A 57,671-nucleotide genomic window follows, 5' to 3' on the forward strand; every position below is an offset into this window, starting at 1 on the left:
GTATTAGGCACGCCGCCAGCGTTCGTCCTGAGCCAGGATCAAACTCTCCATAAAAGTTAAGTTTAAATCTTGTATTGCTCAAAAAACTAATAATTGACGTTTACTTCATGTTTTGTTTAGTTTTCAAAGTTCACTTTGTCGCGTCATTAGCGACTTTTTCATCTTAACATTCTCACAGGAGCCTGTCAACATTTTTTTAAATCTTTTTTCTTTCGACGCCGTTGTCTCTTGGCGACATAGAATAATATAACATCGATAAATCACAACGTCAACACTTTTTAAAAAGTTTTTTCAAAAAAGATGAAAACTCTTTTCTAAAAAAGAATACACATGTGTTTGGACATATAAATAGTAAGTCATAATACTTTAATACAAACAAGCTGAATACACTTAAAAAAAGTACAATGAAAAGATTCTAACAGTAGCGAATTGTTCAATATCATCTATCCGCTTTGAGAGAGGTGTAATTAATGAATGGATTCGTATTGTTTTCAAAGCAACATATATTTACATTATTAATCATTCTCCTCCTTCTTATCTGTTTGTTTTACTTCAGAAATTTAATAAACAATAAGAAAAAAGTAGATATATTCATCCGCACTCTATTAATCGGATCTATGCTTACAGTTGAATTTCTATTATATGGATGGCTTATTAAAACGAAACAGTGGGATTGGGGCGATTCATTACCTCTACAACTATGCGGTATAAGTATGTATCTATGCTGTTATACACTCATTACAAAAAATTATAAAGTTTATGAGATCATTTATTTTTGGGGATTAGCTGGGGCGATCCAAGCTGTACTTACTCCAGATATTAAATATAGTTTTCCTCATTTTAAATATATACAATTTTTCACTACTCACGGAGGAATTATTATTTCTATTTGTTATATGACATTTATCTTTGGATATACTCCAACTCTCCGTTCATTATTAAAGTCCTTCCTCTATTTAATTTTATTGGCTATACCTATTTACTTACTGGATTACGTCATAAAAGGAAACTACTTATTTTTAGGAGTTAAACCTGCTGGAGCAAACTTGTTAGACTTTTTTGGACCATGGCCATATTACTTAATTGTATTAGGCTTAATTCTTATCCCCTATTTTTTGATTTTATATCTCCCAATTCATTTTTCTAACAAAAAGCATCAGATAAACCAAGTACCATCCGATCATACGATTAATTAATGTGAGAATGTCCTGTATTTAGCTTAAATTCAAAATTCATCAATTTCATTAAATAAGTTCGAATTGTTTTCCATGATAGCACTAACATTTCCTATCTCATTTATGCTATATTTACAATGAATGGGGTGGACAAAGTGGCAAAAAAGAAAAGTAGTAAAATTAATAATATAAGAACGTTTGCACTTTCATTATTATTTATTGGCTTCATTATTATGTATGGTGGTGTATTTTTCAGAGAGCATAAGATTGTCATGACGATCTTTATGCTTGTGGGATTTTTAGCCATTATTGGTAGTACAGTTGTTTATTTTTGGATCGGAATGCTGTCTACAAAAACAATTCAAGTCATCTGTCCGAATTGTAACAAAACGACTAAAATGCTTGGTAAAGTTGACATCTGTATGTATTGTAATGAGCCACTTACATTAGATCCTTCATTAGAAGGAAAAGAATTTAATGAAAAATATAATAGCAAACGAGATGCTAAACAATAGCATAATAAATAAAGCACATTACAATTATGTAATGTGCTTTATTATGATAATGTTTTTTCTTTACATTTAGGACAAATACCGTATACTTCCATTCTATGATTAGTTACTTCAAATCCCGTTTCCTTTTCAACATAAAGATTGATTCCTTCTAATCCGTCGTAATGAAAGTCATTCATTTCACCACATTTTTCACAAATAATATGATAATGATCAGTTGTTATATAATCAAAACGACTAGAAGAATCACCGAAGTTTAATTCTTTAACCATTCCTACTTCACGTAATACTCTGAGATTATTGTAAACTGTTGCCACACTCATATTTGGAAATTTTCCCTCAAGTGCTTTATAGATTTCATCAGCAGTTGGATGTGTTCCACTTCCTATTAAATATTCTATAATTGCATGCCTCTGAGGTGTAATACGTACGCCGCTATTCTTTAAATGTAAAATTGCATCTTGAATATTTTCCTTATGCAACGCCGCTCTCCCCGTTTCTATAAAATAGTACCAAAATTAATTACTTATTATTAGTTTATTCAACTGCAAGAATATTTGTCAACTTTTTGAGAATTTCTTAAAAAAATTAACTAAGGCTTGTATTCCATATACTAAAACAAAAAAAATGTGCGAGAATTCTCTCGCACTTCAATATGCTATCATCTGAGGAGGTATGCCCTATACTCCAATATATTCTCTAAAGCAATATAGGTATAGACGAAAAGCTCGATTATTTTAGATAAAACGATTCTTTCTCAAAAAAACTAACATAAATCAAGTTAATTGCCCCAAATAGTTTGTACAATTTTAAGAACGACTAATGACATTATAGACATCTTCAACATGATTCTTTACTCTAACCTTTTGCCATACATTTTCGATACAACCTTCTTCATCAATTAAAAATGTTGTACGTTCTATTCCCATATATTCCTTACCAAAATTATTCTTTAACTTCCATACATCATATAACTTTGCTACTTCAGTTGTTTCGTCCGAAAGTAATAAAAATGGTAATTGATGTTTTTCTATAAATTTTTCATGTCTTTTTATAGGATAAGGACTTATTCCTAAAATGACAGTTCCACTATTCATAAACCTTTCATATGAATCTCTAAAGTCACAAGCTTCCGTAGTACAACCTGGTGTCATATCCTTTGGGTAAAAATAAAGAACTACTTTCTTGCCTCTAAAGTCTGATAAAGTTACATCTTCTCCATTACTTGCTGGTAAAGTAAATTCCGGTGCTTTGATTCCAATTTCAACAGTCATAATAATCTCCTTAATCATAAATATTAACGTTCATCTTTAAATACTTGTAAAACAAAAGCCGCTGGCATCGTATAACCGATGAGCGCTTCAACCATAGCTACCCATCTTCCGATCCCTACTGGTACAATATCCCCATAGCCTACAGACAAAAGGGTGATTGCGCTAAAATATAAGCATAACCCCATTATATGGTAATTAGTCCCTTCAATAGGAATAGTATGCTCAATTAAAATTGGATGTGGCCCGCGCTCCAGTATAAAATACACTGCGCTAAAGCCGATAAGTACCGTTCCATATATTAAAAATAAAAGAATGTAATTATTAATTGAAATAAGACTTTTATTAACTTTGGTAGTTGAAGTATTCCATAAATACACTAGACTATACAAAATTGCAAAGATCGCAATAAAAAAGAAAAAAGCAGTTCCCATTCCAATCACCTCATTTCAATTTATGAAACAAGCTATTGAAATAGAATACTGCTTAGTTACCCGCACCTTTATATTTTTTTACACCTTGGTTCCAAATTAAAACAGAAATAACAAAAACAACTAATCCCATAACAGGCGTTAAAAATGAATAGACATACCATTCACTTCTACGTAGAAAATAAGCAGCCGGATAAACACCAACAAACGCAAATGGTAAAATCCATGTTAATACAAAGCGAATAATTGGATGATAAATATTGATCGGATAACGACCATAGTTTCCTATATTATACATTAAAGGCATAATAGACGTTCTTGCATCTGACCAAAAACCGATACTTGCTAAAGCAATAAAGATTCCGGCATAAACAAACATCCCACCAAAAGCCATTAATAAAAATAAAAATGGATCATACCAAGTGATTGAAAGTCCTAATTTAAACCCTGCATAGATCATAATAATCAATCCAGTAATAGCACCTAGTAACGATTCTAACTCCATTTTCTCTAATACTACTTGAAAAAGACTATGAATTGGTCGGGTTAAAATACGATCAAACTCTCCCTTTACAATGTAACGATCATTAAAATCCCATATATTAAAAAATGAACCAAAAAGAGCAAACGGAACTAAAAAGAAACCATAAATGAATACAATTTCGTCTCTGTTCCATCCTTCAATAAGTGAAGTATGATTGAAAACTAGTAATATAAAAATTAAATTTACCGCCTGAGCCATCAAATCTGATAAAAATGACAAAAAGAAGTTTGCTCTATATTGTAATTTCGTTTTTAAATATTGACCTGAATATTGAAGAAATATATTTAAATAAAACATTCTTTAACCCCCTTGTATAACAAGATGCTTTTTAGCTTTATACCATATAAGAGTAATAGGGATACATAAAATAATAATCCAAATTACTTGAAATAAAAGGCCTCTTAAAATCAATTCACCTTTTATGCCTTGAGCAAAAATCATACTAGGAATATAGCTGATTCCTTGAAATGGTAAGTACTTCATTACATCTTGTGCCCAAACCGGAAAGAACGTGATCGGAATCGTTAAACCTGAAAATAAATCAATGATGACACGTTTAGCTTGAATAAATCCCATATTGTTTTGAAGGAAGAATGCCATTAAACCAGTTAATAAATTCAATTGTGTATTAATTGCAAAACTGAAAATCGAAGCAATCAAAAATAATCCTAAAGTTTTTAAATTAAATGAAACATCTAATCGAAAAATTAAAGCAACTATAATAAAGCCTGGAATTGAAAAGAAAAAGAATCTGAATATCCCCTCGCCTAATCCTTGCATCACTTTAGTAAGTAAATAGTTATAAGGTCTAATAAGTTCTATTGCTACTTTACCTTCTACAATTTCTTCAGCAATTTCACGGTCAAGATTATTAAAATAAAACGCCCTTGCCATCCAAGCAATCGCTACATAAGTAGTCATCTGGTTAACTGAAACACCTTGAATTGACCCTTGGTGACCGTAGATCGCTTTCCATAAAAAGAAATAAGCACCTATATTAATTGTATAAATAACAATCCCGGTATAATAATTAGTACGATACGCTAACATCATTAAAAAACGGATTCGAATGATTTCAATATACTTACTCATTACTTATACCTTCTTGGTAGATGTTTCGTATAATTTCTTCTGTAGAAATCTCTAACATCTTCATATCTTTAACAGGATTTGACTGAACTACTTTTGCAATAATCATAGAAATAAGTGTTTCATCATTCGGTAATGTAACACTCCAAATATTTTCGCCTTCTTCTTCCTTCCATTTTACATCCGTTCGTCCGATCAATTCATTTAATGTAGTATGATTTACTGGTTTAATAAACTGGAATTGAATTTCTTTCTCTTCGCCCCATTGACCTTTTAACTGTTCAAGTTTTCCATCATAAATGATTTTTCCTTCATCTAACATAACTACTCGATCACATAATGCCTCAATATCAGAAATATCATGGGTTGTTAAAAGAATTGTTGTGCCATATTTTTGGTTTAACTCTTTTAAAAACTCGCGAATTTTTAATTTTACTAATACATCTAATCCAATTGTTGGCTCATCTAAAAATAATAAGGGTGGATTATGAATTAAAGCAGCTGCTAATTCACATCTCATTCTTTGACCTAAAGATAACTTTCTTACAGGTTGATCTAATAAAGGCTCAATATCCAAAGTCTTAATAATATATCCCATATGTTCTTCGTATTGCTTATCTGGTACTTGATAAACCTTTTTTAGTAATCGAAATGATTCTTGTACTGCAATATCCCACCATAATTGAGATCTTTGCCCAAATACGACACCTATTGATTTAACAAACCGCTCTCGATCTTTTTGAGGGTGATAACCATTAACTGTTACATCTCCAGAAGTAGGCGTTAGTATTCCCGTCAACATTTTAATTGTAGTCGACTTCCCTGCACCATTCTCCCCGATATAAGCCATCATTTCACCTTTTTTCACAGAAAAGCTTATATTATTAACGGCTGTTTTTGTTCTATAGTTTCTTGTAAACAAATCTCTAAATGCACCTTTTACACCAGAGCGACTCAAGAAAGTTTTAAATTCTTTGTGTAAGTTTTGAACTTCGATTATGTTTTCCATAAGACTTCCTCCATTTTTTATTCCGTCGCTTAGTGTATTTGAAATAAGAACTAAGTACAATAAAAAAGTACTAAAAAGTAGTTTCCAATTTTTTTCGTACTATTTTTGTGAAAAATATCGATTCTACAAAATGTTCAAATTTCTTTTCAAATTGTAAAGGCTTACATTTACCACGCGCTAAAATTTCGTGCTAGAATGTAATTTAACCACATAAATAATGTAAAGATGCCGGTTAAATTCTTTCATTTTTTTATCAATAATGGGAGGTACTCCATGAATAATCAAAAATCAATTGAAATACATAATGAAGCTTTAGAACACATCGTTGGAGGAGTAAACAGTCCTTCAAGATCGTTTAAAGCAGTTGGTGGCGGAGCTCCTGTCACAATGAAGCGTGCAAAAGGCGCATATTTTTGGGATGTTGATGGCAATCAATATATAGATTATTTAGCAGCATACGGTCCTATTATTACTGGCCACGCTCACCCTCATATCACAGCTGCAATCACAAAAGCAGCAGAAAATGGTGTCCTTTACGGTACTCCTCATGAACTTGAAGTACAATTTGCCAAAATGCTAAAAGAAGCGATTCCTAGTATGGATAAAGTCAGATTTACAAATTCAGGTACTGAGTCCGTAATGACAACTATTCGTGTAGCGAGAGCATACACTGGTCGCACTAAAATCGTTAAATTTGCTGGATGCTATCACGGTCATTCAGATTTAGTACTAGTTGCTGCAGGTTCTGGACCATCTACTCTTGGTACTCCTGATTCCGCTGGTGTACCACAAAGCATAGCTAATGAAGTGATTACAGTTCCATTTAATGACATTGAGGCATATGCAGAAACAATGGAAAAGTGGGGTCATGAAGTAGCTGGTGTTCTTGTTGAGCCAATCGTCGGTAACTTCGGAATCGTTGAACCAAAAGAAGGATTTTTAGAAGCTGTAAATGACATTACGCACAACCATGGTGCATTAGTCATTTATGATGAAGTGATTACTGCCTTCAGATTTATGTATGGTGGAGCACAAAATTTATTAGGAATTGAACCAGACTTAACAGCTCTTGGCAAGATTATAGGCGGTGGATTACCGATTGGAGCTTATGGTGGTAAAAAAGAAATTATGGAAACAGTTGCCCCACTTGGTCCTGCATATCAAGCTGGTACGATGGCAGGTAATCCAGCATCAATTGCAGCTGGAATTGCATGTCTTGAAGTATTACAACAAGAAGGTGTCTATGAAGAATTAGATCGTCTAGGTGCAATTCTTGAAAAAGGTATTCAGGAAAAAGCAGATGAGCACAACATCCATATAAAAATCAACCGCTTAAAAGGTGCCTTAACTGTCTATTTCAACGTTGACGAAGTAACGAATTATGAAGAAGCAAAAGAATCAGATGGAGAAGTTTTCGGTAGATTTTTTAAACTTCTTTTAGAAGCAGGTATTAATCTAGCGCCATCGAAATACGAAGCTTGGTTCTTAACTACAGCTCATACTGAACAAGATGTTCATCAAACTATTAACGCTGTTGGAAACGCGTTCCTAAAATTATCTACGATTAAACTATGATATATCTGAGGTCACTACAACTTGAAGTGACCTCTATTCATACATAGTTAATTCTGAATAATCAATTTTTTTACCATAAATTAGGAGGTAGTTAAATGAAATTTCAAACGAAAACAGAATGGTCACCAGGTTTATTTAGAGATTATTACAATAACGAACATGATGCATGTGGGATCGTAGCCTTTATCAATCGTTCAATAACTCAAACAAGAGATACGATCGATATTGCTGCCGAAAGTTTACGAAAGATGAATCATCGAGCGGGATTTACAAACGGTGAAGGTGATGGTGTCGGAATTCAGACTGACATACCTACTCTGCTTTGGCAAGAAAAACTTACATCTGTAGGAATTAGTCCTGAAGTTGTTTCACACCCTTCATTTACAGTAGGACATTTCTTCTTAGATGAAAAATCAGAAATACAAACTTTGCTTCAAATTTTTGAGGAAAATGGTTATGAAACTTTATATCATAGTTGTAATCAAACCTTTACTTCAGCACTTGGTCCGATCGCTCAAGCAGTAGAACCTGAGTTCTTACAAGTAGCTTTACTCCCAATTACAAATCACCAAAGCACAACCCTATTTGATTTAACAAATATTATTAGCAAAAAAACAAATGTAACTGTTGTCTCTCTTAGTCAATCAACTTGTGTTTATAAAGTAATGGGAACAATCGATACTTTATTGTCATACTATTCAGATTTACAGCACCCTAATTTCCAATCATCTGTTGTGGTAGGTCATAATCGATACTCAACAAACACATCTTCTTCGTTTTCAAGAGTTCAACCATTTAGCATGCTAGCTCATAATGGAGAAATTAATACAATCGAACAATTAAGAATTGAAGCAAAACAAATTGGCGCAAATATTAAGCATGGAAATAGTGATTCACAAGATGTAAATATAACACTTGAGACGCTTATTCATAAATATAACTACTCATTAAAAGAAGCAATGGAACTGTTATTCCCACCTGTACCTGCAGAATATGAATCAGATCCAGAAGTAAACACCATTTACAATACGATTCGAAGTACATTTGGACCATATTGTCAAGGTCCAGCAGGTGTACTTACAAGAGAAGGAAATGAATTTGTTGCTAGTGTGGACGCTTTAGGTTTACGTCCTGTTTGGTTACTTGAAACAAATGATTATTATGTATTTTCATCCGAGCAAGGCATCCTTTCTCCAGAATTATTTATAGCCGAGCCACATGCTCTTTCACCTGGAGAAAAAGTCGGTATTAATTTACTAAAAGACCGTGCTCAACTATTAACACACCGTGAATTAACGCATTTCGTTACAACGAAATTAAACGAAAAATTAACAATGAATCTAGCAAATAAAGAAGCTAATTCAGCTGATTACGTGGAACACTCACCTCCTTCAATTCATCCGTTTGAATATGGAGCTTTTGGATGGCAAAAGGAACAAATCCAGTTAGTTGAACAAATGGCCGAAAAAGGTGCAGAACCTATTCGTTCATTAGGGCATGACGCACCACTAGCATGTTTAGATGAAACTAGAAAAAATCTTTCTGACTTTATGAAAGAAACAGTCGCAGTAGTAACGAACCCTGCGATCGATCGCGATCGTGAAACAGAGCATTTCTCTATTTCTGTCATATTAGGAAAAAGGCCATCCATTTCAAAGAATGATTCAGGAATTGTTTTTCAACTCCCTTCTCCGATATTAGGTGATGGTTTTGTAGGAAATACGCTAAAAGCTAATCGTCAACAACTTACGTATGAAGAAATTCTAAATCTATATCAATTGGAAAATAAACTTTATACAATTCAAAGTACATTTTCTAATTTACCTTTAGAAGAAACATTGTCCCAATATAAATACGAAGCAGTAGAAGCTGTAAAAAATGGTGCAGAATGTATTGTTATTACAGATGATGAAGCTCATAAAAATAATCAATACTGGATTGATCCGGCCCTTATTACAGCAATAATCCATAATGGACTTGTGAATGCTAAATTAAGAAGAAACTGTTCGATTGTCTTAAAGACAGCTGCTGTCCGTAATCTTCACGATTTAATGGTAATGAAAGGTTTAGGAGCAGATGCAATTAATCCTCATTTCCTTTTTGGAACTATTTCAGAATTGGAAGCTCCTGAAAAAATAGTAAAACTTTATGATGTTTTAAATAAAGGAATCGAAAAAGTAATATCAACAATAGGTATGCATGAGCTACGAGGCTATGCAAAAATGTTCAGTAGCATTGGATTACAAGAAGATATCGCTTCGTCTTTAGGAATTATAAACTTCTTCGGAGATCAAACAGTTTCAGGTTTCAAATTATTAGAGGCTGATTCGAAAAAACGTTTTGAAGATTACAACGCAAATAACGCAGCTATGCCAAAATCTTTCCATGTATTCCCTCGAATTTGGAAAGCTATTGGAGAAACGGCACAAACAGGTAGTTATGAAACATACCGTCAAAAATTAAATCAAATTGAAGAAGAGCGACCAACTACAGTACGTCATGCGCTTTCTCTAGTTGAGAGTAGAAAACCAGTTGATTCAAGTCAAGTTTCATTAGAAATAGGCACTCACTCACTACCATTTATTATCAGTTCTATGTCATTCGGATCTCAAAATGAAGTTGCTTTTAGAGCATATGCTGAAGGTGCAAATCGACTGAATATGATTAGCTTAAATGGTGAAGGTGGAGAAATCCAAGATATGATTGGAAAATATCCAAACACTCGTGGACAGCAAATTGCTTCAGGGCGATTCGGAGTTAATGCTAACTTACTTCACTCTTCTAACTTAATTGAGATTAAAATTGGTCAAGGTGCAAAACCTGGTGAAGGTGGCCATTTACCAGCTTCAAAGGTTACACAAAAAATTGCGGAAACGAGAAATGCAACACTTGGTTCTGATTTAATATCACCTTCAAATAATCATGATATTTATTCAATTGAAGATTTAGCTCAAATGATTAGTGAAATTAAAGCTGTTAATCCAAAAGCAAAAGTTGCTGTAAAAGTCCCTGTTGTTCCTAATATCGGCACAATAGCTGTTGGTATTGCAAAAGCGGGTGCAAACTTTATCAATATTAGCGGTTTTGATGGAGGAACTGGTGCTGCCCGTGTTCATGCAATTCAAAATGTAGGTTTACCAGTTGAAATTGGTGTTCGTGCAGCCCACAATGCACTACTAGAATCTGGTTTACGTAATTCTGTTGAGATTTGGGCAGATGGCGGAATGAAAAGCGTAAATGATGTAGTAAAAATGATGATTTTAGGTGCAAACCGAATCGGATTTGGAACTTTATCAATGATTGCAATCGGTTGTACAACATGTCGTGGTTGTCATTTAGATACATGCCACGTTGGTATTGCAACACAAATCGAGTCAGAAATTGAAGCAATGCGTCACGGTTTAAGAAAATTCACACCTAGACAACTAGAAACAGCAGTAACAAATTTAGTACAATTCTTCACTGCATTCAAAGATGAATTGCAAGTGATTGTTGGTTCATTAGGAGTAAAAAATGCTCAAGAGCTTGTTGGTAAAACTGAATTCTTAAAACAAACAAGATTTTTAGATACGCTAAGTTTAACTAATTTATTATCTACTAATAAAATTGAGGATAAAGAATATGTACTTTCGAATGGAGAATCTGCTAAAGTACTTCAAAGTAATGACGTTGGGGTTTATGCAAAGGTTGACAATGAATATCGCCATGCTGGCAGTTTATTAATCCATGACCTAGTAGTAAAAAAACAAACGCAAGGTGTAGCTTCCCCTGTCGAGATTAGCTTCGAGGATCAATCCATTCCTGGAAATGGATTAGGAACCTATACAGTAGAAGATTATTCTATATTCGTTCAAGGCGGAGCTCAAGATGGTGTTGCGAAAACTGCTTTTGGTGGAACGATATTTATTAGTAAAGCTGTAGGAGCTAACGGACAATTCTTTGGTGGTTCGGTCGGAAAATGCTTTGCATATGGAGCACAAAAAGGACAATTCTTTATCCAAGGTAACGCTGACTCGCGAGCAGGCATTCGTTTATCAGGAGCAGATGTTGTAATTGGTGGCCGTAACCATTCTAGTCAATCTATTTCACAGAAAACTCGCCTTGGTGCAAAAGCAAATATAAACGGTTTTGCTTTTGAATATATGACTGGTGGTCGTGCAGTTGTTTTAGGAGATCCAGGTCCATGGATGTGTGCGGGCATGACTGGCGGAGTAATCTACGTTCGAAACTCATCTGAATTAGGCCTTACTAAGGAAGCTTACCAAAATCGAATCGCAAAAGGTGCAAGTGTAAGCATTGTACCAGTCGATGAAACTGGTAAAAACGATCTAAATGAATTGTTAGAGAAATATATATCACTTTTAACTCAGCATAATCAGCATGACGAAGCTGAATTCGTTCAAAGTTTATTAGACGACATTGAACAAAACTTCTTACAAATTAAACCTAAAAAAGAACAAGCGGATCCGTCTGTTTCAACTGAATGATTTTATAAAAAAGAAGCGAAATATTTTCGCTTCTTTTTTCATCGTTTTGAAATATAAAATGGGTAATAGGAAAAAAGGACAAGAATTGAACATTTATTTATTGATGAAATTATCATTTTTTATGATCTATTAATTGGTTTTATATGTTATCTGTTAGAGCAATTTATGATTTCAATAACACTAGAAATGGTCTTTTTCATAAGTTAAAAATTATGATCTAACTTTTAGAAAAACAAATTCTACTGATTAGATTAATTAATGGTCGATATTAATTGACCTACAAACTGATTTGATATACAACAATAGGTTACGCTAAGTAAAGGCTATTTGATTAGGATTTATTGCAGACTTTTTTTGATGAATAAGTTGATTGGAACGAAAGGGTGCTCGACTCCTATGGGATTAGCGGGAAGGCTGAGACCCCACAGGTTTGCCGAGGAGGCTAAAGAATCTCGCCCCATGGAAAGCGAGCATTCTGTAGTGGAAATCAACATCACTCTACTCCTTTTACGAAAATTTGGTATTTTATTGACAAGGTTATTTTTCATAGCTCTACCACCTTTTTAATAGTAAAACCCTTTCATTTTTAAGTTCGAAATCTTTTAATTTAACTAATAATTTAATCTTTTTTCTCATTCATATATTTAACATAATTTATTAAAAAATTGTATTGATAATGCGTGTAGTTCATTGTATAGTTACAGGATGTTACATGAGAAAAAGTAAAAGTTACTTTTAACTGAAGTAATTTTGAAAAACACTCGATGTAATAAATAGTAGATTAGTAGTAATATAGTTAAACGTTCATATTTCATTACAAGCATTAAGCTAGACAAACAAAAAGGAGTAATACAATGAGATTAGGAGCGCGTGTTCTAAAAACTGGTATAGCTATTACGCTCGCCATTTATAGCGCGATGTTTTTTGATTTATCAACAGCTTCGATTGCAGGTATCTCTGCTATTTCGGCATTAAAATCATCAGTAAACCAATCATATAAGTCGTTAATTGAACAACTTCAAGCTAACTTGATTGGTGCGATACTGGCAATTATTGCAGTGATTACTCTAGGGAATAATCCAGTCATTATAGGATTTACATGTATTCTCGTGATTATCATTACATTAAAACTAAAACTCGAAAATACAATTGCTACAACTTTAGTTACTGTTGTCGTTATTATGGAGGTAAGTACAAGTACCGAACACTTTGCCATTTTTACTTTCGATCGTATTTTGGCAGTAACAATTGGTGTTTTAGCTGCATCATTTGTAAATATTTTCTTAATGCCTCCAAATTATGAAAAAAAATTATCTCGTGGCATGATTTCGATCACTGAACAAACAAATAAATTAATGATGATGGCTCTACACAAAACTGTTAGCCATAATGGATTAAAAGATGAAATTTATCAATTAAAAGAAATCATGAGAAATGTTACGAAAATATATCGCTTATACAAAGAAGACCGAATCATTCTTGTTGGTCGTAAGAAAAAAGAGCATGAAAAATCTCGTAAAATCGTATTGTTTAGACAAATGCTTGTCACAGCCGATAACGCATTTGATACGTTAAAAGCTTTAAACCGATTAGAATATGAAATTAATGCATCTCCGAAAGAGTTCCAAGATTTAATTAAAAATGAACTAACATGCTTAATGCAATACCATGAGCATGCATTAATGAAATTAATTGGGAAAGTAAACTGTGATCAAACCTCCCCACTTCATAGAGAAGAAAATATTTTAAAAGATAAATTAACAAAGGCATTCTTGGACCACCATGATCTTAATGACGAAGAGAAACAAAAAACATGGTTGCATTTATTCCAAGTAGTATCTGCCATTTTAGAATATAGTGAAAATGTTGAGCATTTAAATACACTCGTTGATAGCCATCAAACTTATCACAAAGAATACCAAGTTCAAGTTGAACAGGTTGAAACAATGTAAAGCCTCCAATTGTGGAGGCTTTTTATTTTTGGTTTAAATCAAAGTAAGTGGGGTATCTCGATGGTGTTCTTAAATTTGATATTGATTTTTTCAATCCTTGCCATGATAAATAGCCGATTTTTATCCATTTTCAGATCATTTGGACGGAATTTAGAGTGATATTGCTCGTTTCCTGCAGAGAGTATCTATTTTCGGGCGATTATTCTGTGGGAATACGATAACCGGTATAGGTAATTTATAATCGTATTTGCGATTCTTGAAACTTTAATTGCAGTTTTGCTTATTTTATTTGCGATTCTTGATTCCTTAATTGCAGTTCTGCCAATTTTATTTGCTATTTCCGCATATTAATTGCTGTTCGTTGTTTAATTTACACTTTAACTTCAATTATTCACATATTCACAGTTTGCGATCTTCTCACACTAATTTGCAGTACAGATTTAATTCGTCAATACACTTCTTCTTACAAAATGTATTTACACAGCTTCAAATACAAAAAAGCACAAAGAATTTCTTTGTGCTAACTAATCTTCTATACCGAACTCGAGCTAGTTTCTAAATTTTGAATTTCAAACAAATGATAGTAAGCTTCTTTTTTAGCCATTAATTCCTCATGAGAACCAATTTCGACAATATGACCTTGATCAATATAAACGATTTTATCCACATGTGTAATGGTAGATAATCTATGTGCAATAAATATTGTTGTACGGTTCTTTGCTAGTTCTTGAATTGCGTCTTGGATATACCTTTCATTTTCTAAATCAAGAGCTGAAGTAGCTTCATCAAATATTAGAATGGAAGGATTTCTTAAAAATACACGGGCAATAGCTACACGTTGTTTTTGACCACCAGAAAGCTTTACTCCTCTTTCCCCAACAAGCGTGTCATATCCATCTGGTAAACTCATGATAAAATCATGTGCATTGGCTGCTTTGGCAGCTGCAATAATTTCTTCTTCACTAGCACTCGGATTCCCATAATGAATATTCGATTTTACAGTATCACTAAATAGAAAATTGTCTTGTAAAACGATACCGATTTTTTCACGCATACTTTTTAAATCAAAATCCCTTATGTCGACACCATCAATTTTAATAGACCCTTTTGTTACGTCATAAAAACGTGGTATTAAACTAACTAACGAAGATTTTCCTCCACCACTCGATCCAACCAATGCAATCTTTTGACCAGGTTCAATTTGAAAAGTTACATCTTGAATGACCTCATCATCAACGGCATTATATTGAAAAGATACGTGATTAAAGTGTATTTGACCATCTAACTTCTTTGCATAAATTGGATTTTCCCTATTAACGATGTCATACTTTTCATCCATTAATTCAAAGACACGGTCCATCGATGCAAATGATTGTGTTAATGCTGTTGAAGAATTCGCTAATCTTCTAAGCGGATCATATAAACGATCAATATATCCAACGAACGCTACCATCTCTCCAAGTGTTAAGTGACCATGGATAACTTGATATGCAGAGAATCCGATAATTAATAATGGTCCAATATCAGTTAATGTATTTATAATTGTAAACGTACTCGCATTCCAGCCTGTATGTTTAAGAGCACGATCTAAAAACTCACCATTTTTTTCTTTAAATAGTCCGCTTTCATAATCTTCTAATGCAAAACTACGTGTTACTTGCATTCCCTGAATTCTTTCTGTTAAGAATCCTTGTAAAACAGCTAAAGCTTGAGATCTTTGACGAGTCAAAAATCGAAGTCGACCGAAAAAGTACTTTACTGCTAATGTATAAAATGGCAGCACGATTAATGATACAAGCGTTAACTTTACATCCATTGTTAACATGATTGTTACTGTAATTAAGATTGTAATTAAGTCTAACCAAACATTCATTAACCCAGTAATAACAAAGTCTTTAGTCGATTCAACATCATTTATTACTCGTGAAATGACTTCACCTGTCTTTGCATTAGCATAATATCTTAAGCTGAGTTTTTGTAAATGTTTAAATAAATGATCTCTAATGTCAAATAAAATTCGACTACCGATATATTGAGCATAATACTGTCTGAAATACTCAATAGGTGGTCTTACAATAACAAAAATTCCAAATGCAATTAACATAATGTAAATAAGATGTGAACTTTTAGTTGCAATTGGTAATGATGAATTAATGATATTATCAACTACATATTTTAATAAAAACGGTAATATTAATGGGATTCCAAATTTAACGATACCGACAGCAATCGTTATAAAAATATGAAATCGATATGGTTTAACAAATTTTAAATAACGTTTAATACTTCCCATATTTTCATCCTTTCATATCATTCAAAAAGAAACTGTTGAGCAATCTCTTTGAGATGATTAATTCTCAAAAAGACTTAGTCCGCTCAACAGTTTCGATTAATCACGATACATTAAGAATCGTTCATACCAATTATCAATAAAATCGGTAGCAAACGGCCCTTTTCGTTGATGAATTAATTCCTTTAAATAACCTAAGTTCTTTTTTAAGATTGGGTCAATAATAGGAGGATAATTCATTATTTGTCGATGATTCTCATATTCATCTTCATCTAACAGCACGTAAGTCATGTCTGGAAAAACTTTAATATCTAGATCATAGTCAATATACTTAATGGCACCATCTTCATAGACAAATGGTGAGCTAATATTACAGTAATAGTAAACTCCATCTTCTCTAATCATTCCAATGACATTAAACCAATAATCCATATCAAAGTAACAAATTGCTGGCTCTCGTGTAACCCATGTTCTACCGTCCGATTCAGTTACAAGCGTGCGATCATTTGCGCCAATTACTAACTGCTGCGTCCCTTTTAAAATGGTTGTCTCTTCCCATATACGATGAATATGTCCATTATGTTTGTAACTATGTATCTGTATTTTTTCTCCTGGTTTGGGAACGTTCATTGTTTCTCCCTTCTTTCTAGTGTGGACGCATTTCAACACTTTATTTATACTTTACACTTCTATTATAACTAGTTCTTATCCATTTTTAAACAAAAGGGAGGTTAATTTGGTAAAATGACCCATTGTTTTTTTATTTTAATGCAATTTTCCTCTCATCTGAGAAAGATTTAATTATTTGCTGTGTTTGTATTAGAAAGGTGTCTTGGATAGCTTTTAATTCAGATCTCATTATATGTATTTCATCTTGGATAGAAGACAATTTTGACAAATCCTCTAATTCAAATAGTTGGTTTTCAATTTCTTGACATCGTTCAATTTCTTCTTGAATCTTTATTAACTGATCCATTGTTTCAAGCTGACGACTTACCAATTCATCGAATACTTGCATACCATTCACCATCCTTATTTCATTATTACACTATTTCTTGAAAACTAACATAATCCCTTTGACTACATTTGACGATATTTGACTATTGAGAAGAAATTAATAATTCTATGTAGATTTTAAATGTTGGGCATAAATACACGAAGGTAAAAGAGCACCCTTAATATAAGGGTGCTCTTTTTGAACGTTCTTTATAACAACTAGACTGCATGATCTCTCATCAGACAGGAAGATGAATATAGAAAGTAAATTACTTTACTCACTACTCTCATCAACAGCGCACTTCTAGTAAGTTTCTTTTAGGTTATTATTGTTGGTTTTGTTGTCCAAAGTTGCTAGAAGAAGATCTTTGTGCAGATTTTGCATTTGCTTCTCTCACAGCTTGAACATCAGTTTCACTTGCAAACTCTTGTCCAAAACTTTGGTTTTGTTGTCCAAAGTTTTTAGATGCAGCTTTTTGAGTAGATTGTGCATTAGCTCCTCTAACTGCTTGAACATCAGTTTCACTTGAAAACTCTTGTCCAAAACTTTGGTTTTGTTGTTTTACTTTGCCAATGTTAGTTCCAGATGCTGTTTTTCCAGCATTGAATTGATTGTTGTTGTTCATGATTTATCACCTCCACGAATAATATGATGTCCATTAATCGGAGTAATATGTAAAAAACTTTACTTTATTTTTTTGTTTAATGAACTGTTCGAGTGGAAAACTATGAGAAGAAATTTAAAGGAGGCTTATTATGTACGTTGGCAGAGATCTTTCAGAATTATCTATGACTCCAAAAACTCATTGGAAAGATAGTGAATTGGAATACTATCATCATTCGTTTCAGCAAATTACTGGTTATTTAAACATCGAAGGTAGCACAATGCAAAAAGAAATCATAAAAGAAATTGAATCACGTGGTGGTCTTCATAGAAATGAAGCAGACTGGACTAGTGGTACTCGCCCTACTTTTGACTAAAATCACTCTTAAACCACAAGAACCCCAACTCTTTGTTGGGGTTCTTTGTTTCATTACTGAAGCTTTTCGATTTGCTGATAAATTTTTTGATGAACTACCGGAAACGGGAGCTCTTTACACTCATCTAATGTTACCCATTTTTGATTACTTGTTAATTTACCCTCATTAATTACATCTCCAACATATACTTCCATTTTCCATACAAGATGTGAAAAAACATGCTCAATATTAAATTGATAAGATAATCCTTCAACTACTAATTGAGATTCTTGATTTAAGAAAAAGCTAAGTGTATCACTTTTAGATAACATCGTTGATTGCAATTCAGCAGTTGGAAACTCCCACATATTAGCAAGTAATCCACTAGAAGGTCTTTGTTGAATTAAATATTGATTTTTTCTATTCTTAATGACACCAACTGCTAAATTAATTGGTTTTGGTGCCTTCTTTTTACTTTTTATAGGTAAATCAGTCACAACTCCAGTTTCAAAAGCTAAACATTGTTCTCTCACAGGACATAATAAACATGCAGGATTTGTTGGTGTACAAATTAATGCACCAAGCTCCATTAAACCTTGATTAAAAGAAGACGGATCTTCATGACTAATTAAAGCTCTTACAGCTTGTTCAAAAACTTTCCGATTTTTCGGTACACCAATGTCTTCCCAAATTGTTAATATTCTAGATAATACCCTCATTACATTCCCATCAACGGCTGGCTCTGGTTTACCGTATGCAATACTAAGGATCGCTCCAGCAGTATAAGGTCCTACACCTTTTAATTTACTTATTAATTCTGGCGTATTTGGCACTTTACCTGAATACTCTTCATGGACTTCTCGGACAGCCGATTGTAAATTTCTAGCTCTAGAATAATAACCAAGTCCTTCCCATGCTTTTAGTACTTTTTCTTCCTCGGCATTCGCCAAGTCAGCAATAGTAGGGAAATTTTGCATAAACTTATTATAAAAAGGGATTACTGTATCTACACGTGTTTGCTGAAGCATTATTTCTGAAACCCATACTCGATATGGGTCTTTATTCTTTCTCCAAGGTAAATCTCTTTGTTCTGCTAAAAACCAATTAACTAAATTATTTTTAAAGTCATTTTTGGGGAAAACTTCTAATGTCGTATTTAAATCATTATTCATAACTTATACCTTTCTGTAACATCTATATGTTTTTGTTAATAGTCAATACTATAAAATTTAAAAGGGTAAGTAAAGGGAGGAACTACATGGATACTGGTACTCATCTTGTAATGGGATTTACACTTGGCGGATTAGCAACCCTGAGTCCAATTGTCCTACATGACCCACATTTGACAAACTCACTCTTATTAACAACAATCATCGGATCACAATTACCAGACAGTGACACGATATTAAAATTAAGAAATAACGCAAAATATTTAAAACATCATCGTGGAATTACGCATTCAATTCCAGCAGTCATTTTATGGACATTATCACTTTCTGCCATTATGACATTATTTAATAATAGAGAACACTTTGGACTCTATTTATTTTGGTCTTTCCTAGCAGTAAGTGTACACGTATTTGTTGATTTATTTAATGCTTATGGAACCCAAGCACTAAGGCCTTTTTCAAAACGCTGGATTGCTTTTGGTATCATAAATACTTTCGATCCAATTATTTTTGCAATCCATTTAGTTGGAGTTCCTTTTGTTATTTTTCATTTTAGAGCCGGTCCGATCTGTGTCATGCTCTATTTCATTATGATTTTTTACTATGCGTTTAGATATCGACAAAAACAAATCGTGATTCAAACAGTCACAAAAAAATTGCCGGATGTAAAACGTGTCTATGTTTCACCTTCTATAAAATACACTCATTATCATATTGTAGCAAGTACAGATTCTCATCATTACGTTGGTAAAATAAAGAAAAGAATCTTTAAAATCCACGACGTATTTAAAAGGATCCCGTTACCAGTAATTGAAGACGTAAAAGCAGCCTTTAAGGATGAAAACGTTAAATCATTCCTGGCATTTTCACCAGTTTATATTTGGGAATTGATTGGACATGACGACCATAAAGAATTAAGATTAATCGATTTAAGGTACAGGACTGAAACATACTACCCATTTGTTGCAGTAGTCAAATTTGACTATGAACATAATATTATTAGTTCATTCACTGGCTGGATCTTTAGTGAGAAAAAATTACAGAAAAAACTAAAAGCGGAACCATGAAAAACAAAAAATAACCCTTAGCAATTTTTTTGCTAAGGGTTATTTTTTTAATGAAGAAGATTATCTTTCTCTTTCGTTTCTATAATTTCTAATCCTGGTGGCTTTGCAATTTTTATATCTGTTTCATGCAAATATTTTCCATATTGGAATATAAATTGTTGAACAACCTTTTTAGACATTTTTTCTCCATGATATTCTCCAGCTTTAGCATAAGTTGCTTCAAAATCTTCCCATAGCCATTCAACCCAAATTTTTGCTTGTGAGTATGTTAAATGACTATTTTCTTTTAGTAATAGCTCAGTTAATTGCTCTAAATATTTCTCCATATAATTACACCTTCCAATTTTTAAACATTTATTATCATCATATCTAAATTCAAAATGGTCATCATATTGATGATGGTTCGTTTCATCAATTCGTTTTAATCACTAGGAGGGTTTTAAGATGACAACAAAAAGTGAACGTTTTTCAAAACAAAAGCATGATATGGCTATTGATGGTAATATAGATTACAAATCACAAAATGCTTCTATCCGTCCAAATGGGAGCATTAATACAAATCCGCGAGATCGTATGGCAAAAAGTAATCGTGATGAATAGAAAATTTAACCAGGGTTTTTACATCCCTGGTTTCTTTAATAGTGCGATTGGGATTCCTATTTCTTCCTCACTAGTACTTTTATGACCCCAAGCAAAAATACCATTCATATATGTGATCATAAATAATACACCTGGTTCTTCAATTAATTCATATTGCTCGCCAGGAATAAATTGACTTGCGTCTAATAAATATGATTGAGCCATCGTTTTTTTACGTAGTATTACTTCAAGTTCATTGATCATATCCATTTGTTCAGCTTTTCTAGCTTGATGATTCAAATTGCTGATTTCTTGAACTAATTCATCTTTTGTTAAGTCACTATATCGTTTTGGAATTTCCATTTTAAGTCTCCTCTAAATCATTTAGATATTTTTATTATATCAAGCTAATAACAGACAACCAATTTTTTAGTATTCTTCCTCTTCTAAAATTAAAATTGCTTTTTCAATTAAATCAATTGGGAAACCTTTTCGAAATAATGCTGTTTTCATTTTTTGAGTATATTCCCAGCCACTTAATTTATCATATTTCTTTTTCGCTTTTCTAGCATGTATTAAAAGAGTTTGTAATTCATCATCTTCTTCACTTTCATATTGTGTTTCTTCAATTGCAATCGAAGTGATGTTTGCAGAATATCCTTTTCTTCTCAGTAGTTCTTCAAGCTTTGCCTTTTTTTGATTTGTTGAGTACTTCGAAAGTGAAGAAACCTTTTTTTGACAGAGTGAAATAGCATGTTGAATTTGTTTATCTTTTGAAAATAAAATTAAGCTTTTCTCTATTACAGAATTTTGAATCCCTTTTGCTAGTAGTTCATTCTTAATGATTGTTGGTCCTTTTAAAGTCGTATTTATAGACGTGCGGACATAGCTTTCAGCGTATTTTTCTTCATTAATATACCCTTCTTCTACAAGTCGGATAATTGTAGTTTGGATTGTATCAATTAAGAATTCTTGCTTTGTTAAATATTGTTCTATTTCTTTTTTTGTTCTCATCATTCTAGATAAATAAACAATACTAGATAGATATGCCTTTCTAAGTTGATCGGCATTTAATATCTCTTCTAGTTCAAATGGCTCAAATGATTGACCTTTTTTTATGTTAAATTTAACAAGAGTATCAGCATCTACACTAAATGAATACTCTTCACCATTCCCACTATCTGTATAAATATTAAATCGTTCTTTATTTAATTTTTGAACTTGAATTTTCGTTATTATAGACATAATTTACCTCAAAATAAATTTTGTTTTTATGTACACATAAAAATAATAATATCATATTATGTATTAAGGAGATGCGTGGATGAAGATTCTTCTTACAGGCGGTACAGGGTTTATTGGATCTCAATTAATAAATGAATTTATTCGACATGAATTTCAATGTTATATTGTCACAAGAAATATAAGAACATCATCTAATCCATTTATTACTTATATTAATTGGGATCAATTAACCTCGAATTCTTTTGGGGAGTCCATTGATGTAGTCATTAACTTAGCCGGTGAATCAATAAACAGCGGTAGGTGGACTAAACAATTAAAAGACAAAATTTTACAAAGTCGTATAAAATCTACAAATATTCTAATTACATGGTTTGAAAGACAAGCCCATCGTCCAAAACTTTTTATTAATGCTAGCGCAATAGGGTTTTATGGAACCTCGGGATCTATAACTTTTAATGAAGATGACAAGCCTATTTCAAATGATTTTTTAGCATCAACTGTAAGAGAATGGGAAACTGTTGCCAGAAAAGCTGAGGAACTGGGAATTCGGACTATTCTCGCTAGATTTGGTCTTGTTTTAGGGTTAAATGGTGGAGCACTTCCAAAAATGATTTTGCCTTATAAATTGTTTATGGGTGGTCCAATCGGAAAAGGTACCCAGTGGATATCTTGGATTCATGAGAAGGATGTTGTTGGACTAATTCTTCATTCGATAAAAAATAACGAAATTAGAGGGCCAATCAATTTAGTGTCACCTAATCCAGTAACAATGAACGAGTTTAGCAGATCCCTTTCAGCAGCTTTACATCGACCAAATCTATTGAAAGTTCCTAATTTTGCCCTTCAATTATTACTAGGTGAAATGAGTATGCTAGTTTTAGAAGGTCAAAAAGTTATTCCTTCTAAAGCCATTCAAACTAATTATAACTTTCAATTCCCAACTTTAAAAGAAGCTTTACTGTTAACTTTAAATTAGTTTTTGAAAGGATTTATCATGAATCTATTATTTAAAAATGCAACCATTTTTCCCATTACATCTCAAGTTTTATATAACCATGATTTGTTAATTGAAAATGGGAAAATTAAAGAAATTGCACCTGAGATTTTTTCGATTGAAGATCAAACAATTGTCATAGAATGTGCAGGAAAACCACTATTTCCAGGTTTTATTGATGTACACACTCACTTAGGACTATATGACGAAGGAACTGGTTGGGCTGGAAATGATGCGAATGAAACAATTGAAGTATTGACTCCACATATTCGATCAATGGATGGAATATTGCCACTTGATGTTGCTTTTACTGATGCAATCCAACATGGAATTACAACAGCTCATATTATGCCTGGTAGTGGAAATGTAATTGGTGGAACAACTTGTACAATTAAAACATATGGTAAAAGTGTCGATAAAATGATTATTCAAGAACCGTCTGGATTGAAAATCGCTTTTGGTGAAAATCCAAAAAGAACTCATAGTAACGGGAATAAAGAATCAATTACTAGAATGGGTATTATGGGAATGCTTCGTGAAGCATTCTATGAAGCTAAAAACTCGCATAACCCAGATGACTTTCGAATTTTACCAATTATTAAAGCTTTAAATAGAGAAATTCCAGTACGAATTCATGCTCATCGTGCAGATGATATTTTATCAGCTATACGTTTTGGAGAAGAATTTAACTTAGATATACGAATTGAACATTGTACAGAAGGTCATTTAATTATTGACCATCTAAAGGATCGAAACCTTCAAGTATCTGTTGGTCCTACATTAACTAGACGTTCAAAAATCGAATTAAAAAATAAATCCTGGACTACATACAAAGCTCTTGCTGATATTGGGGTAAGTGTTTCAATTACAACTGACCACCCTTATACGCCAATTCAGTATTTAAATGTATGTGCAGCTATAGCAGTTCGAGAAGGTTTACCTGAGCTCGAAGCTTTAAAAGCAATTACGATTAATCCAGCAAAAAATCTTAATTTATCTCATAGAATTGGTAGCTTAGAAATTGGTAAAGATGGTGATGTAGTATTATGGTCCCATCATCCGTTTCATTATATGGCTAAACCATTACTCACTGTCATAGATGGTAGAATTGTGTATAAAAATATCGAATAATTTTAGTTTGCAATTTGAACAAAATCGTTTATTATAGTATAGTAAGAACGTTTGCGGTAAATTAAATAGAAAGTGTGAAAACACTTTTCTTATATAGTATTTTAACGGGAAAGGCAAATGGTGAGCCACCAGTAAATCGCTGGTCCTAGTGGGTTCGATTCCCACCCCGAAATTTTAGGGTGCATTAAAAAATTATTCATAATTTATTCATAGTTAATGCACTTCACAGGACTTTAAATTTTATTGTTTTAGTCCTCACAAAAATTTCGCGGGTGGCGTAACCTTCTTTCGCTACCCTTATTATGAGGAGGAGTAGAGATGCTGAAACAGCGAGATTTACAAGATTGTTCTGTACTTTTTGAACTTATGGTGCATCCTGATGTCTTTCCCTTTGTGCGCCATAAAGCAAATTCGTACGAAGAATTCTTATTTATCACAAAACAAGCAATCGAACTAGAAGAACAAGGAAAAATGATATCAAGAACAATCTTAGATGAGTGGGGTAACCCTATTGGTAACATTTCTTTACATGATATTGAAGATGGATATGGCTTTTTAGGAACTTGGTTAGGCAAACCTTTTCACGGAATGGGTTATAATAAACCAGCAAAAGACGCTTTCTTCCATGAGTTATTTCACGATTTAGGAATCAACTCTATTTTTATGCGTATTCGTAAAGTGAATAAACGTTCTTTTTATGCTGCAAGTAAACTACCATACGCATCATTAGCAAATGAATCACGTAAATGTCTATATGATGAAATAAATCAAAATGAAGAAATTTACGATCTATTTGAAATTACTAAAGACAATTATTTATTGCATACAATGCGTGAAGATTACCAACAACATGAAGTTACACATTTAAAAGAAGCATAATTAAGTATATCAGCCACAAAAAATGGAGAGACTTACTAAGGATTTTATAACTTAGCGAGGTGTTTTTTGTGGATAAACGAAAAGATAAAACGAGACGTAATTTAAGTTCTACTCAAGAAGTATTATATGCAAAAGAATTTAAAAGAGCTGATCGTGCTGCAGGTTATACTAATTTTAATGGCATAGGCAAATAATTTTATTCAAAAAGGCTTTCTTAGGAAGCCTTTTTTGTTTTTCTAGAATAATTTTATAACGAGTAATGCTCCGTATAACTATCTTGCAAAATTTACAATATCTTATTTAAATTTCACTTGATTCAATAATATAAACCGAGGACGGTCTAACATAATATTCCTTACTAAGTTTTTCCTTTATTCGATGCATTTCATCTTCAATTTTTTCTCCTCGAACAAAAGATCCCCCTTCGATTCCATTCTGATCATCTATTAAAACATACCAAGAAAATCGAAACTCCTTCATTAAAATTCACCCTTTAAAATAAGAAACTAAAAATGACTATTTTTCATTATATTCACTAACCTCAAATTTATTTTAGTCAATCGTCTAAATAATCTTAAAAAGCTAATAAAATAAACTGTCCTTTAAATGTTAGACGCCTACTAACATAAAAAGGACAGTTCAAAGTAATTAGTTTTATTAACAAGTTTGTAATTCTTTCATTTGAGTTAATAGTTGATAAGCATGATTTACACTTTCATTTGATGGTGGTTGAATATCTTTTAAAGGATATTTTAATCCTAATGCTTCCCATTTATAAACTCCTAATTGATGATATGGTAAAATTTCTACTTTTTCCACGTTACTTAAAGTCTTTATAAAGCCACCTAGTTTTATTAGATCAACTTCAGAGTCGGTGATTCCAGGAACTAATACATGTCTAATCCAAACCGGGATATTTCTATTGTCCAAGTATTTAGCAAAGCATTTAATCTGCTCATTTGATTTTCCCGTAAGTTTTATATGTTTTTTTCCATCAAAATGCTTTAAATCTAATAAAACTAAATCAGTGTATTCTAATACTTCGTCTAATTTTAATAGAAAGTTTGGATCAGTACTGAAACATCCACCAGATGTATCAATCGTTGTATGAATCCCATTTTTTCTACAAGATTTAAACAGTTCTAATAGAAAGTCTAATTGTAATAATGGTTCTCCACCACTAACCGTAACCCCACCTCCAGATGATCTCATAAATGGGATATAGGTCTTGATATCCTTTATTACTTGATCAACTGACATTTCTTTACCTGCTCCAATTTTCCACGTATCTGCGTTATGACAATATTGACATCTTAATAAACATCCTTGAGTAAAGATTACATATCTAAGACCTGGTCCATCGACAGTTCCACAAGTTTCTATTGAATGTATATTTCCTGAAACCATTGTCATTCTCCTCTGAACTAATTTTTTCCTTACTTACCAAAAAACATTAAAGCCTAGAGAAGTATGTCCCCCACTAGGCTTTAAACACAGTGATTTTTACATAGAACCGTGGAAAGTTCTATTTATTACGTCAATTTGTTGTTCCCTAGTTAGTTTTATGAAGTTAACTGCATAACCTGAGACTCTTATCGTTAATTGCGGATATTCTTCAGGATGTTCCATCGCATCCATTAATGTTTCTCGATTGAACACATTTACGTTTAAGTGATGGCCACCTTTTTCCGTATATCCATCTAACATTGCTACTAAGTTTAATATTTGTGTACTCTCGTCCTTACCTAAAGCTTTTGGAACGATTGAAAAAGTATTTGAAATTCCATCTTGTGCATCCTCGTAAGGTAATTTCGCTACAGAACTTAATGATGCTAGCGCTCCATTTGTATCTCGTCCATGTAACGGATTGGCACCCGGAGCAAATGGTTCACCTGCTTTTCTTCCGTCTGGTGTATTACCCGTCTTTTTACCATAAACAACATTAGACGTAATCGTTAACACTGATGTTGTATGAATTGAATTACGATATGTTTTATGCTTTCTTACTTTTGCCATAAAGCTTTCAACAAGTTCTACAGCAATATCATCTACAAGATCATTGTTGTTCCCGTATTTTGGATACTCTCCCTCAATTTCAAAATCAACAACGATTCCATTCTCATCGCGAATTGTTTTAACATTTGCATGCTTGATAGCTGATAATGAATCAGCACAAACTGATAATCCTGCAATACCTGTTGCCATTGTACGTTTTATATTTGCATCATGTAACGCCATTTCAATTCGTTCATAGCTATATTTATCATGCATAAAGTGGATACAATTTAATGTGTTAACATATAAGCCTGCTAACCAATCTAATAAAACGTCGAACTTAATTTTTACTTCTTCATAGTCAAGATACTCAGATGTAATTGGAGCATACATAGGTGCTACCTGAGCTTTTGACTTTTCATCTTTACCACCATTAATCGCATATAACAATGCTTTAGCAAGATTTGCACGTGCACCAAAGAATTGCATTTGCTTACCGATTGTCATAGCGGAAACGCAACATGCAATGCCATAATCATCACCATATTCCGGACGCATGATATCATCATTTTCATATTGAATTGAGCTAGTTTTAATTGACATTTTTGCGCAATATTGTTTAAATCCGACTGGTAGTTTTGATGACCAAAGGACAGTTAAGTTAGGTTCTGGAGCTGGTCCTAGGTTATCTAAAGTATTTAAAAAACGGAATGAGTTCTTTGTTACAAGTGGACGACCATCTATTCCTATTCCACCGATTGACTCTGTTACCCAAGTAGGATCGCCAGAAAATAATTCATTATAATCAGGCGTACGAGCAAACTTGACTAATCTCAGTTTCATTACAAAATGATCGACTAATTCTTGTGCGTCTTGTTCAGTTAAAGTACATTCTTCAAGATCTCTTTCTATATAAATATCCAAAAATGTTGAAACTCGCCCTAAGCTCATAGCTGCTCCATTTTGTTCTTTTATTGCTGCTAAATAGCCAAAATATAACCATTGGAAAGCTTCTTTTGCGTTTGTCGCAGGTCTAGCAATATCAAACCCATGTTTTGTTGCCATTTGTTTTAATTCATTTAATGCACGGATTTGTTCATTTAGTTCTTCACGATCCCTTATTACTTCTTCTGACATAACACTTGTTGTTTTATTTAAAGTATCAATTTTATCGTTGATCAGTCGATCTACACCATATAACGCTACCCTTCTATAATCACCAATAATTCTTCCACGACCGTAAGCATCAGGTAGACCAGTAATCACACCCGAACGTCTTGCTGCTTTCATTTCTGATGTATAGGCATCAAATACGCCTTGATTATGTGTTTTTCGATATTCTGTAAATATTTTACTTATTTCATCATCAACCTTATATCCATAAGACTCGCATGATGCTTCAGCCATTCGAATTCCACCAAATGGTTGTAATGATCTTTTAAACGGTTTATCTGTTTGGAATCCAACAATTTGCTCTAATTCTTTCTCTAAGTATCCTGGTTCGTGTGAAGTAATCGTAGATACAATTTTCGTATCCATATCTAAAACTCCGCCATTTTCGCGTTCTTCTTTAGATAATTTAAGTACTAGATCCCATAGTTTGTTAGTTGCATCTGTTGGGCCTAAAAGAAAAGAGTCATCCCCAACATAAGATTTAACATTTTTTTGAATAAAGTCCCTTACATCAATCGTTTGTTCCCATCGTCCAGTTTCAAATTGTCTCCATTGTTCCATCGTATTACTCCTCCTCTTCTGCATATAATACAGAAAGTTAATTAAGTATATAACAGATTACATATCTAATTTAACATACGATGAACCGAAACAATCCTTTGTATTATGAACATATTGTGAAACATTGAACAAAGTGGTTAAAAAGTTAACTCATATAAACACTTAATTCTTTCCACTAAATTACAGTTGCTTCATATATATAGTAATTCACTCTGAAAACTTTCCTGTTAAACGACAAACTGTTATACTCAAAAGATAGTAACTGTATTAGCAAAATCTTAAAAATATGTGGACAAGACATTCACAATTCAAATATGCGATAATACTATGGTTAATACACAAATGAATAGTCCAATTGAACAATGTTTATATAAAGGAGTAATTTATGAATACAAAACTAAATCTTTCTAGTTCGATTAATGAAAAATTAAATTTAATATATAATGAACAAATTCAAAAAGTTCTAAAAGAAGAGCAATTATTAATCGGAACAAAACAATATGTTTCTCAAGATAAAACGATTTTAGAAGATGCTATTACTGCCCTTCTACTTGGTAAAAATATATTATTAAAAGGTCCAACAGGAAGTGGTAAAACGGTTTTAGCAGAGACTCTTTCAAAATTGCTTTATCAACCGATGCACAGCATAAACTGTTCAGTCGATTTAGATTTAGAAGGTATAGTTGGATACAACACAATTGCCTCTAATACGAACGGATCTGAAGTAGTATTCATCGATGGACCTTTAATGAAAGCAATGAAAAAAGGTCATATTTTATATATTGACGAAATTAACATGGCTAAACCAGAAACATTACCATTACTACATGGTGCACTTGATTATCGAAAAATGATTACAAATCCATTTACTCAAGAAGTAGTAAAAGGTGACGAAAACTTTAGAGTAATCGCCGCAATAAATGAAGGATATGTAGGAACAAGCGAATTAAATGAAGCTTTAAAAAATCGCTTCATTATCATAGATGTTCCATATATTAACGGGGAATCATTACTTCAGTTATTAAAAGATGAATCTGAGCTAAAAGATGAAGAACTACTGAAGAAATTCACAAACTTTTCAAGTGATTTAATTCCATTAGCAAGTGAAGGCAGAATTAGTGAAGATGCAGCAAGTATTCGCGGTGTTCTTGACGCATGTGATTTATCTGTTCATATACCAGTGCTTCGAGCAATTGAACGCACAATTATCGCTAAATTAAGTGATGACATTGAGCGCGAGACTGTTAGAGAACTAGCTGAAAGTTATTTTCTTTCTTGAAATGAGTGATGATTAACATATGAAACAAATCATTTTTAACAATAAAAAAATCGACGCTTCTACTTTTCTTCAAATGGAAAATTTATCAATTTCTCTTTCGAAAGATCGTAGTTCATTTTTAGAATTTGATTTTCAAGCGTATTACGACGATGAAGAACAAAAATTTACTGTAAGTCATTTTTGGGATACACAAGAGCATAGTACACAGTTACAAGGTTTGAAATCAGATGTTTACTTAAAAGCTTTAGGTAACAAACATTACTCAGATTTTAGTGAATTCAAAGATACACTAAAGGAATTACAAGAAACTCATTTAAAAAGTTTTTTCACACAATTGTTTGTCCTTCTTGAGGATATCCGACTTGAAGAGTTGATTATTCATCAAAGGCCAGGTACAAGACAATTATTTTCTACGAGAAAAAAAATATATAGACATTATTTTCAATCACAATTCAAAGCAAATGAAATGCGTAATTTCCAATTAGATCAGTTGTTTTGTTTAATTTATCTTTCACTTACTTCTACTCAATTAACTTATCAAACGAATGAACAACTAGAGGATATTTTACCCATCCTCTTCCAAGCGTTTGAAGCTAAGAAAACAAGTGATATTTCTTCTATTGTATTTAGAGTGCAGCAGAGATTACTCTCACTATATAAGGAAGATATGATTCACACATATTTTGGCTATTTACCGTTAAATAAAATTAACGAATTAGCTTCATGTAATAGTAAGGTAAAAGAGCTTCAAAATGACGACCAACAAGAGGGTCTTGATGAAAGAAATAGCGAAGATGAAAGATTATCAACCTGGCATAGAGAAAGTAAAAATAATGAAACAGATGATAATTTTTTACGATTTGAAGTTGAAAGTGGTACAAAAACTTCTATTAAAGCAAATTTTGCACGAGAAGAAGAGGCCGGCGATCAGGCAATTGCAAATGCATTTGGTTCCTCTAAACAAGGAGAGAATAAAAAGTCAAAACAAACTGATTCATATGAGGCTACGAATTCATCCTCTGCGCAGCAAAATCCTTTTGGTAAATACAATAGTAATGTTTCTATTAAATATAAAGAAGCAATTGGGCAAACAGTTACTGAAAAGAAACAGTATTCTACATTGTCTTCAATGGTATCTAAAGATGTTAAAGAACTAAGAAAAACGATTGAAAAATCATTAGAAAATAAACAAAATGCACCTACTGATAAATACTATGGTAGGTTAAATAAAAAATGGATTCGACTTTTCACAGATGAAAATCCTAAAATGTTTTATAAAAAACAAACTGAATCGAAAGAATTAGATGCTGTATTTTACTTACTAGTAGATTGCTCGGGATCGATGTTTAATAAAATGGATGAAGTGAAAAAAAGCGTCATTTTATTCCATGAAACATTAAAACAATTAAAAATCTCTCATAGCATTAGCGGCTTTTGGGAGGATGCTTCAAATGCTACAAAAGAAAACAAACCAAATATTTTACATCAAGTCATTCCGTTTTCAAGCTCTTTATCACCTTCTGTAGGTCCAAATATCATGCAGCTTCAAGAAGAAGAGGACAATCGTGACGGCTTAATGATTCGAATTGTTTCAGAAGAACTAGCTAAACGTTCGGAAAAGCATAAGTTTTTACTCGTATTTACAGACGGCGAACCTTCAGCATTAGATTATTTCCAAGATGGGATTATCGATACGCATGAAGCAGTTAAACAAGCTAGAAAACTTGGAATTGAGGTAATCGGTACATTCATTGAGGAAGAAGAACATCAAGAAGAAACTTCACAATTAATGAAAAATATTTATCAGCACCATTACTTAATCGCTTCAAATGCAGAAGATTTAAGACTACAATTAAAACCAATGTTAAAAAAGTTATTATTAAGAAGCATAGAATAAGATAGTTGTCCATAAGATGAAAAGAAATAGGTTTACTAGTAACCTATTTCTTTTTATTTTATAAGAAGTTAGAATATTTTGTCGAACAGATTTACATAATGAAATCGTATTTCCTATTGATTTTTAAAATTAAACGGAGTACGATAAATTTTGACGACTTAGAGAGATGCATATTTAAAGAAAAGCTAGTGAATGACCGCTAGTTTGTTTTGTATTTAAGGGGGATTAGGACTATGCCTACTTCAATTAAAGCAACATTTTCACGTGTACGTTTCGTATTACTAGTTGCGTTAGTAGTTTGGCTAAAAACGTATATTGTTACTCTGTTTGGATTCGATTTAAAAATTGATACCGTCTTTCAAAATGTAATATTATTTATTAGCCCTTTGGCATCCTCATTATTCCTTGTAGGGATCGCACTTTTTTTCAAAGGGAAAAAACGTAATACGATCGCGCTTTTGATTAATTTCATTTTAACCTTGCTATTATGTGGAAACGTTTTATTTTACGGATTCTTTAACGACTTCATAACATTACCAGTGCTGTTCCAAACTAGTAATATGGGTGATTTAGGATCAAGCGTAAAAGAACTAGCAAGCTTTAAAATTCTTTTTATGTTTATTGATATTCTTATCCTATATTTAATCTCAAAGAAATTTCCTAAATTTTCAAACACTGGTCGAGTACCTTCATTTATGAAGTCAACTTACTATTTAATTACGATTGCAATTGCAGTTTTAAACTTAGGTTTAGCTGAAATGGAAAGACCCGAATTACTTACTCGTTCGTTTGATCGTGAAATGCTTGTAAAAAATCTTGGATTATATGTGTACCAAGGTTATGATTTATCACTTCAAACAAAGACTTCAACACAAAAGGCCTTTGCGGATAGCAGTAAATTAACTGAAATTGAAAACTATGTAAATAGTAACGGCGCAAAAGCAAATGCCAAGCTTTTCGGTAAATATAAAGGAAAAAATGTTATTGTTATTTCTTTAGAATCAATGCAAAATTTCACAATTGGCGCAAAGGTTAATGGGAAAGAAATAACTCCATTTTTAAATAAATACATTAAAGAAAGTTATTATTTTGACCACTTCTATCACCAAACCGGCCAAGGAAAAACATCTGATGCGGAGTTCATTATTGATAACTCTTTATATCCATTAGACCGCGGTGCTGTCTATTTTACACATGCAAATAACGAATATATGGCTACACCTGAAATTTTAAAAGATCAAGGATATTATTCAGCTGTATTCCATGCAAATAATAAAAGCTTTTGGAATCGAAATGTAATGTACCCTTCTTTAGGTTACGATCGCTACTTTAATGAAGTAGATTATAATATTACCGATGAAAACTCGGTAAACTGGGGATTAAAGGATGAAGATTTCTTTCAACAATCACTTCCTCTTTTATCACAAGTGAAACAACCGTTTTATACTAGATTCTTAACTTTATCAAACCACTATCCTTTCGTACTTGATCCTCAAGATCAATACATTGATCAATATAATTCTGGTGACGAGACACTTGATCGTTATGTAACGACAGTACGATATATGGATGAATCAATTAAACACTTTGTTGAAGGTTTGAAAAAATCAGGTCTATATGATAATACAATTCTTGTAATGTATGGTGATCATTATGGTATTTCTGAAAACCACAATCGTGCAATGGCTCAGTTCTTAGGTAAAGACGAAATTACTCCATATGACCATATGGATTTACAACGTACACCATTTATTATTCATTTACCTATGCAAAAACAAGGTCAAACAATCTCAAAGGTTGCTGGTCAAATTGATGTAAAACCTACGATTCTTCATCTGTTAGGCGTTGATACAAAATCAGATATTGAATTTGGTAAAGATTTATTTAGCCCAGATTATTCGGAATTCATTGTTTTCCGTGATGGAAGCTTCGTTACAAGTAAATATTATTATGTAGCTGGCTCTAATGAATTTTATAATCGATTAACTGCTGAAAAAGTAGAAGTTCCTGATCAAGAAGCGAAACTATTAATTGATAAAGCTAAAAAAGAACTAACACTTTCAGATAATATTGTTTACGGTGATTTATTCCGTTTCTACAGTGGCAACAAGCATAAAACAGGTACAATGCAAACAATAACTGAACCAAATCAGTAAAATGTACTTCAATTAAATTTTTAATTTTATCCACCGAGAGATGCTTTTACAAGCATCTCTTTTTGTTATAATATGGTATTTATACATAGTTTTTTAATTAAAATATAGTGGGAGGATATTAATTGTATAAAAACTCTAAGTTATTATTTTGGACGATCGAATTACTATTATTATTCTTAGTCTTATTCGTTGGAACAAAAATATCATTCTTATTTCAACCAATTGGCATTTTAGTTAGTACTTTATTCGCGCCAATACTTGTTTCAGTCTTTCTATATTTCCTATTCGCACCAATAGTTGATTTTTTAGAGCGTAAAAAAGTGCCTCGTTCAATAGGCATTCTTCTTCTCTATCTCGGATTAATCCTAATTGCTGTAGTATCTATCATTAATGTATTCCCAACCTTAACTGATCAATTTAAAGATTTAGTAAATAATATGCCAACAATTGTAAATGAAGCAACAAATAAGATTGGTCTATTAGAGAAATGGTTAGGAAGTCAAAATTACGTTGAAATTAAAGATTTAGAAAAGAAAGTCGCAGACTATGCCCTAGTATTTATCGGTGGCATAACTGGTGGAATTGGTGCGTTTTTCAATATTTTAAGTAATGTAACGTTAATCATATTAACAGTTCCATTTATACTGTTCTATATGTTCAAAGATGGTCATAAGTTTCCAGCTGCGATGTCGCGTTTTTTACCGCAAAGCTTAAGAAAAGAAGCAATTCATATTGCAAATGAAACAGGCGAAACATTAGCATCTTACATTCAAGGTCAAACGATTGTTTGTATTTTCGTTGGAATTGGAACATTTATTGGATATAGTATTATCGGATTACATAATGCCCTAATTTTAGCGTTAGTAGCTGCTATTACAAATATTATCCCATACTTTGGCCCGTTTATCGGTGGAGCTCCTGCAGTGATCGTTGCGGCTCTAATTTCTCCAAAATTAGCGTTATTCGTTGTACTAATCATTGTAATTGTTCAACAAATTGATTCAAACTTAATCTCACCATATATTATGGGGAAAAAGTTAAATATTCATCCTTTAACGATTATTCTATTATTATTATTCGCTGGTAACTTTGCTGGTGTACTTGGTATGGTTTTAGCTGTGCCAACCTATGCAATTTGTAAAGTAGTGATTGTTAATATATCTAGGATCATCAATTTAAGGAAAAAAGCAAAATTCGCAGATAAGATTATTGATGACGACATTGAAACAAATATCGAAATAAACATTAACAACGATAACGACCAAAAAGAATAAAAAAGAGCAAGAATAATGAAGTTGGAGTGATTTCCACTCCTAACACTTCCATTATTCCTGCTCTTTTTTTACAAGTTAAACGTCTCTCTTCCCTGCTCTCTATTTAAAAGCCATTCTTTCCTCCACAGTCCACCAGCATAACCAGTTAGCTTACCATTTGACCCAATAATACGATGGCATGGAACGATGATACTTAATGGATTTCTTGCATTTGCATTCGCAACAGCTCTTACTGCCTTCGGATTCCCTATACGACTAGCAATATCCGCATATGAAGCAGTTTCTCCATATTTAATTTTAACTAGTTCCCTCCACACACTTTCTTGAAAAGGAGTACCTTTTGCAATTGATTGAATACTAAATTCCTTCCTAGATCCATTAAAATATTCAATCAGCTCATTTGCAGCATCCTTTAAAGAAGGAGGTACTATTTTTTGAATATCATCATTGTCTTCTTTGACAAAATCTATATATGACACTCCTTTTGCATTTCCAACGATCCTCAACGTACCTAACGGAGTGTCTATATAAGCTGTATCTAATTGATTCATAAATCATTCTCCTATGCATTAAGTTAGATTATTTATCTAAATTTGGAAAATACTCCATTGCTTCATTACATTGATTATAACCGTTCCGCTTATAAAAATTAACTCCTTGCTCACTTGGCCAAACAATAACAAATTCGAACTTCATTTCACTTACCCATTTATTCACTTTGGAGATTAATTTCCCTCCAATCTCCTTCCCTCGATAGTCCTTTAATGTATATACATTCGTCATGAAAGCAAAAGGATTAGTCACTCTACCAGGTCGGGGTACTTTTTGAATAAGTTCAATATAAATATGGGAAACAATTATATGTTCTATTTCAGCAACCCATATATACCACTGTTTACTGTTTATTGCATTTAGTAAAAAATCACGACATTCACTGTAAAAGTCATTGTATTCGCTCTCTTTAATTCTTCCAGTCTCATAATCTTCCAAAGTAAAGTCCCATCTCATCTTAATTAACTGCTCAATATCTTTTATTTCTGCCAACCTCAAATTCATTTTATGCCCCCTTAATCCTCTGTACCTAAAACATCGGTATTAGGTGGAATATACCCCATCTGTCGAGCCATCGAGACAATTTGTCCTTTATGATGATATTCATGTGTGATTGCATGTACTAGTAATTTTATCGGTGTGATAGATATTTCTTCATTTTGATCTCTCCAAGGAATCTTTCTTACAATTGGTTTATTTAATTGATCAAGTTTCATATCCAATAATTCACTCACGAATAGATCAGCTTGTTCAAATCTTGATTTAATATCATCAAGACTAAGATTTACAACGTTTTCCTTTGGCGTAATTGCCTTTTTCGTTTTCAATAATATAAAGGATCCAACCCATGCAATATAACATTCAGCCATATGTAGTAAAGTTTCTCTAACACTTTGGAAACCAAACCCGTCTAATTTACGAGTAAAATCCTCTTGCTTTAATTCACCACAAAAATTTAACAATGCTTCACGATTTTCTTTTACCCATTGATATTCCTTCAGATTCACTACAATCACCTCTTAAATTATTGATTAATTAAGCTATTCTATTGAGTGGTAGAAATTACCTTTAAGTAAAATGATAAAAGGTCTGCGGAAACATCCACAGACCTTGATTCTTTTATACAAATAACTTTAAACTTACTTGAACAATTAATAAAACAGAAACTGAAATTAATAGAATTCTAGCTAACTTCATTGGAACAAATTCCGCAAATCTTAATCCTACTTGATTACCTACAATTGAAGCAGCAGCCATCGTCACAGCAATTTTCCATTGGAAGTGACCTGTCATATAAAATATAATAAATGCTGATAAACAACTCCCAAAATTTAATACTCTAGCCAACTGAACTGCATTAACATAAGTAAACCCTTTTTTAATAAAATACAAGATTGCAAATGTTGAAGAACCTGGACCAAAGCCCCCATCATAAACACCAATACCCGTCAAAATGCCCCTATCTAGCAATGTTTGCTTTTCAACACCACTTTTATTCGTAGTTTCATAGTTCCACTTTTTACTTGCAAAAGTTAACCATAATGAACCAGTTAATAAGACTAATGCCACAATATTCATTACATGTTCATCTAACATACTCGTTACAAATGCACCAATTCCCCCACCAATGAAAGAAACTAATATAAATTGAAAAATGACTGAAGCCTTAAAATCTTTCTTTTTAATTGTATAAAGAATACTACTAAACGACCCTAGACCTGAGGCAAACTTATTTGTGGCAATACCCGTTTGAATAGGAATGCCAAGAAAAATCATCATCGGGAGTGTAATTAATCCCCCGCCACCTGCTAATGTTCCAACTACTGCTGCACCGATTCCTAAAATAAAAAGTAATAATAGTGAGTCCATTTTCCTATCTCCCTTTTTTGCGTCTACCCTTACTATACACAAAATATTCGAAAAAAGGGAAACTAAAGACCTCATTATTTGTGGTTGATTATGGAATAGCAGGACTAAGGAGAGAAATTAAAAGAGGATTGGGACTTTATCACTAAAATGAGGAACGTGATAAAACTGCAATTAAGTCAGTACTGCAAATAAGTGATAGTAGTCCGCAAATAAGGGAGCTAACTGTGCAATTAAATGAGGAATAGCTGCAAATAAACAGCGAACTGCAATTAAATTTCGAAAATCGCAAATAATAACAGCAGAACTGCAATTAAAATTAGAGAATCGCAAATAAAAATAGCAAAACTGCAATTAAAATCCCAAGAATCGCAAATAAGTTAGAAGAATACCTATAGTAGTACAGGTATTAAAACGTAATTACCAGGCAGAAATAGCTAAATTTCAACTGGAATAATAGCAAAATCGCTCTAAGTATTCTCTAATCGGATAAAAAACGATAAAAATATGCTAGTTTACTATAAAGAGTAGCAGTCCCCCCCTCACAAATGAATAATACTGACGAGATACCCCGCATCAACATAAAAAAGAGCTTGCCCACCCGTCAATTAACCTGACTTATGGACAGCCCTCTATATTTAAAAAATACTCAAATTATATCGTGAAGCCAGTAACTCTAATAATTTTATACCGGCTATACTATTTCCTTTTTCATCAAGTGACGGGCCATAAACACCAATTCCAAATCGGCGAGGTACCGCACCCATAACACCGCCAGAAACACCACTTTTAGCAGGAATTCCAACTTTAATCGCAAACTCACCCGATGCATTATACATCCCACAAGTAACCATAAAAGTGTTACAAATCTTTGCGATTTTTTCAGGTATAAGCTGCTTTTTAGAAATTGGATCCCAACCATCAAGCGCGAAAATAAGTCCTATTCTCGCCATTTCTAAACAGTTTATTTCGATTGAACATTGTTTTGTATATAAATCTAATAACAATTCAACATCTTCAGTAATAATTCCATGCTCTTTCATAAAGTAGCAAAGCGATCTATTCAAGTGCGCTGTTTCAAATTCAGATGTAGCAACTTCTTTCGAATAAGAAAGATCTTTATTATCTGTTAAAACTCTCATAAAGTTTAAAAGTCGTTGAAAGCGATCTTTTATACTATGACCTTTAATCATACTTGTAACTGCCAAAGCCCCCGCATTAATCATTGGATTTAACGGCTTTCCAGCAGACCTAACTTCTAATTTTGCAATTGAGTTAAACGGATCTCCTGTAGGCTCCATCCCTACTCGCTCAAATACATAATCTTCGCCACGATCCATTAAAACTAAAGCTAGCGAAATTACCTTCGAAATACTTTGCAAAGTAAAACGAATGCTCGTATTTCCAGCCTCAAAATGTCTTCCATCAGGCAAAAACACAGCCAACGATAAATCCTTTTTATTTGCCTTTGCAAGAGCAGGAATATAATTGGCTACTTTTCCATACGGAATAAACTCTTTTGCCTCTTCAATAAGGGCTTTCAATTCCTCTAAATTGTGTACTTCTTTTTCCTCTCGAAATCCATTCTGCGTCATAAAATCACCTATTTATTTAATTTTTAAGGGAAAAGACCTTCCCAAAATCACTTTATAAGATTATTCCTACAACTATTAACTACCTACTCTTCACGTTTTTCTTATCTACTTCTTCTACTAGATCTGCCTTCATTTCTTGATTTCCCTGCACTTCTTGATCTTCCAACACTTTCTGTTCTTTCGCCTCTTCTAGAATTCCCCGCATTTCCTGGTCTTTCCGCTCTACCGGCATTTCTCAGTCTATCTCCCCTGCTTGCAGTTCCTGCTCTTTCTGCTCTGCCTGCATTTCCCGTTCTTTCCGCTCTGCCTGCATTTCCCGCTCTTTCTGCTCTGCCTGCATTTCCTGTTCTTTCTGCTCTGCCTGCATTTCCTGTTCTTTCTGCTCTGCCTGCATTTCCTGTTCTTTCCGCTCTGCCTGCATTTCCCGTTCTTTCCGCTCTACCTGCATTTCCCGTTCTTTCTACTCTGCCTGCATTTCCTGTTCTTTCTGGCCTGCCTGCATTTCCTGTTCTTTCTGCTCTGCCTGCATTTCCTGTTCTTTCTGCTCTGCCTGCATTTCCTGTTCTTTCTGCTCTGCCTGCATTTCCTGTTCTTTCTGCTCTGCCTGCATTTCCTGTTCTTTCTGCTCTGCCTACATTTCCTGTTCTTTCCGCTCTGCCTGCATTTCCCGTTCTTTCTGCTCTGCCTGCATTTCCCGTCCTTTCTGCTCTGCCTGCATTTCCTGTTCTTTCCGCTCTACCTGCATTTCTTGTTCTTTCTTCTCTACCTGCATTTCCTGTTCTTTCTTCTCTACCTGCATTTCCTGTTCTTTCCGCTCTACCTGCATTTCTTGTTCTTTCTTCCCTACCTGCAATTCTTGTTCTTTCTGCTCTACCTACATTTTCTGTTCTATCCGCTCTGTCTGAACGTTCTCCTCTTTCCATTTCAATTCTCTTAATTGAAAGATTAAGTTCTTTTTCAATTACTCTCATATCTTGAAAATCTTTTGGAGTAGCAAATGTAATCGCAATACCAGTATCTCCTGCTCGTCCTGTTCTACCAATTCGATGTACATAACTTTCTGTATCCAATGGTATATCATAGTTGAACACGTGAGTAACACCTTCGACATCAATTCCTCTGGCTGCTACATCTGTTGCAACTAGATATTGTATTTTAGCTTCGCGGAACAATTTCATAACTTTTTCACGCTTGCCTTGGGTTAAATCTCCGTGTAGTTCTTCAGATAAAAGACCTTTTCCTTTTAGCTGTTCATTTAATTTATTAGCTCTTCTTTTTGTTCTACAAAAAATGATTGCTAGAAACGGCTCTGCTTCTTTGATTTGATTCAATAAGGCATTAAGTTTTCCGCGATCTGTTGTTTCAATAATTAATTGTTCAATTTCATCTAGTGTAATTCTTTTCGCTTTTACTTTAATAATTTCTGGCTTTTTCATGTAACGCTTTGCAAGTGATTGGATTTGATCTGGCATTGTAGCAGAAAATAATAAAGTTTGTCTCGATACAGGAGTATGATTGATAATATCTTCTACCTCGTGTAAAAATCCAATATGTAACATTTGGTCTGCTTCATCAAGCACTAGAAAATCAACTTTATCTAAATTTATAGTTCCTCTTCTTAAATGGTCTAAAAGTCTACCAGGTGTTGCAATGATTAAATGTGCACCACTTTTTAGTTTACGCGCTTGTTGTTCAACATCTTGTCCGCCGTACACAGCAAGTACTCCAAAATCATCACTAACAATCCTTTTAGCCTCAGCAGTAATTTGAAGAGCCAACTCTCTTGTTGGAGCAACTACTAATGCTTGTGTATGAGGTAATTCTAAATTAATTCTTTCAAGGATTGGAAATAAGAATGCAAATGTTTTACCAGTTCCTGTTTGCGCCTGTCCTATTAAATCCTTCCCTTCAAATACGATTGGAATTGCTTTCTCTTGAATCGGGGTAGGCTCTGTTATCCCTAATTCAGTTAGATACTCAGTTAATTCCTCACTTAAACCTAAACTTGAAAATTTATTCATTATATTTACCTTACTTTCTATTTTATATCATTATAAATAATAATGGTTGTTTCATATATTTACTCAAAAAACGACTAATCCATTGTATCACAACGTTTATTAATCTTTTAAAATTATTCTTATATAACTGTATATGTATAATTGATTAAATTTCTTCTGCATCAAGTTATTTTTCACAATTCCTTGGTAAAATAATCAATAATTCATTAAAATTTAGGAACCAAAATTTCTATATGTTTTTAAAGAATTAATCTGTTAGTTGATTTTCACTTCAGGATTCCCGCTTTCCATGGGGCATGAGCTGAGCCTCATCGTTCCTGCGGGGGTCTCAGGTTTCCCGCATACCTCATAGGAGTCGGGTATTCTTCCGTTCCAATCAACATCTTCAAATTTTAATAAAAATGATCTAGAATAATCATTACTTAATTGCCAGTTAAATTAAATAAACTAAGAATAGCAATCACATCATACAAATTAGCTTTTTAAAAATCTTCATTTTTTCTACAGCATAAAAAAAACGGTAACCTTTTGTAGGTTACCGTTTAACTAGTTATTGTATTACTCTAATCCAAGTGCTTGTAAAACATTATCTAATGTTTCACCTTTATACTTTGTCGCTGCTTTTGGTGAATTGTCATTCCATGGATTTTGCATTAGGTAGTTATTGATTACATATTGCATATCTTTTGCATCAACAACACCATCATAGTTAATGTCCGCATCACGTTTATTTGTACCCCAATAAGTTTGGATATATAAAGCGTCCTTTACATCAATGACATTATCTTTATTTACATCTCCTCCAGGAATATAGTCATAATTCACTGGTTTTGATCCAGCTGTAACTTTTCCGTCTTCTTTTACTCCGATTGTAAAGTCTTTAGAGAAAGTAAAGTGACCTGGCACATCAATTTTTAATGTAAAATCTTCATCTGTAATTGGTAATCTCGTTCTAAATGCTGATGGTGCTAGACTGCCAGCGTAACCTAAAGGATCAGATACACCGTATTCTTTACCATTTACGTCTTTCACACTAATTTTTGAACCTGTTTTATTGAAGTCAATTTGTTTCGCCATAGGTTCTCCAGCTAACGACATTAATCCTTCAGCTTGAACTTGTGCTCTCATTAATGAATAGGTTGGTGTAATATAGAAATATGGTTGAATTCCTTGTGTTGTCACAGTAGTATTATCGACATTCGTATAAACAGCGTTAAAGTATCGACTTGAACCTGTTGCACTGTAGAAGTTCATTGGTCCTTTGTAGTATTGGTCTTTTGCTTTTAATGTTAAGTCTACCAATGATACGTCTCCAGCGATTCCGGCATTTGCTAAATCTCCAGTTGCTGTCGCAGTGATTGTCATTTTAGTTAATGAACTATTAAATTGAGCAGTTGTATACTGTACATCTAGTTTACCTTTGAATGACGAGTTCGGTTGAACATTCACTAAATTAAGGTACTGACTTGGATAAAGGAAAGTGAATTCAGCTTTCTTTACATTTGTTTTCACATTTTTTGTTGAGAACGTTAATGTAGTAGATTCACCCATATTTATACGTTGCTTGTCAGCAATAGCAGTTGTGTATGCAGTTCCTTTTCTAACAAAATATGCATCAATAAAACTACCGTAATTTCTTACAGTTGATTTAGTATAATCTGAGAAATCGTACTCAGTAATAGCATTAACAACTGGACCAGATGTACTTAATGGTATTTCAGCGTTGAAATTACCTTGTGAGTCTAGTGAAATGCTTTTTTCCTGAGAATTATTAGGATTATAATAAGTAAAATTATTGTCAGCCTGAGATGCAGTAATGCCTGCTGCTTTCATCTCGTCTATTTCTTTATCAAATACATTACCTGATACAGTAACTTTCGTGTCAGTTGGATTAGTAGTTTCGTAAATACCGCCAGCCTTCATATTATTCATTGTTACCTTTGCTTCTTTAACCCCATTGTAAACCGGTGCATCTGCCGTGAAAGTTTCACCTTTATCGTTTGTGCCTACCATTCTAATTTTATATAATCCTGGATCTAATTCTTTAAGGTCATATGCAATTGGGTTATCTGAATCACCAGTTAATGGATAGTATTGACCATTATTCAGAACACCACGGAAATAATACTCAATTTTCTCATCTGCTCCCATTCCATCAGCTGAACCTAAGAATCCAAACTCTTTGTCTGTTTTTGGATCCACAAGGAAGAAATCAAAATTACGCATATGTGAATTTAATTTGAAGTTTACGCCAATTGACCATCTTGTCGCATTACTCGCCGCTTCATATGGCACTGTAAACGCTGGTGGATTACCCGTTAAGTAGTCGATACCTTCTTTTACAGTATGAATAGCAAATGGAATTTTATAAGTATCATTAGGATCCTTTTGGTTTGTATATACTACATACCCTTCATATGTTCCAAGCTTTGCTGTTTTAGGAACATTAATTGTCGCATCCATATTTGCACTGCCATATCGTTTTACTTTTACAGAAGATTTAACATCTAATGTAACCCCGTTAGCAGAAGCATCTTGATCTGCTCTAGAATCATTTGTATATCGTGCATCCAACGTTTGGAATTGTACCTTTACATCATATGTTTTATCGACGGAACTCTTATTAAATAACGTGATTGAACGATTATCTGATAAGTCTTTACCAGTAACAGGTTGTTCACCAAAGCTTAGTGCACCAGTAATGTTTTTTATTTGTTTGATTCCCTTATCTGCTAGAGTTGTAATAGAATTTCCTACTTCTTTTACAGTCGACGTTTTGTCTTTTACTTGAATTTCCGTCTGAGCATGAACAGCATCATATGGGTTTACACGACCAGCACCAACTTCGTATACACTGTATTTATCAGATAAAGGATCTGCTGTGTTCATCAAAGTTGCTTTAATATCTGAAGGTGACATATCAGGATGAGCTTGTTTTAATAATGCTGCTACACCGACAACATTAGGAGTTGCCATTGACGTTCCAGATAAACGCTCATATGCGTATTGATAGTTTCCAATTTGATCAACTCCATGCATATAAGAAGGAACAGTAGAGAAAACAGATACCCCAGGTGCCGTTACTTCTGGTTTAATATCGTATAACACACGGGATGGACCACGTGAGCTAAAAGGCGCTAATTTATCACCAATTGTCACTTGTTGCTTCATATTGCTAAATGTGAAGCCAAGAAATGTACCTTTAGATGCCCCAACTAAAGGCAATTTAGCAGCTAGGGCACTTCCTTGTGCGTAACTTAGTAAAAATGTTGGAAGTAAGCCATAGCCATCTCCAAGGTAAACGTCACCTAAAGGAACTTGTGTATCATATAATACAACGGCTTTTGCTCCATGCGCTTTAGCTGTCGAGATAATTTGAGTAATTCCATAACTACCTCTTTGTGCTAACACCACTTTTCCTTTTACATCGATTGGATCAGAATTACCAGCAGCCCCCATCCAATAACTAGCCTCACCACCAAATGATACATTTACCATTTGTAATGTTTGTCCTTCAAAATCACCTACATTATCAGTTAAACTTTTAGCAGCTAACTTTAAATCTGCAGGTAAATCACCTGTTGAAGAATGTAATGCACCCGTAAAACTCGGAATTGAAACAGATGTGTCACTTGCTCCAACTGTAATTGCTAAAGGTGCATTACCAGGAGCACCAAGTGAATACATTCGATCCCCAGAGTTACCTGCTGCGACAATCGCTGTTACCCCTGCAAGAACAGCATTGTTTACTGCAATACTCGTAGGATATAATGGATCATTGTAATTCGCTCCAAGAGACATATTAATAATATCCATTCCATCTGACACTGCTTTATCAATCCCCGCCAAAATAGCTGATGTAGAACCAGATCCATATGGGCCTAGTACACGATAAGAATAAAGATCAGCTTCTGGTGCAACACCTTCTACAGCAAAGTCTGCATCATTTTTAGCTTGTCCAGCAATAATTCCAGCTACATGAGTTCCGTGTTCAGTATAGTAGGCCTCTCCGTTAGAAGATAATTCTGGCTGGCCAGATTTTTTCCAATCTGCATATGTCGTTTCCATTGGGTCATTGTCATTATCAACGAAATCGTATCCACCTTTAAATGCCCCTTTTAAATCTGGATGATTGTAATCAATACCAGTATCAAGAATACCAACTTTTACTCCCTTGCCTGTAAAACCTTCTTGATGTAATTTTTCAACTCCAGGAAATGTAACCATTGTATGAGTTGCTGCTTGCTTAGTTGTTGATACATCACTGATTGAAGGTGGCTCAACTTGAACTTGCATATCACTCCAAACAGCTTTTACTGCTTTAGATTTAAGCAGTGATTTTACTTTGTTCGCTGGAAGAGTCATAGAGACCCCATTAAATGCTTTTTTATATGAACGTTTAATAGAATATGGATTTTTCTTTGACTTTAATTCACTGCTAAAAATTGTTTTTAAATCTTTTTGGAACGTATCATGTGACTCGTCCACCTTTGCTTTTGCATCATCCGCTGATAGCGTTACACCATCTGATTCTGCCTCTAAAACCGCAGTCTGCTGTGGCTTCTCCTTAAACTCGACAATGACAGAAGTAACCTTGTCACTTGTTTGATCGACTTCAGAAGATAATTGTAGTCCCTCTTTGTCACTTAATTTCAATTGCTTAATTGCCTCACGTTGCTGCGGAGTAAGATTTGCTAATACTTGTTCAACCTTTGAAGTTGCTTGTGCATGAACTTGTTGTGAAAAGGAACCTGGTGTCATTGTAGTACTGATAAGTCCTGTTGTTAATGCTAATGTTGTAACATTCCTAAACATTTTCTTTTTCAACTACTATCCCTACTTTCTTTTCTTAATAAGTTCATTATAATGAAACTTGATATAATTTTATTTTCTGAAAATTATGTCAAATAGTGTTTTTTTTTAAAATTTTTTTCTTCTTCAAACAAATAGAATAGAACTATGCAAAGTTGCGCTTAGAGCTCTCCTTAATACCATTAATACTTAATAGTTGTATATACTTATTTATTTGGTCAGAAGTCGCATGATCCTTATATCTCCAATATATAAGAAGACATTTATTGAATCTTTCTAAATTGCCTATTTGATTTGCAGTATAGGCTACATCCAGTAATTCATCTAAACCATTTGGCAGCTGTAGGCTTTCACACTGATAAAAAGCATATGCATAACGAAAATCCAAATGCACCTTCTGTTTTAACCATGGTTCGGCATCTATTATCAATTCTTCAATTGTATGTTTATATAAATCTAAGATTCTTTTAGCGTCATCTAATCGATTCAAACGAATAAATGCTTCAAGTACCTTTGGTAATCCAACATATACATCTTCTCTATCTTCTAGCCAACTAAGATATTGATCTACATACTCGAGTTGTCCGTAATCCAAATAAGATGCAAGTCGATTTCCAATAGCTAAATCAGCAAAATAATCACTGACCCCCGCATATTGTTCTGTAAGTTCTATTATTTCTTCTAAAGAGCCCCCCAGGCGTGCAAGTGCAAAACTTTTATACATAAGTGCTCTACCATAATACTCTCCGTTTTTAACCAATTTCCTTAATCTCTCAGAGTAGTAAAGTACCTCTTCCCATTGCTCACGTCTATAATAAAATGCAGAGATCCATAAATATGCTTCCATTCTAACTTTTTTCGGCATGCAATACAGATACTCCAACACATATGTCAATGCGGTCTGACCATCCTCTGTCATTCTTAAAATATAAAAACGCCTATAATAACTAATTGCCAACAGTTCTAAAACGTCCTTCGAATCACATTTAATAATAATCTCATACAATAACAAGGCTTTTTCTTCTTTACCAACTTTAAAAAGCTCTTCTGCGACAAAAAAAATATAATTCAAATATTCGATTTGAATCGAAACTGATTTTTCAGTTGTCATTAGATGTAACAGATTTTGACAATGTTCCTCGTAACCATTAGTAAAGCATTTGAATAAAAACTGTACACTTTTACGCTTGTCCAAAATTTGGTCTTCATTAAAACACTCCTCATAAAAATATGAATAAAGTGCGTCTTCCTCCAACCCAATAGCTTCTGAAATGGCATCCAAATACTTTAGTGTAAGCGAGCGCTTATGATTGAAAATACGACTAATTTCACTAATATGTATACCTGACTCCTGGGCCAAATCTGTTTTTGTCCAGCCTTTCTCTTTGCATATACATTGAATTTCATTAAATAGAGCTGCGTTCATTCTTCTCACCTACCAATTAAATTTACTTCTGCTCAGCCCCAATCGTTACAAACGGCCAATCTTCTTAAAGTTATTAAATTACAATTTCATTATAACGAGACTTGATATAATATTATTTCTGAAAAATATTGTCAATTTGCATTTAATCTTGTAAACATACTCTATTTTTATTGACCAGCAATTGAATAAGGGCTTTCCATTAGTCACATAATGACGCAAGAATTAATTAGTTAATATTATATGAATCTACTTGATAACTTTAAGACGTTATCGATACATACTAGATGATTGCAGGAAACCTAGGCATTAGAAAACTCTTTAACTAAAATACTAGAGATGTGATTCATTTTACTTTTTAAATGATAAAAAAGGTAAGCATCTGCTCTGCAAAGAATAGTTAGTACAGTAAATAAAAGGAGCTGATTAAATGAATGGAGTTTTAGATATTGTTATTTTTTGTAAAGACGCAAACTCTTCTAAAAGCTGGTATGAAAAAGTTGGATTTGAATATTTAAGAGGACATGATGGTATGCATTGGTTTAAAGCAGGGAATGGCGAGCTAATGCTCCATCCTAAAGATACGCAATCCAATACTGATGCAGTCTTTCAATTAATTGTAAGTGAAGTCGATCCACTATTTGAAAGTGTGTTGGAAAAAGAATTGACGCCATTGGATTTCTCAAATGGAGAAAAAGTCATCACAGAACCTACTGTTCAGCTATGGGGCTATAAGGAATTTTGCTTAAGAGATCCAGACGGTTACATATGGGCATTTGTTCAAAAATCATAATTAATTAAAGTAAGAAAATCCACAGGATAAATTCATTTTCCATGTGGATTTTCTATTTTTTTAGTTTAAGATTAATGATATTACTTTGAAATATTCACTTCTTTTTTTAAAAGTCTTCCTTGCTTTCTATACATAGAAAACGTTGACCAATTTGCAATGAATACACCAGATAATATTAGTATGCCACCAATCGCCATAATTGGTTTGATTGGTTCGTCCATTACGAAATAACCTAAGACACTTGCAATTAATGGTGATACATAAAGCCATGTTGAGGGGAATACCGGGTTCGTTTTAGATAGTAACCAACTGTATAATCCATGTCCCCCTATTGAACCTATAAATACAAGATACAATATTGGCCACACTGCGTCCCAAGAACTTAAACTTTCAATTTTCGGCTTTTCTAATAAAAACGAAACTAATAGTAGAAATATTCCACCATATAACATTTGAAAAGCATTGATTAAAAATGGCGATACACTACTGTATTCTGTTAATATTTCTTTTGAAGAAATGGATCCAAATCCGTAAAAAGCTTCTCCTAATAATACTGCGATACAAGCAGCAACCCATAAGTAAGAGACATGCTGACTTATCCCAGGTAAACAGACAAAAATTACACCTGCAAAAGCAATTAATAACGCTAATAGTTGTTTACCCTCAATTCTCTTATTATTTCTCCTTAATTGGAAAAGTAAGATCATCATTGGACCAGTTGCAGACAAAACTGCAGCTAACCCTGATGTTATATACTGCTCAGCCCAATATAATGTTGAAAATGTCATAAAAGTTAAGCAGAATCCAATATACATAATTCGTTTTGAAAAAATAAATTTCTTCACATTTACCCCTTTAAGAAGGAAATATAAAATAACAATCAGTCCCGCTAATGTAAATCGAATGCCTGCTGAAAATAAAGGCGAAACGCCCGACTCAATTCCAAATTTTATTGCTAGAAAAGTTGTACCGAAAATCATGCAAATAAAAATATAATTAATAATGATCATTTCATCACCCCTTTGATAAAAGTATTATATTAAAGTCGGAGTATAACAGTATAATAGAGCATATAACAGTTAGCTCTTTTTCCATTGACGATTGATCTTTTTTCAACTAATTTATAACTAAAAAACTAGTGGTGATCTATGAAAATTCAAATCCATAAAAAATCAACAGTTCCGATTTATCTCCAAGTAAGCACTCAAATTGCAGGCAGCATTCAAAGTGGACTACTTTTACCTAACGAAAAATTACCATCTTTACGAATATTGGCTGAGGAACTTTCAATAAGCGTTTTAACTGTTAGAAAGGCTTATAAATGGTTAGAGACAAACGGCTATGTCACTGTGATGCCAGGTAAAGGAGTATTTATTAGTAAGAAAGTAAAAAAAACATCCCAAGTTGATCCAAGTAATAACTGGCAACAGACTTTAGGAATCAATATAGTAAGATCCCAATATTTAATAAATAGAGAACAGTTAAAATATGATTTTTCAAAAGCAGTTGTATATCCACGTCTACTTCCTAATAAATTTTTAGCGGATGAAATGCAAAAACTATTAAGAGAAGATGCTTCTATATTAACAACCTACGGACCTGTTCAAGGTGATTCTGAATTAAGAACTGAAATTATTAAACATTTATATGAATTTCAAAAAATACGATCTAAAGCTGAAAATCTTATTATTACAAGCGGAGTTCAGCAAGGCATTGACTTAGTAGCACAAGCACTATTAAAACCTGGGGATTCAATTATAGTCGAGAGTCCATGCTATGGTGGTGCACTTGATATTTTTATAAATAAGGGGATTCATATAATACCTGTCGAGATGGATGAAGAAGGAATTCGATCAGACATAATTGAAGATATGTGTATTAAATTTACACCAAAATTAATTTATGTTAACCCGACCTTTCAAAATCCAACTGGAATCTCAATGAGTAATGGTCGTAGAAAAGAATTAATTGAACTTGCACAACAGTATCAATTTTTTATTCTTGAAGACGATTCATTTAGTGATATTTATTTCGAAAAAGCATTTCAATATTACCCAATTAAGTATTACGATCAATTAGACCATGTCATCTACATTAAAGGATTTAGTAAAACTTTAGCACCCGGGGTTAGAATTGCTGCAATGCTAGCAAATGGACCGGTCCTGGAATGGCTACTTGCGGTTAAAGCTTCAATGGATGTGGGTAGCCCTTTACTAACACAAAAAGCAATTTTACCATTTCTACGAACCGATCGAATGCGAAGTCACGTTGAAAAACTACGAATTGCTCTACAAATTCGGCGTGATACAAGTGTTGAAATACTTTCATCTGTTAATGATCAATTAAATTTTCGGATACCTGATGGCGGCTTTAATTTGTGGGTTACATTTCATAAAACCAATGTAGATATTTTTAATTTATTAAGAAAAGCTAATCATGAAAATATCTCATTCTTACCCGGTGTAGCATGTTTTAACAACAATACTGATATTTCTTCATTTCGGATTAGTTACTCACTAGTTAGCGAAAATGATTTAGCTAAAGGGTTAGAGAAACTACGCAATCTAATTAAACAAATATAAAACTATTGTAAAGGAAGGCCATTTAGAACAAGATGCTTAATTTTAAAAAAATAAACTTATTACCACTTGTCATAACAATGCCAGCATTGATAATCGGAGTACTTGCCATGATCAATAACCAAGTGTCCCCGTCCATTTACGGTCAAAATATTTTAATTGCTATTGTTGGAGGAATCATCTCCTTTTTAGTACTGTGTAGAGATCAGAAATCCACTAAGAAAAAGACAAATATCATTGTCATTACATGCATACTCATATTATTTTTACTTACCTTTTTGGACAAAGGATTACATGGTGTACATCGCTGGATAGCAATTGGTCCAATAAGATTTAATATCGCTTTAGTTTTCGTTCCATTAGTAATAATTCAACTATCAAACTTAATAAAATCAAAACCATTTTGGGTTACTTTTGGTTTTTCATTATTTTTTACAGCATTATTACTTTTTCAACCTGATGCATCTCAACTAACAGCTTTTACAATCGCTATCTCATTTCTATTACTAAATTTAAAAAAGAATAAAAGCGTTCAAATACTCTTTTTAATTGTTTTTATACTTTTAATTATTTTAAGCTGGTCTCACTTAGATCAACTTTCCTCAGTTTCTTATGTTGAGGACATTTTAAGTTTAGTAAAGAAAATGGGAATAGGATGGCTAATCTTAGCAGTAATTTCACTTTTAATTTTACTAATGCCATTTTTCTTATTTCCGCCAAACAGTGCAAAACCATTATCATTTAGTCTAGGGATTTATTTTTCAATTAGTATTCTTTCAAGCTTTTTTGGAAACTTCCCAGTGCCGATTATAGGTTATAGAACATCGCCGTTTATCGGTTATTTAATTGCGATTTCTTGGTATGTATATAATAAAAAATGAACCTTTAAAATGGTTCATTTTTACACGCTGTTGAAAAAAACTTTGTCAATTAAATTACCAAATTTTCGTAAAAGGAGTAGAGTGATGTTGATTTCCATTACAGGATGCTCGCTTTCCATGGGGCGGGATTCTTTAGCCTTCCCTCTAATCCCATAGGAGTCGAGCACCCCTCCATTCCAATCAACTTTTTCATCAAAAAAAGTATACAATAAATCCTAATCAAATAGCCTTTACTTAGAGTAATCTAGCAGTTTTTATTCAGTTTGTAGTTCTATTAATATCGAACATTAAACTAAATTTATCAAATGAATTTGTTTTTCTAAGAATAAGCTCATAATTTTTTAACTTCTGAAAAAAACATGTCTAGTGTTATTGGAATCATAAAATTGCTCGAACATATTAACATTTAAAACCATGAAAAGTCATCCAGAAAAATGATAATTTCATCATTATTAAATGCATTTAATTTCCGTTTTCCCTACTGACCATTTTATATTTCAACACTCTGAAAAATGAACCTTTAAAATGGTTCATTTTTTCTCACCAATGAGATGGTCTTTTAAGTGTTGCTGGTATTCTAGTGTGATAATCTCCTTTGGCTGAGTTAATTTGAGCTTGAGTAAGAAAAATACTTCCTGTAAGGTCCGCACCACTCAAATTTGCATCACGTAAGTCTGCTCCGATTAGATCAGAACCTCTTAAATCCGCTCCCTTTAAATCAGCGGCAATTAGATAGGCCCCTCTTAAGTTAGCTCCGATAAAATTTGCATCCCTTAATTTAGCTCCAATAAAATCTAAAGCTCTACCGGTAGCTTTTTGACGCTTCTTATTGTTGTTAAATTTTTTCAAAGCCACAGTCCTTGCTTTCTCACTAGCACGTAATAGTAAAGAGCTAACTTCTGCACGGTGGGCTGTGATATCTAAGTTTTGTATTCGTTTAGGGTCCATATGTGTTAATTTTTCAGTTTCTTCTAAAACTGTTTTTATTTCATCATGAATCTCACTTGCAGCATTAATGGTCAAACTTTCATTTAAATACCAAAGCATTTCATGTAGTTGCTTCATAATTGGAAATACTTCATACATCTCATTAGCCAATTCTGGATTTTGTCGCCAGTCTTTTCCATTAAAGGTTACTTGAGATACTTTTTGTCCTGCTCCAAAGCAATCAAAAACAGTACAACCTTTGAAACCTAACTCTCTTAAATTCTTGTGAACTCCGCAACGAAAGTCTGATTGTAAATTATGACAAGGTTTGCCTGCAATTTTATCATTTGCAAAATCAGCCGATGCAGCAAAAGGCAATGCGACACAGCATAGACCAAAGCAACTCTCACAGTCCGATTTTAGATTTTTATAACGCTCGTTTACTAATCCTATATTTTCAATTTTACTAGCCACTCCCTGCGCCCCCTTCCTACCATATATAATTGGATAATATTTTTTATCGTAACATCGTAATTTTTTTTGGTCAAACATAGGACTTACAGCTTATAAAGGGCAACTTTCAACATTCATTAAGCTTGTTCACTTTTCATTCTTTTAGCAATAAAAAACAGATAATTATATAAAATTATCTGTTTTAATGTACTTTATTTAATTGTTACATCTTTTAAAAATGGTACAAAGTTAATCCAAGTTTGCCCTGGTGAAAGTTTTATTTCAGTTCCATCTAATGTAAACGGAATGATTCGACCATCTACATTCTTCCATTGTATATTCATATATTTTCCATCAACAATATAATAACCTTTTCCTCCATGTTCGAGATCAATTGAACGGCGACCATAACTATCAATAATTTTATGAGTCGCTTCTACGACTAAAATATTTTTAATTTGAAGCTCTTTCCCGTTCAAAGCATCCTTTGCTACAATTCCATTTTGAACTCGCAGAAATTGTTTAGTTGAATTCGAATACTTGTAAGTCACATTATTTCTTGCATCATGAGAGTATTTTATAAATACCTCACCAGCATTTTTCCAAGAACTATCAAATACTAAGTCTTTCTGCGTAAAATCTAATGGAGTAACTTGTTCTGAATAAGAGTAATGTCTTTGAGCAACTCCTTTTTCAATACCCTCTTTCAAAATATAAGAATTGTGAGGTGCTTTTCTCGTTTTATCTCTTTTAAATAACGTTCCGTCGTAGATCAGTCCGTTTAATGAATCAATCATTCCTGAATCCATCATTTGTTTCGCTTTCGGACTATTTCCGTGGCATATAAATAATGCATGATAACCATTTGCCAAATTGATGTAATAATCTCTCGCACTTCTTACAGGACCTATTTTCTCAGGTATATTACTTTGAAAAATGGCTAGAAATCTTGTAATATCTCCCTCTGCTAAAATTTCATAAATAACATCAGCATTACTTAATCCACTTTGAGGTCTAGCTAAATAATAATTATTAACCATAACTGCAACAGGTCTTTGTTCACTAGTCTGACTTATTGGTAATCCACTTAAAGGAGCATAAATTGTATCAATTTCTCCTTTATCAATTACATGTTCATTCGAAGGATTTTTATCATCATTTTTAATTGTTTTTACAGACTTTTCGCCATGCTTACAACCTACTAAAAGCATACTTATCACAATTATTGATAAAAATTTCTTATGCATTGGCTCCCCCACAATCTGTTATTTTCTTAAATTGTATTAAATAACTTTTAAAATAGAAAGGATTTGTTAGAATTTTTCAAAAGTAAAACATTCAACTAATGACTGAAATTATTCCTTTAAATAATCAGCTTAAATATGTTCTTATTTTATTTAATCTTAAATATTGTATAAAGATAAGAATGATTAGAGGAGTTGAAGCTATATGATTGTAGTTCATTATATCGAGAAAAACGTTGAACTATTAAACCAACTACTCAAAAAGGTCCCCTCTGAAGGAGATACTATTTCCATTAAAGGTCGAAAAGGTAAAGTATTAAGAGTTAATCAAATAAATGATAAGCATGTGCACGTAATTGTAGAACTAGAAGTTATTAAGAAAGTACAGGTTTTAGCAAAAGATGATAAAAAAAGAAGAAGATAAATTTCTAAAACTTAATGGGAGATTATTCCCATTTTTTTTTTTGAATTTTTGGCAGTTTTACAGTTTCACATTTCATTTTTCCACTTAAAACGATGAACTATACTGTCTAAATGGAATGTATTCTTTTTTCAAATTGTACTAATCATGATAAACTAGGAAAAGTTTTAGTAAATCAACAACGTAATAAGGAGTTTTAATATGGAAATTAAGAATATACATCATATCGCTATAATTTGTTCTAATTATGAATCGTCTAAGCATTTTTACATAAATTTATTAGGCTGTAAGGTAATTAAGGAAACCTATCGAGAGGAGCGAGACTCTTATAAATTGGACCTAAGTATTGGAGAAAATGGACAAATTGAGCTATTTTCATTTCCTAATCCACCAAAGCGACTTACAAATCCAGAAGCGGTTGGGTTACGCCATTTAGCCTTTACTGTAACTAATATAGAAGAAAGTATTCAATTCTTAAAACAAAATGCTGTCTTTGTAGAACCAATTCGTATTGACGAGTTAACAAATAAAAGATTTACATTTTTCCATGATCCCGATGGCTTACCATTAGAATTGTATGAAGAGTAGATTTTGAAAAACAAAACCCAATCTTTATAAAAGGTTGGGTTTTCAGGCTGTTGAAAAACAAAATTAATGATCAAATTTTCGTAAAAGGAGTCCACGTGAGATTGATTTCCACTACAGGATGCTCGCTTTCCATGGGGCGAGACCTGAGCCTCCTCGTCACGTTCGTTCCTGTGGGGTCTCAGGCTTCCCGCATATCCCATAGGAGTCGAGCACCCCTCCGTTCCAACCAACCTTTCTCTTTTAAAAAAAGATTACACTAAAAACCTAATTTATTAACTTTTACTTAGAGTAAAAGCAGTTTAATGGTCAATTTATAGGTCAATTAAGCTCGAACATCAACTTATCATTTAATCATTTTATATTGTTTTTTTGTTTTTTAAAAAGATAGTACAATCAATTTAATCAACAAATAAAATCCACAAAAACTACTATATAATGCACAAACTTTTCAAAATTAACTCCAATTTATTTCAACTAACTGACAAAACACAATCTCAATAAAAGATTGTGTTTTGTTTTTTCCTTTTTTCTCTCTTCTTAAAGCGAAACCTTTATTTTATCTGTTAAATTAAATGTTTCACCATTAATTTCTAATGATACTGGTGGACCATATTCCTTTGTGACTGTTATTGATTTTTTCGATATTGTTATTTCAAGTCTTGCTCCTTGCCATGTGAAAGGAAAAATCATTTCATTCCAATTTGAAGGTAATTTTGGCTCAATTTTTAAACCATTTATGTCCATGGTGATATTTGCAAAGCCAAAGATTGCTACTAGCCAATTTGCTCCCATAGGCGCAGCATGAATTCCATCATCTGATGAATTTGGATTTGGTCCTAAATCAATTAAACATCCTTCTTGAAATAATTGGTAAGACTCTTCTCCGTAGTCACATCTTGCAGCAACAATTGCATGAATTGCTTTACTTATTGGCGAATCATGAACAGTACGCTCTTCGTAGTACTCTAAATTCTTTTTAGCGATTTCCGTTGAGAACAAATCTGGGAAAAGATAGAGCAACATGACAACGTCAGCTTGTTTTAACACTTGTAGTTCATATAGATCTTGTAGGGAATAATCTAATAGAATATCCCGACTTGCAATGGATTGTCTGTATTCCGTTAAGTCAATCTCGGGTTTACTTAAAAATGTATCATCTTGTGGGATGACATTTTCATCATTTTGGCTTGGTAAATATAATCGTTTTAAAAAATCAGTACATTTTTGCTGTAATTCTGCATCAGGATCATTGTATTTCCCCATATAATTTAACGCATTCTGCACATTATAAAAAGCCATGTAATTCGTATAAGCATTATTATCAACTTGATCTGTATATTCGTCTGGACCGATGACATTTTTAATAATTAAATCGCCATTTGTATCAGTTGTCCTACTCACCCAAAAGCGAGCAGTTTCTTTGAGTAGTTCAAGTCCATCATTGGCCATAAAGCTTTCATCTAGCGTATTTTCATAATATTGTACGACAGCAAATGCAATGTCAGCTACAATATGTTCACTTGATTTTGCTAAATTTGAGCTTTGAACGATCTCGGGTTTTGTATTATTCACTGAACCTTTTTGTGTTTCTTCTTTTCCGGAAAAAGCACTTGCCCAAGGAAATAATGTACCCTCATAACCTGATTGGTAAGCATTCACTTTTGCTTCTTTAATATGATGATAGCGATATCTTAGTAATCTTTTAGCAATCTCTGGTTCAGTAAATAAGTGAAACGGCGCAATAAACATCTCTGTATCCCAAAATATTAAACCATTATTGCCCTCACCAGTTAATCCCCTTGCGCCTATACTCAATCGATCATCAT

General features: G+C 33.1%; 50 protein-coding genes (1 of these 50 running past the window's edge). 21 read left to right on the forward strand and 29 right to left on the reverse strand.

The window, feature by feature from the left end:
* Positions 1–470: 470 nt before the first annotated feature.
* Together BED47_RS20745 and BED47_RS20750 are read left to right on the forward strand one after the other, a co-directional pair.
* Positions 471–1,196: a YwaF family protein gene (locus tag BED47_RS20745; protein WP_069035233.1), complete on the forward strand. Its 726-nt coding sequence runs from the start codon at positions 471–473 to the stop codon at positions 1,194–1,196.
* A gap of 134 nt (positions 1,197–1,330) precedes the next feature.
* Positions 1,331–1,690 (forward strand): YgzB family protein, encoded by a 360-nt coding sequence (locus tag BED47_RS20750; protein ID WP_091023209.1) that lies wholly within the window; start codon positions 1,331–1,333, stop codon positions 1,688–1,690.
* A gap of 41 nt (positions 1,691–1,731) precedes the next feature.
* Here BED47_RS20750 and BED47_RS20755 read toward each other — a convergent pair whose 3' ends face one another.
* From BED47_RS20755 to BED47_RS20780, 6 genes are all read right to left on the reverse strand, one after another.
* Positions 1,732–2,169: a Fur family transcriptional regulator gene (locus tag BED47_RS20755; RefSeq protein WP_025672070.1), complete on the reverse strand. Its 438-nt coding sequence runs from the start codon at positions 2,167–2,169 to the stop codon at positions 1,732–1,734.
* A 327-nt stretch (positions 2,170–2,496) separates the two neighbouring features.
* On the reverse strand, positions 2,497–2,961 hold the full coding sequence (gene bcp / locus BED47_RS20760; RefSeq protein ID WP_069035234.1) for a thioredoxin-dependent thiol peroxidase: 465 nt from the start codon (positions 2,959–2,961) through the stop codon (positions 2,497–2,499).
* A gap of 23 nt (positions 2,962–2,984) precedes the next feature.
* Positions 2,985–3,392, reverse strand: a complete 408-nt coding sequence (locus BED47_RS20765) for a potassium channel family protein (protein ID WP_069035235.1) — start codon at positions 3,390–3,392, stop codon at positions 2,985–2,987.
* 52 nt (positions 3,393–3,444) lie between these two features.
* The gene (locus tag BED47_RS20770; RefSeq protein WP_069035236.1) at positions 3,445–4,230 is read right to left on the reverse strand and encodes an ABC transporter permease; all 786 of its coding nucleotides are present in this window, start codon (positions 4,228–4,230) and stop codon (positions 3,445–3,447) included.
* 3 nt (positions 4,231–4,233) lie between these two features.
* Positions 4,234–5,025: an ABC transporter permease gene (locus BED47_RS20775; protein WP_056468360.1), complete on the reverse strand. Its 792-nt coding sequence runs from the start codon at positions 5,023–5,025 to the stop codon at positions 4,234–4,236.
* Positions 5,018–6,031, reverse strand: a complete 1,014-nt coding sequence (locus BED47_RS20780; protein WP_069035237.1) for an ABC transporter ATP-binding protein — start codon at positions 6,029–6,031, stop codon at positions 5,018–5,020. Before BED47_RS20780 ends, BED47_RS20775 begins: the two co-directional genes overlap by 8 nt.
* Before the next feature lie 273 nt (positions 6,032–6,304).
* Between BED47_RS20780 and BED47_RS20785 the strand changes: the two genes are divergently transcribed.
* The 3 genes from BED47_RS20785 (at position 6,305) to BED47_RS20800 (ending at position 14,045) form a co-directional block, all read left to right on the forward strand.
* Positions 6,305–7,606: a glutamate-1-semialdehyde 2,1-aminomutase gene (locus tag BED47_RS20785; RefSeq protein ID WP_069035238.1), complete on the forward strand. Its 1,302-nt coding sequence runs from the start codon at positions 6,305–6,307 to the stop codon at positions 7,604–7,606.
* A gap of 95 nt (positions 7,607–7,701) precedes the next feature.
* A complete protein-coding gene (locus tag BED47_RS20790; protein ID WP_069035239.1) occupies positions 7,702–12,093 on the forward strand; it encodes a glutamate synthase-related protein in 4,392 nt (1,463 codons plus the stop codon).
* An 854-nt stretch (positions 12,094–12,947) separates the two neighbouring features.
* Positions 12,948–14,045 carry an FUSC family protein gene (locus BED47_RS20800; protein WP_025671835.1) on the forward strand — a complete coding sequence of 366 codons (1,098 nt, stop codon included), beginning with the start codon at positions 12,948–12,950 and terminating at the stop codon, positions 14,043–14,045.
* 532 nt (positions 14,046–14,577) lie between these two features.
* Here the strand turns inward: BED47_RS20800 and BED47_RS20805 are convergent.
* The 4 genes from BED47_RS20805 to BED47_RS20820 form a co-directional block, all read right to left on the reverse strand.
* Positions 14,578–16,338, reverse strand: coding sequence for an ABC transporter ATP-binding protein (locus BED47_RS20805; RefSeq protein ID WP_069035241.1), 1,761 nt, complete (start codon positions 16,336–16,338; stop codon positions 14,578–14,580).
* A 96-nt stretch (positions 16,339–16,434) separates the two neighbouring features.
* Complete coding sequence (gene ntdP / locus BED47_RS20810; RefSeq protein ID WP_025671837.1) at positions 16,435–16,965, reverse strand: nucleoside tri-diphosphate phosphatase; 531 nt, start codon at positions 16,963–16,965, stop codon at positions 16,435–16,437.
* A gap of 130 nt (positions 16,966–17,095) precedes the next feature.
* Positions 17,096–17,353, reverse strand: coding sequence for a YgaB family protein (locus tag BED47_RS20815; protein ID WP_025671838.1), 258 nt, complete (start codon positions 17,351–17,353; stop codon positions 17,096–17,098).
* A gap of 304 nt (positions 17,354–17,657) precedes the next feature.
* The gene (locus BED47_RS20820) at positions 17,658–17,957 is read right to left on the reverse strand and encodes a gamma-type small acid-soluble spore protein (protein WP_069035242.1); all 300 of its coding nucleotides are present in this window, start codon (positions 17,955–17,957) and stop codon (positions 17,658–17,660) included.
* Positions 17,958–18,087: 130 nt separating this feature from the next.
* On the opposite strand from BED47_RS20820, the gene BED47_RS20825 reads away from it, so the two are divergent.
* Entirely contained in the window at positions 18,088–18,312 is a 225-nt protein-coding gene (locus BED47_RS20825) for a cytosolic protein (protein WP_069035243.1), read from the forward strand.
* A 53-nt stretch (positions 18,313–18,365) separates the two neighbouring features.
* Here BED47_RS20825 and mutY read toward each other — a convergent pair whose 3' ends face one another.
* The gene (mutY, locus tag BED47_RS20830) at positions 18,366–19,463 is read right to left on the reverse strand and encodes an A/G-specific adenine glycosylase (protein WP_069035244.1); all 1,098 of its coding nucleotides are present in this window, start codon (positions 19,461–19,463) and stop codon (positions 18,366–18,368) included.
* Between the two features lie 86 nt (positions 19,464–19,549).
* Between mutY and BED47_RS20835 the strand changes: the two genes are divergently transcribed.
* Positions 19,550–20,527 (forward strand): metal-dependent hydrolase, encoded by a 978-nt coding sequence (locus BED47_RS20835; RefSeq protein ID WP_069035245.1) that lies wholly within the window; start codon positions 19,550–19,552, stop codon positions 20,525–20,527.
* A 47-nt stretch (positions 20,528–20,574) separates the two neighbouring features.
* On the opposite strand, the gene BED47_RS20840 is transcribed toward BED47_RS20835, so the two are convergent.
* Complete coding sequence (locus tag BED47_RS20840) at positions 20,575–20,853, reverse strand: YfhJ family protein (protein WP_069035246.1); 279 nt, start codon at positions 20,851–20,853, stop codon at positions 20,575–20,577.
* Between the two features lie 118 nt (positions 20,854–20,971).
* Between BED47_RS20840 and sspK the strand changes: the two genes are divergently transcribed.
* Complete coding sequence (gene sspK, locus BED47_RS23360) at positions 20,972–21,127, forward strand: small acid-soluble spore protein K (protein ID WP_084007022.1); 156 nt, start codon at positions 20,972–20,974, stop codon at positions 21,125–21,127.
* A gap of 18 nt (positions 21,128–21,145) precedes the next feature.
* On the opposite strand, the gene BED47_RS20845 is transcribed toward sspK, so the two are convergent.
* Together BED47_RS20845 and recX are read right to left on the reverse strand one after the other, a co-directional pair.
* Entirely contained in the window at positions 21,146–21,469 is a 324-nt protein-coding gene (locus BED47_RS20845) for a YfhH family protein (protein ID WP_069035247.1), read from the reverse strand.
* Between the two features lie 66 nt (positions 21,470–21,535).
* Positions 21,536–22,351 (reverse strand): recombination regulator RecX, encoded by an 816-nt coding sequence (gene recX / locus BED47_RS20850; protein ID WP_069035248.1) that lies wholly within the window; start codon positions 22,349–22,351, stop codon positions 21,536–21,538.
* Positions 22,352–22,430: 79 nt separating this feature from the next.
* Between recX and BED47_RS20855 the strand changes: the two genes are divergently transcribed.
* The 4 genes from BED47_RS20855 to BED47_RS20870 all read left to right on the forward strand — a co-directional run bounded on the left by BED47_RS20855 (position 22,431) and on the right by BED47_RS20870 (position 25,549).
* Positions 22,431–23,327 (forward strand): TIGR01777 family oxidoreductase, encoded by an 897-nt coding sequence (locus tag BED47_RS20855; protein WP_069035249.1) that lies wholly within the window; start codon positions 22,431–22,433, stop codon positions 23,325–23,327.
* An 18-nt stretch (positions 23,328–23,345) separates the two neighbouring features.
* On the forward strand, positions 23,346–24,476 hold the full coding sequence (locus tag BED47_RS20860) for an amidohydrolase (protein WP_025671592.1): 1,131 nt from the start codon (positions 23,346–23,348) through the stop codon (positions 24,474–24,476).
* Between the two features lie 318 nt (positions 24,477–24,794).
* Complete coding sequence (locus BED47_RS20865; protein WP_025671591.1) at positions 24,795–25,355, forward strand: GNAT family N-acetyltransferase; 561 nt, start codon at positions 24,795–24,797, stop codon at positions 25,353–25,355.
* Between the two features lie 68 nt (positions 25,356–25,423).
* On the forward strand, positions 25,424–25,549 hold the full coding sequence (locus tag BED47_RS20870) for a YfhE family protein (protein ID WP_069035250.1): 126 nt from the start codon (positions 25,424–25,426) through the stop codon (positions 25,547–25,549).
* A gap of 106 nt (positions 25,550–25,655) precedes the next feature.
* Here BED47_RS20870 and BED47_RS20875 read toward each other — a convergent pair whose 3' ends face one another.
* The 3 genes from BED47_RS20875 to pflB all read right to left on the reverse strand — a co-directional run bounded on the left by BED47_RS20875 (position 25,656) and on the right by pflB (position 29,084).
* Positions 25,656–25,835, reverse strand: coding sequence for a hypothetical protein (locus tag BED47_RS20875; protein ID WP_069035251.1), 180 nt, complete (start codon positions 25,833–25,835; stop codon positions 25,656–25,658).
* Between the two features lie 177 nt (positions 25,836–26,012).
* On the reverse strand, positions 26,013–26,762 hold the full coding sequence (gene pflA, locus BED47_RS20880; protein ID WP_069035252.1) for a pyruvate formate-lyase-activating protein: 750 nt from the start codon (positions 26,760–26,762) through the stop codon (positions 26,013–26,015).
* A gap of 96 nt (positions 26,763–26,858) precedes the next feature.
* On the reverse strand, positions 26,859–29,084 hold the full coding sequence (gene pflB / locus BED47_RS20885; RefSeq protein ID WP_286143764.1) for a formate C-acetyltransferase: 2,226 nt from the start codon (positions 29,082–29,084) through the stop codon (positions 26,859–26,861).
* Between the two features lie 385 nt (positions 29,085–29,469).
* Between pflB and BED47_RS20890 the strand changes: the two genes are divergently transcribed.
* The 4 genes from BED47_RS20890 (at position 29,470) to BED47_RS20905 (ending at position 35,690) form a co-directional block, all read left to right on the forward strand.
* A complete protein-coding gene (locus BED47_RS20890) occupies positions 29,470–30,363 on the forward strand; it encodes an ATP-binding protein (RefSeq protein WP_069035254.1) in 894 nt (297 codons plus the stop codon).
* Positions 30,364–30,382: 19 nt separating this feature from the next.
* A complete protein-coding gene (locus tag BED47_RS20895) occupies positions 30,383–32,260 on the forward strand; it encodes a vWA domain-containing protein (protein WP_069035255.1) in 1,878 nt (625 codons plus the stop codon).
* Positions 32,261–32,493: 233 nt separating this feature from the next.
* On the forward strand, positions 32,494–34,416 hold the full coding sequence (locus BED47_RS20900) for an LTA synthase family protein (RefSeq protein WP_069035256.1): 1,923 nt from the start codon (positions 32,494–32,496) through the stop codon (positions 34,414–34,416).
* 122 nt (positions 34,417–34,538) lie between these two features.
* Positions 34,539–35,690, forward strand: a complete 1,152-nt coding sequence (locus BED47_RS20905; RefSeq protein ID WP_069035257.1) for an AI-2E family transporter — start codon at positions 34,539–34,541, stop codon at positions 35,688–35,690.
* A gap of 68 nt (positions 35,691–35,758) precedes the next feature.
* Here the strand turns inward: BED47_RS20905 and BED47_RS20910 are convergent, their stop codons facing one another.
* The 8 genes from BED47_RS20910 to BED47_RS20945 all read right to left on the reverse strand — a co-directional run bounded on the left by BED47_RS20910 (position 35,759) and on the right by BED47_RS20945 (position 47,962).
* On the reverse strand, positions 35,759–36,241 hold the full coding sequence (locus BED47_RS20910) for a methylated-DNA--[protein]-cysteine S-methyltransferase (RefSeq protein ID WP_069035258.1): 483 nt from the start codon (positions 36,239–36,241) through the stop codon (positions 35,759–35,761).
* Between the two features lie 28 nt (positions 36,242–36,269).
* On the reverse strand, positions 36,270–36,746 hold the full coding sequence (locus tag BED47_RS20915) for a GNAT family N-acetyltransferase (RefSeq protein ID WP_069035259.1): 477 nt from the start codon (positions 36,744–36,746) through the stop codon (positions 36,270–36,272).
* An 11-nt stretch (positions 36,747–36,757) separates the two neighbouring features.
* Complete coding sequence (locus BED47_RS20920; RefSeq protein WP_069035260.1) at positions 36,758–37,249, reverse strand: DinB family protein; 492 nt, start codon at positions 37,247–37,249, stop codon at positions 36,758–36,760.
* Positions 37,250–37,361: 112 nt separating this feature from the next.
* Positions 37,362–38,111, reverse strand: coding sequence for a sulfite exporter TauE/SafE family protein (locus BED47_RS20925; protein WP_069035261.1), 750 nt, complete (start codon positions 38,109–38,111; stop codon positions 37,362–37,364).
* Positions 38,112–38,746: 635 nt separating this feature from the next.
* The gene (gene glsA / locus BED47_RS20930) at positions 38,747–39,703 is read right to left on the reverse strand and encodes a glutaminase A (protein ID WP_069035262.1); all 957 of its coding nucleotides are present in this window, start codon (positions 39,701–39,703) and stop codon (positions 38,747–38,749) included.
* A gap of 101 nt (positions 39,704–39,804) precedes the next feature.
* Positions 39,805–41,724, reverse strand: coding sequence for a DEAD/DEAH box helicase (locus tag BED47_RS20935; protein ID WP_069035263.1), 1,920 nt, complete (start codon positions 41,722–41,724; stop codon positions 39,805–39,807).
* 558 nt (positions 41,725–42,282) lie between these two features.
* The gene (locus BED47_RS20940) at positions 42,283–46,551 is read right to left on the reverse strand and encodes a S8 family serine peptidase (RefSeq protein ID WP_084007024.1); all 4,269 of its coding nucleotides are present in this window, start codon (positions 46,549–46,551) and stop codon (positions 42,283–42,285) included.
* A 130-nt stretch (positions 46,552–46,681) separates the two neighbouring features.
* On the reverse strand, positions 46,682–47,962 hold the full coding sequence (locus tag BED47_RS20945; RefSeq protein WP_069035264.1) for a helix-turn-helix domain-containing protein: 1,281 nt from the start codon (positions 47,960–47,962) through the stop codon (positions 46,682–46,684).
* A 427-nt stretch (positions 47,963–48,389) separates the two neighbouring features.
* Between BED47_RS20945 and BED47_RS20950 the strand changes: the two genes are divergently transcribed.
* Positions 48,390–48,752 carry a VOC family protein gene (locus BED47_RS20950; protein WP_069035265.1) on the forward strand — a complete coding sequence of 121 codons (363 nt, stop codon included), beginning with the start codon at positions 48,390–48,392 and terminating at the stop codon, positions 48,750–48,752.
* Positions 48,753–48,832: 80 nt separating this feature from the next.
* On the opposite strand, the gene BED47_RS20955 is transcribed toward BED47_RS20950, so the two are convergent.
* The gene (locus BED47_RS20955) at positions 48,833–49,762 is read right to left on the reverse strand and encodes a DMT family transporter (RefSeq protein WP_069035266.1); all 930 of its coding nucleotides are present in this window, start codon (positions 49,760–49,762) and stop codon (positions 48,833–48,835) included.
* Between the two features lie 138 nt (positions 49,763–49,900).
* Here BED47_RS20955 and BED47_RS20960 point away from each other — a divergent pair, with 138 nt between their 5' ends.
* Positions 49,901–51,334 (forward strand): PLP-dependent aminotransferase family protein, encoded by a 1,434-nt coding sequence (locus BED47_RS20960; protein ID WP_069035267.1) that lies wholly within the window; start codon positions 49,901–49,903, stop codon positions 51,332–51,334.
* Between the two features lie 32 nt (positions 51,335–51,366).
* On the forward strand, positions 51,367–52,212 hold the full coding sequence (locus BED47_RS20965; RefSeq protein WP_069035268.1) for an FtsW/RodA/SpoVE family cell cycle protein: 846 nt from the start codon (positions 51,367–51,369) through the stop codon (positions 52,210–52,212).
* A gap of 540 nt (positions 52,213–52,752) precedes the next feature.
* On the opposite strand, the gene BED47_RS20970 is transcribed toward BED47_RS20965, so the two are convergent.
* On the reverse strand, positions 52,753–53,613 hold the full coding sequence (locus tag BED47_RS20970) for a pentapeptide repeat-containing protein (protein ID WP_069035269.1): 861 nt from the start codon (positions 53,611–53,613) through the stop codon (positions 52,753–52,755).
* Between the two features lie 191 nt (positions 53,614–53,804).
* Positions 53,805–54,839, reverse strand: coding sequence for a DUF3048 domain-containing protein (locus BED47_RS20975; RefSeq protein WP_069035270.1), 1,035 nt, complete (start codon positions 54,837–54,839; stop codon positions 53,805–53,807).
* A 202-nt stretch (positions 54,840–55,041) separates the two neighbouring features.
* On the opposite strand from BED47_RS20975, the gene BED47_RS20980 reads away from it, so the two are divergent.
* Both BED47_RS20980 and gloA2 read left to right on the forward strand, forming a co-directional pair.
* Entirely contained in the window at positions 55,042–55,260 is a 219-nt protein-coding gene (locus BED47_RS20980; protein ID WP_069035271.1) for a hypothetical protein, read from the forward strand.
* Between the two features lie 198 nt (positions 55,261–55,458).
* Entirely contained in the window at positions 55,459–55,845 is a 387-nt protein-coding gene (gene gloA2 / locus BED47_RS20985; RefSeq protein WP_069035272.1) for an SMU1112c/YaeR family gloxylase I-like metalloprotein, read from the forward strand.
* 537 nt (positions 55,846–56,382) lie between these two features.
* On the opposite strand, the gene BED47_RS20990 is transcribed toward gloA2, so the two are convergent.
* Positions 56,383–57,671, reverse strand: the 3' portion of a protein-coding gene (locus BED47_RS20990) for a glycoside hydrolase family 65 protein (protein ID WP_084007026.1). The gene runs 934 nt beyond the window's last position; the window shows 1,289 of its 2,223 coding nt (coding positions 935–2,223); the start codon falls outside the window, past its right edge; the stop codon is at positions 56,383–56,385.

The sequence above is a fragment of the Gottfriedia luciferensis genome (assembly GCF_001712755.1).
Taxonomy (GTDB): Bacteria; Bacillota; Bacilli; order Bacillales; family Bacillaceae_G; genus Gottfriedia; species Gottfriedia luciferensis_B.

Coding starts and splice junctions, on each gene's coding strand:
- BED47_RS20745 (WP_069035233.1), top strand. CDS start 471: ATGAATGGATTCGTATTGTTTTCAAAGCAACATATATTTACATTATTA.
- bcp (WP_069035234.1), bottom strand. CDS start 2,961: ATGACTGTTGAAATTGGAATCAAAGCACCGGAATTTACTTTACCAGCA.
- BED47_RS20765 (WP_069035235.1), bottom strand. CDS start 3,392: ATGGGAACTGCTTTTTTCTTTTTTATTGCGATCTTTGCAATTTTGTAT.
- BED47_RS20770 (WP_069035236.1), bottom strand. CDS start 4,230: ATGTTTTATTTAAATATATTTCTTCAATATTCAGGTCAATATTTAAAA.
- BED47_RS20775 (WP_056468360.1), bottom strand. CDS start 5,025: ATGAGTAAGTATATTGAAATCATTCGAATCCGTTTTTTAATGATGTTA.
- BED47_RS20780 (WP_069035237.1), bottom strand. CDS start 6,031: ATGGAAAACATAATCGAAGTTCAAAACTTACACAAAGAATTTAAAACT.
- BED47_RS20785 (WP_069035238.1), top strand. CDS start 6,305: ATGAATAATCAAAAATCAATTGAAATACATAATGAAGCTTTAGAACAC.
- BED47_RS20790 (WP_069035239.1), top strand. CDS start 7,702: ATGAAATTTCAAACGAAAACAGAATGGTCACCAGGTTTATTTAGAGAT.
- BED47_RS20800 (WP_025671835.1), top strand. CDS start 12,948: ATGAGATTAGGAGCGCGTGTTCTAAAAACTGGTATAGCTATTACGCTC.
- BED47_RS20805 (WP_069035241.1), bottom strand. CDS start 16,338: ATGGGAAGTATTAAACGTTATTTAAAATTTGTTAAACCATATCGATTT.
- ntdP (WP_025671837.1), bottom strand. CDS start 16,965: ATGAACGTTCCCAAACCAGGAGAAAAAATACAGATACATAGTTACAAA.
- BED47_RS20815 (WP_025671838.1), bottom strand. CDS start 17,353: ATGCAAGTATTCGATGAATTGGTAAGTCGTCAGCTTGAAACAATGGAT.
- BED47_RS20820 (WP_069035242.1), bottom strand. CDS start 17,957: ATGAACAACAACAATCAATTCAATGCTGGAAAAACAGCATCTGGAACT.
- BED47_RS20825 (WP_069035243.1), top strand. CDS start 18,088: ATGTACGTTGGCAGAGATCTTTCAGAATTATCTATGACTCCAAAAACT.
- mutY (WP_069035244.1), bottom strand. CDS start 19,463: ATGAATAATGATTTAAATACGACATTAGAAGTTTTCCCCAAAAATGAC.
- BED47_RS20835 (WP_069035245.1), top strand. CDS start 19,550: ATGGATACTGGTACTCATCTTGTAATGGGATTTACACTTGGCGGATTA.
- BED47_RS20840 (WP_069035246.1), bottom strand. CDS start 20,853: ATGGAGAAATATTTAGAGCAATTAACTGAGCTATTACTAAAAGAAAAT.
- sspK (WP_084007022.1), top strand. CDS start 20,972: ATGACAACAAAAAGTGAACGTTTTTCAAAACAAAAGCATGATATGGCT.
- BED47_RS20845 (WP_069035247.1), bottom strand. CDS start 21,469: ATGGAAATTCCAAAACGATATAGTGACTTAACAAAAGATGAATTAGTT.
- recX (WP_069035248.1), bottom strand. CDS start 22,351: ATGTCTATAATAACGAAAATTCAAGTTCAAAAATTAAATAAAGAACGA.
- BED47_RS20855 (WP_069035249.1), top strand. CDS start 22,431: ATGAAGATTCTTCTTACAGGCGGTACAGGGTTTATTGGATCTCAATTA.
- BED47_RS20860 (WP_025671592.1), top strand. CDS start 23,346: ATGAATCTATTATTTAAAAATGCAACCATTTTTCCCATTACATCTCAA.
- BED47_RS20865 (WP_025671591.1), top strand. CDS start 24,795: ATGCTGAAACAGCGAGATTTACAAGATTGTTCTGTACTTTTTGAACTT.
- BED47_RS20875 (WP_069035251.1), bottom strand. CDS start 25,835: ATGAAGGAGTTTCGATTTTCTTGGTATGTTTTAATAGATGATCAGAAT.
- pflA (WP_069035252.1), bottom strand. CDS start 26,762: ATGGTTTCAGGAAATATACATTCAATAGAAACTTGTGGAACTGTCGAT.
- pflB (WP_286143764.1), bottom strand. CDS start 29,084: ATGGAACAATGGAGACAATTTGAAACTGGACGATGGGAACAAACGATT.
- BED47_RS20890 (WP_069035254.1), top strand. CDS start 29,470: ATGAATACAAAACTAAATCTTTCTAGTTCGATTAATGAAAAATTAAAT.
- BED47_RS20895 (WP_069035255.1), top strand. CDS start 30,383: ATGAAACAAATCATTTTTAACAATAAAAAAATCGACGCTTCTACTTTT.
- BED47_RS20900 (WP_069035256.1), top strand. CDS start 32,494: ATGCCTACTTCAATTAAAGCAACATTTTCACGTGTACGTTTCGTATTA.
- BED47_RS20910 (WP_069035258.1), bottom strand. CDS start 36,241: ATGAATCAATTAGATACAGCTTATATAGACACTCCGTTAGGTACGTTG.
- BED47_RS20915 (WP_069035259.1), bottom strand. CDS start 36,746: ATGAATTTGAGGTTGGCAGAAATAAAAGATATTGAGCAGTTAATTAAG.
- BED47_RS20925 (WP_069035261.1), bottom strand. CDS start 38,111: ATGGACTCACTATTATTACTTTTTATTTTAGGAATCGGTGCAGCAGTA.
- glsA (WP_069035262.1), bottom strand. CDS start 39,703: ATGACGCAGAATGGATTTCGAGAGGAAAAAGAAGTACACAATTTAGAG.
- BED47_RS20935 (WP_069035263.1), bottom strand. CDS start 41,724: ATGAATAAATTTTCAAGTTTAGGTTTAAGTGAGGAATTAACTGAGTAT.
- BED47_RS20945 (WP_069035264.1), bottom strand. CDS start 47,962: ATGAACGCAGCTCTATTTAATGAAATTCAATGTATATGCAAAGAGAAA.
- BED47_RS20950 (WP_069035265.1), top strand. CDS start 48,390: ATGAATGGAGTTTTAGATATTGTTATTTTTTGTAAAGACGCAAACTCT.
- BED47_RS20955 (WP_069035266.1), bottom strand. CDS start 49,762: ATGATCATTATTAATTATATTTTTATTTGCATGATTTTCGGTACAACT.
- BED47_RS20960 (WP_069035267.1), top strand. CDS start 49,901: ATGAAAATTCAAATCCATAAAAAATCAACAGTTCCGATTTATCTCCAA.
- BED47_RS20965 (WP_069035268.1), top strand. CDS start 51,367: ATGCTTAATTTTAAAAAAATAAACTTATTACCACTTGTCATAACAATG.
- BED47_RS20975 (WP_069035270.1), bottom strand. CDS start 54,839: ATGCATAAGAAATTTTTATCAATAATTGTGATAAGTATGCTTTTAGTA.
- BED47_RS20980 (WP_069035271.1), top strand. CDS start 55,042: ATGATTGTAGTTCATTATATCGAGAAAAACGTTGAACTATTAAACCAA.
- gloA2 (WP_069035272.1), top strand. CDS start 55,459: ATGGAAATTAAGAATATACATCATATCGCTATAATTTGTTCTAATTAT.